The sequence below is a fragment of the Verrucomicrobiota bacterium genome, assembly GCA_016200005.1.
In the GTDB taxonomy this organism is placed as follows: Bacteria; Verrucomicrobiota; Verrucomicrobiia; order Limisphaerales; family PALSA-1396; genus PALSA-1396.
This window is the reverse complement of sequence record JACQFP010000013.1, coordinates 115,343-158,217: the sequence shown is the minus strand read 5'-3', so window position 1 is coordinate 158,217 and position 42,875 is coordinate 115,343. Positions and strand designations below refer to the sequence as shown.

The 42,875-nt window shown below is 56.0% G+C and carries 37 protein-coding genes, 1 tRNA gene and 1 pseudogene (1 of these 39 cut by a window edge); 8 read left to right on the top strand and 31 right to left on the bottom strand.

Annotation, left to right across the window (positions count from 1 at the left end; all coding sequences use genetic code 11):
- Positions 1-634: 634 nt before the first annotated feature.
- The 18 genes from HY298_04535 to HY298_04450 form a co-directional block, all read right to left on the bottom strand.
- Positions 635-4,435 carry a hypothetical protein gene (locus HY298_04535; GenBank protein MBI3849545.1) on the bottom strand — a complete coding sequence of 1,267 codons (3,801 nt, stop codon included), beginning with the start codon at positions 4,433-4,435 and terminating at the stop codon, positions 635-637.
- Positions 4,435-5,199 (bottom strand): hypothetical protein, encoded by a 765-nt coding sequence (locus HY298_04530; GenBank protein ID MBI3849544.1) that lies wholly within the window; start codon positions 5,197-5,199, stop codon positions 4,435-4,437. The genes HY298_04535 and HY298_04530 overlap by 1 nt, the downstream gene beginning before the upstream one ends.
- Positions 5,200-5,315: 116 nt before the next feature.
- Entirely contained in the window at positions 5,316-6,053 is a 738-nt protein-coding gene (locus HY298_04525; GenBank protein MBI3849543.1) for a hypothetical protein, read from the bottom strand.
- Between the two features lie 137 nt (positions 6,054-6,190).
- Complete coding sequence (locus HY298_04520) at positions 6,191-7,045, bottom strand: prepilin-type N-terminal cleavage/methylation domain-containing protein (protein MBI3849542.1); 855 nt, start codon at positions 7,043-7,045, stop codon at positions 6,191-6,193.
- 7 nt (positions 7,046-7,052) lie between these two features.
- Positions 7,053-7,859, bottom strand: coding sequence for a type II secretion system protein (locus HY298_04515; protein ID MBI3849541.1), 807 nt, complete (start codon positions 7,857-7,859; stop codon positions 7,053-7,055).
- 226 nt (positions 7,860-8,085) lie between these two features.
- Positions 8,086-8,727 carry a prepilin-type N-terminal cleavage/methylation domain-containing protein gene (locus tag HY298_04510; protein MBI3849540.1) on the bottom strand — a complete coding sequence of 214 codons (642 nt, stop codon included), beginning with the start codon at positions 8,725-8,727 and terminating at the stop codon, positions 8,086-8,088.
- A gap of 15 nt (positions 8,728-8,742) precedes the next feature.
- Complete coding sequence (locus HY298_04505; protein MBI3849539.1) at positions 8,743-9,018, bottom strand: hypothetical protein; 276 nt, start codon at positions 9,016-9,018, stop codon at positions 8,743-8,745.
- Between the two features lie 489 nt (positions 9,019-9,507).
- Entirely contained in the window at positions 9,508-10,815 is a 1,308-nt protein-coding gene (locus HY298_04500; GenBank protein ID MBI3849538.1) for a type II secretion system F family protein, read from the bottom strand.
- A gap of 14 nt (positions 10,816-10,829) precedes the next feature.
- The gene (tadA, locus tag HY298_04495) at positions 10,830-12,536 is read right to left on the bottom strand and encodes a Flp pilus assembly complex ATPase component TadA (GenBank protein ID MBI3849537.1); all 1,707 of its coding nucleotides are present in this window, start codon (positions 12,534-12,536) and stop codon (positions 10,830-10,832) included.
- Positions 12,537-12,548: 12 nt separating this feature from the next.
- Positions 12,549-13,673 carry a type IV pilus twitching motility protein PilT gene (locus tag HY298_04490; protein MBI3849536.1) on the bottom strand — a complete coding sequence of 375 codons (1,125 nt, stop codon included), beginning with the start codon at positions 13,671-13,673 and terminating at the stop codon, positions 12,549-12,551.
- Between the two features lie 109 nt (positions 13,674-13,782).
- Complete coding sequence (tadA, locus tag HY298_04485; protein MBI3849535.1) at positions 13,783-15,492, bottom strand: Flp pilus assembly complex ATPase component TadA; 1,710 nt, start codon at positions 15,490-15,492, stop codon at positions 13,783-13,785.
- 185 nt (positions 15,493-15,677) lie between these two features.
- Positions 15,678-15,754 (bottom strand) — tRNA-Arg (locus tag HY298_04480).
- A 96-nt stretch (positions 15,755-15,850) separates the two neighbouring features.
- Positions 15,851-16,306: a DUF2147 domain-containing protein gene (locus HY298_04475; GenBank protein ID MBI3849534.1), complete on the bottom strand. Its 456-nt coding sequence runs from the start codon at positions 16,304-16,306 to the stop codon at positions 15,851-15,853.
- A 59-nt stretch (positions 16,307-16,365) separates the two neighbouring features.
- A complete protein-coding gene (locus tag HY298_04470; protein ID MBI3849533.1) occupies positions 16,366-17,721 on the bottom strand; it encodes a DUF4013 domain-containing protein in 1,356 nt (451 codons plus the stop codon).
- Positions 17,718-18,935 (bottom strand): hypothetical protein, encoded by a 1,218-nt coding sequence (locus HY298_04465; GenBank protein MBI3849532.1) that lies wholly within the window; start codon positions 18,933-18,935, stop codon positions 17,718-17,720. Before HY298_04465 ends, HY298_04470 begins: the two co-directional genes overlap by 4 nt.
- A 125-nt stretch (positions 18,936-19,060) precedes the next feature.
- On the bottom strand, positions 19,061-19,462 hold the full coding sequence (locus tag HY298_04460) for a putative toxin-antitoxin system toxin component, PIN family (protein MBI3849531.1): 402 nt from the start codon (positions 19,460-19,462) through the stop codon (positions 19,061-19,063).
- Complete coding sequence (locus HY298_04455; protein MBI3849530.1) at positions 19,459-19,734, bottom strand: AbrB/MazE/SpoVT family DNA-binding domain-containing protein; 276 nt, start codon at positions 19,732-19,734, stop codon at positions 19,459-19,461. The genes HY298_04460 and HY298_04455 overlap by 4 nt, the downstream gene beginning before the upstream one ends.
- A 344-nt stretch (positions 19,735-20,078) precedes the next feature.
- Positions 20,079-20,450, bottom strand: a complete 372-nt coding sequence (locus HY298_04450; protein ID MBI3849529.1) for a cupin domain-containing protein — start codon at positions 20,448-20,450, stop codon at positions 20,079-20,081.
- Between the two features lie 14 nt (positions 20,451-20,464).
- On the opposite strand from HY298_04450, the gene HY298_04445 reads away from it, so the two are divergent.
- The 3 genes from HY298_04445 to HY298_04435 all read left to right on the top strand — a co-directional run bounded on the left by HY298_04445 (position 20,465) and on the right by HY298_04435 (position 23,665).
- A complete protein-coding gene (locus HY298_04445) occupies positions 20,465-21,409 on the top strand; it encodes a HEAT repeat domain-containing protein (GenBank protein MBI3849528.1) in 945 nt (314 codons plus the stop codon).
- Between the two features lie 90 nt (positions 21,410-21,499).
- Complete coding sequence (locus HY298_04440) at positions 21,500-22,396, top strand: dihydrodipicolinate synthase family protein (protein MBI3849527.1); 897 nt, start codon at positions 21,500-21,502, stop codon at positions 22,394-22,396.
- 30 nt (positions 22,397-22,426) lie between these two features.
- Complete coding sequence (locus HY298_04435) at positions 22,427-23,665, top strand: MFS transporter (GenBank protein MBI3849526.1); 1,239 nt, start codon at positions 22,427-22,429, stop codon at positions 23,663-23,665.
- A gap of 41 nt (positions 23,666-23,706) precedes the next feature.
- On the opposite strand, the gene HY298_04430 is transcribed toward HY298_04435, so the two are convergent.
- Positions 23,707-24,384 (bottom strand): HAD hydrolase-like protein, encoded by a 678-nt coding sequence (locus HY298_04430; GenBank protein MBI3849525.1) that lies wholly within the window; start codon positions 24,382-24,384, stop codon positions 23,707-23,709.
- Positions 24,385-24,530: 146 nt separating this feature from the next.
- On the opposite strand from HY298_04430, the gene HY298_04425 reads away from it, so the two are divergent.
- The gene (locus HY298_04425; protein ID MBI3849524.1) at positions 24,531-25,184 is read left to right on the top strand and encodes a prepilin-type N-terminal cleavage/methylation domain-containing protein; all 654 of its coding nucleotides are present in this window, start codon (positions 24,531-24,533) and stop codon (positions 25,182-25,184) included.
- 8 nt (positions 25,185-25,192) lie between these two features.
- Here the strand turns inward: HY298_04425 and HY298_04420 are convergent, their stop codons facing one another.
- The 9 genes and pseudogenes from HY298_04420 to HY298_04380 all read right to left on the bottom strand — a co-directional run bounded on the left by HY298_04420 (position 25,193) and on the right by HY298_04380 (position 36,031).
- On the bottom strand, positions 25,193-27,244 hold the full coding sequence (locus tag HY298_04420) for an immunoglobulin domain-containing protein (protein ID MBI3849523.1): 2,052 nt from the start codon (positions 27,242-27,244) through the stop codon (positions 25,193-25,195).
- Between the two features lie 109 nt (positions 27,245-27,353).
- The gene (locus tag HY298_04415; GenBank protein MBI3849522.1) at positions 27,354-28,121 is read right to left on the bottom strand and encodes a hypothetical protein; all 768 of its coding nucleotides are present in this window, start codon (positions 28,119-28,121) and stop codon (positions 27,354-27,356) included.
- A gap of 18 nt (positions 28,122-28,139) precedes the next feature.
- A complete protein-coding gene (gene nth, locus HY298_04410; GenBank protein MBI3849521.1) occupies positions 28,140-28,793 on the bottom strand; it encodes an endonuclease III in 654 nt (217 codons plus the stop codon).
- Positions 28,794-29,103: 310 nt separating this feature from the next.
- Positions 29,104-30,339, bottom strand: coding sequence for a KamA family radical SAM protein (locus tag HY298_04405; GenBank protein MBI3849520.1), 1,236 nt, complete (start codon positions 30,337-30,339; stop codon positions 29,104-29,106).
- 221 nt (positions 30,340-30,560) lie between these two features.
- On the bottom strand, positions 30,561-31,928 hold the full coding sequence (locus HY298_04400) for a hypothetical protein (protein MBI3849519.1): 1,368 nt from the start codon (positions 31,926-31,928) through the stop codon (positions 30,561-30,563).
- Between the two features lie 31 nt (positions 31,929-31,959).
- On the bottom strand, positions 31,960-32,313 hold the full coding sequence (locus HY298_04395) for a zinc ribbon domain-containing protein (GenBank protein ID MBI3849518.1): 354 nt from the start codon (positions 32,311-32,313) through the stop codon (positions 31,960-31,962).
- Positions 32,314-32,359: 46 nt separating this feature from the next.
- On the bottom strand, positions 32,360-34,051 hold the full coding sequence (locus HY298_04390) for an SBBP repeat-containing protein (protein ID MBI3849517.1): 1,692 nt from the start codon (positions 34,049-34,051) through the stop codon (positions 32,360-32,362).
- A gap of 499 nt (positions 34,052-34,550) precedes the next feature.
- Positions 34,551-35,267 (bottom strand): annotated as a pseudogene (locus HY298_04385) (radical SAM protein).
- Positions 35,264-36,031 carry a hypothetical protein gene (locus HY298_04380; protein MBI3849516.1) on the bottom strand — a complete coding sequence of 256 codons (768 nt, stop codon included), beginning with the start codon at positions 36,029-36,031 and terminating at the stop codon, positions 35,264-35,266. Before HY298_04380 ends, HY298_04385 begins: the two are co-directional and overlap by 4 nt.
- An 87-nt stretch (positions 36,032-36,118) precedes the next feature.
- Here HY298_04380 and HY298_04375 point away from each other — a divergent pair, with 87 nt between their 5' ends.
- Positions 36,119-36,808 carry an LON peptidase substrate-binding domain-containing protein gene (locus tag HY298_04375; protein ID MBI3849515.1) on the top strand — a complete coding sequence of 230 codons (690 nt, stop codon included), beginning with the start codon at positions 36,119-36,121 and terminating at the stop codon, positions 36,806-36,808.
- Positions 36,805-37,245: a DUF1844 domain-containing protein gene (locus tag HY298_04370; GenBank protein MBI3849514.1), complete on the top strand. Its 441-nt coding sequence runs from the start codon at positions 36,805-36,807 to the stop codon at positions 37,243-37,245. The genes HY298_04375 and HY298_04370 overlap by 4 nt, the downstream gene beginning before the upstream one ends.
- A gap of 27 nt (positions 37,246-37,272) precedes the next feature.
- Here the strand turns inward: HY298_04370 and HY298_04365 are convergent, their stop codons facing one another.
- Positions 37,273-38,415, bottom strand: coding sequence for a peptidylprolyl isomerase (locus HY298_04365; GenBank protein MBI3849513.1), 1,143 nt, complete (start codon positions 38,413-38,415; stop codon positions 37,273-37,275).
- A 30-nt stretch (positions 38,416-38,445) separates the two neighbouring features.
- Positions 38,446-40,035 carry a phosphoglycerate dehydrogenase gene (locus HY298_04360; GenBank protein MBI3849512.1) on the bottom strand — a complete coding sequence of 530 codons (1,590 nt, stop codon included), beginning with the start codon at positions 40,033-40,035 and terminating at the stop codon, positions 38,446-38,448.
- Between the two features lie 232 nt (positions 40,036-40,267).
- On the opposite strand from HY298_04360, the gene HY298_04355 reads away from it, so the two are divergent.
- Positions 40,268-41,008 (top strand): hypothetical protein, encoded by a 741-nt coding sequence (locus HY298_04355; protein ID MBI3849511.1) that lies wholly within the window; start codon positions 40,268-40,270, stop codon positions 41,006-41,008.
- 54 nt (positions 41,009-41,062) lie between these two features.
- Here the strand turns inward: HY298_04355 and HY298_04350 are convergent, their stop codons facing one another.
- Positions 41,063-42,496 (bottom strand): alkaline phosphatase family protein, encoded by a 1,434-nt coding sequence (locus HY298_04350; GenBank protein ID MBI3849510.1) that lies wholly within the window; start codon positions 42,494-42,496, stop codon positions 41,063-41,065.
- 102 nt (positions 42,497-42,598) lie between these two features.
- Here HY298_04350 and HY298_04345 point away from each other — a divergent pair, with 102 nt between their 5' ends.
- On the top strand, positions 42,599-42,875 hold the start of the coding sequence (locus tag HY298_04345; protein MBI3849509.1) for an alkaline phosphatase family protein. 1,382 nt of this gene lie beyond the right edge of the window; 277 of the gene's 1,659 nt are visible here — the first part of the coding sequence; the start codon lies at positions 42,599-42,601; its stop codon lies off the right edge, out of view.

The window sequence follows — 42,875 nt, the reverse complement described above, 5'->3', positions numbered from 1 at the left end:
GATTCGATGGAGTGCTCAACAGCCCCAGGCGCGGAGATTGTGCGGCATTCGTAGAGTCAAGCCGGACACTCTTTGCTGGTGAAGTGGAGCGTTCGTTTAGATTGGGCGAAGTCGTGCGGTTCTTCCGGACCTGCCATTCGTCGCTTAAATGCCAGACGTATGCGCCTAGCACCAACAACATCAAGCCCAACAAAAACCACCACATCGGTCGCATTCGCATAACTTAAACAACCCTATGGACAAATGCAGAATTTAATGACGAACGCTCGCCCTCCCCGTGAACCTGCCACCGACCCCCCCCCTGACCCCTCCCAGGAGGGGAACAATCAAACGTTGCCCCTCTCCCCTCCTGGGAGGGGTCAGGGGTGGGTTCATTGGTCCAGCGCGCGAAATCCTCTTTCCAGGAATTCTCACCCCGGCCCCGTGCCCCAGGAGAGGGTGGAGCTTCGTCCGTCAGCAAGAAAATCTGACGGCCTTTTGCATTCGCCGCTCCACACAATCCAAACGCCGTCCAGCAGAAACTCCCTCTCTTGGGGGAGAGGGCCGGGGTGAGGGCGGATGTACACTCTGACTTCATACGCTTGCGGTGGTCTCGATTAGGTGAACAGGAGTTAAGCGTTTCATAGCCACAATCTCAATCCGGCGGCAGCACGTTGAAACTTTCAATTACAGCACGAGGATTGTTCGGCGCGCCTTCGATGCGGATCACCGTCCGCGTGGCCGTTTCGCCGGTGATCTGGTAGTTTGTGCTCATGCCGCTAAACGGGCCGCTTTGAACGATCGAGCGGTCTGCTGGCTTCAGCGATTGGCCATACGAATAAATCACAAACCGCGGCTCACCGGCTTTGAGCAGAGAAAGAACCTGCTGGGGAATGCGTTCGTACACGGCGTCATTCAATCCCCTCCGCAACTGGGTACTGTTGGTCACGTTCAAGAATGGTGAAGCGACCGTCAGTTCCGGCGTGGCCAGAAAATCGCCCACATGCTGGAAGGTCTGGCCGGGGTGAACAAAATTGCCGTTGTTGTCCTTCCGATTCCGCTCCCGGTTAATGCCGTCCACAATTTTCCATAGCGGAGAGTTGGTGCCGTCCACGCCGGCCGGTTCAATCACCAGCGGGTCAAATTTCAAGATGGGTTGAGGCTGGTTCAAATCGTCTGGCTTCGAACTGTTGGTTAGCACGATGACCCCACTGAGGATGGCCGACCAGCCCGCGATGTCGGAATTGTTGATCGACATCTGGCCGCGACTGGCGTTGTCGTTGGGCGCCACGGTGAAATAGTCGAGCAAGTTCCAATCCTGCGCCGGCACCGTCCGCAGCGGATCAAAATAATTCCCGGTCCACTTCTGCCAGGCGGCCTGACCCACGAGGGCCGATTTCAAATACACCGTCTGCCAGGGCGTGCCGCGATGGACGCGACCAAGCCAGCCAAGGTTCGGCAGTTTGTTGGTCGGAAAGTCCCAATCGTTTGACGTTTTCACGAGCGGGTCCTTGACCGCCAGATTGAAGGCGTTCGTCTCAGTGCCGGTCTGGGAGAGACTCTGAAGCGGGTTGCCGCCCCACGGCTGGTATTGATCGTTTATCTTGGCAAGATTGTGTTCATTGAGCGTCGCCACGGGCTGATTGGGCGGCGTGATGAAGTTATTGTCATTGGTGCCGATCAAATCACTCAACGTGTAGTGCACCAAGGGGTCGTTGGCTTGACGGGAAGTATAATGGTAAATCTTGCGAGTGGGTGTGAATGGCGCCTGTTGAATGAGGTTCGTGTTGACGGTGCCTGGATAGTGCAATGGCGAGAGACCCATGAACACGCGAAAGCCATCGATGGCCTTGTCTTTATCCTGGCCATTGACGTTTTGGAGGCTGAAGCTGTTCCAGTCGTTCAAACTCACCGGCTGGTTGCCCTCCGAAACTTCGATTTGATTGATGATGCCGACGGTCGGCACAAATTTGTCGGTGCGATTATTGAGCCGATTAGTGCGCCACTGATTACCGAAGGTGCTGGATTCATTCCGAACATTAGAGCTACCGACGAGTTCACGGGTTATGTCTATGTGGTCATCCAGGCCGATCAAATCGACATAGTCCACTATGCGACGAGTGTCGTGATCAACGAGAATGTAAAGCAGGCGATTGGTCACACTCAATCCCCATTGTGGAACCGGGAAACCCACGCGGCGCTCAAAGGGAGCCGTCAACGGCAGAAACTGGCTGGGCGGGCCTTGCCGATAGACTGAGTTCGTCAAAAAAACCACGTTCGTCAGCAACGGTATGCGGAAGGACTGTTGCGGATATACTGGGTTGACAAAGCCTTGCCAGTTGTTGGCGGGAATCGGAAAGTTATTCGGAGGCCGCAGCATTTGCCCCATTGTGAGATTGGTGAAACGGAGCGGGGGCACGGCCGCAAATTCATTGGTCATGACGATGGAAAGTTGATTCGTCACGTACATGTCCAAGGCGCGCGGATACGGATTGGTGTAGGAATTCCACGCCTCGACGCCGATGACGTTGGAGATGCCGACTACATACATTTGATTCGTTTCAGACAGCCGTTCGGTTCCCTTGTCCTTTCGCAACTCCAGCTTGCGGGTGACTTGGACGACGTTTTGCATGGCGAACTCGTTGAAATTGGGAAAGCCTTTCTTCGCGCCGATGACCAAGGGGATACCATAGACCATTGGCTCCGTTGGGTCATTGGGGTCAATGGGATTTCCAACCAGTGGGCGAATAGGTGCATTTGTCGCATTGTTCCGCAAATCCACGTATGGGGGAGGCGCAGTGACCAATCGGGCGTTGACCTCCTCAACATAACCCGCAATGAAGATATTGAAATTTGTGCCCGCAACATCCTTTCGAAAAATCGGACGGAAAACTGAAGGCAGATAAGGATACGTCGTTGCGCCTGGATATGTGCGATTGGTCGTCGCGTCGTACATGTTCGCGGCCAGTTGCAGGAGGCGATGCACGGCCGGCGTGTAATAGTTGGTCGGATAAATTGGGATGTTTGTAACCGTCAAATTGAAAATCCCCAGGTTGCTCACCGACTGCAACAGCCGGTTCGCCGCATTGGTGAAGAAATCAATGGGCCGCCACGGAATAAAATTCGTCGCGCTGAGCGTGCCCGAAATCGGATTTCGCTGAACCAGATTGTCATAGTTCAGATTCATTTTGTCCGCCGGGTCCGGGGCGGAATCCGTCGTCAGTTGCGAGAGCAGGCGGTAATAGGTGTACTGGTCGTAGGAGCTTCTACCCTGGCTGGCGTTTAACAAGCGATTGGTAAAATCGCGCGATGTCTTGTTCGGGACAAAAAATTCCTGGGTGGTGAAATAATGCTGGACGCTGTCGGCACCGGGCCAAGGGTTTCCGGAATTATCGTCATTCGGAGGATATCGAAGCGCATAGACCGTCTTCATGAGCGGCCCATCCGCGTAGCCGTCGATACTGTCTCTTGCAAAAGCGGTTGCGGCAGCAGGACCAAACAAATTCGCCACGCTCTTCAAGGTGTTAAGGCCGCCGGCGTAACGGTAGTTCAAAAAGGATCGCGCGTCATCAAAGGCCGTTCCGGGATTGTCAAGATTGGGATCGACAGGCTTGTTGTAGGTGTATGTCCAAAAGTTCGTATTCAAGTCGCGCAGGAAAGCAGCCAGATTTATTTCCCAGGAACCAAAACCCTGGTTGCGCTCAAAACCGTCGCCCCCCTTCAGTTTCTTGTTGGCGAGCGTCTGATTGTGGATGTAATTCACATCGAGCGCGGCACCCGCCGGCAACACAATGTAGGCCCAGCGTGCGATAAACTTGTTCGTGGCGGAGTGCGAAAAATCGGGCCGCTCCAATACACCGACCCATTCCGGATCGCCAATGAAAAGGTTGGTGATGGCACGACCGTTGGCGTCAAGCACCTGTTGTCCGAGATTATTGGTGACTGGCAAAAAGCCGCTGGGATCGAAACGCCCGTTGCGATTCAAATCGAGGTAGAAACGAAAATCGGAAACGCCGGGCTTTGCGCGGTTTGTTCGGATGAACACCGGCGGGCGCGGGTCGTAGAGCAGGTTGGCGATGTTCTGCTCCATCTGAGCAGGGGTAAGCGGTTTGAGATTCCTTTTCGCCGTTGAGAAGTCGTAGTTGACGTTGGTAAAACGATTGCCGTTGGGAGGCAGCGGCGATTCAAAACCCAGCGGGTTGATGAAATTGGTGGAGACACGTAGTTGAACCAACTGGGCATTGGAAAAAGCCATGATCGGCACGATCATCGCCGACTTCGCCCGCTCGAGCGCCGCGTCCGCCGCCAGTTTGGCGTCCGTCTGATCGGATTGAGTGGTCACGGCGACACGTTCGCGCCGGCTCACGGCGAGGAAGGTGACGGCCATGAAGGTGATCACCGAGAGCAGGATCAGGGTGATGACCAGGGCGACGCCTTGTTGCGAGTTACGTTTCATTAGTAAGCTGTGGGATCAACGTTGCGCACCGCGACACGCTGGCGGAACAGGTGGACCTGGCCCACGTGGTTTGTGAGAAAAGAGTGCCGCGCGGTCAAATCCGGAATGGAACGCGCCCGCTCCAAGGTCCGTTGCTCCAGAATTCCCAATTCCACTTCCACATACGCGGGCAGCGCGTTGCTGCGGAAGTAGGATTGAATCTCACCCGGGACGACGGGGTCGGCCAGCACAGTTATGTTCACGTTGGTGCTGCCATACATCAAAAACCCATTCGTGTTGTAAGCCCGCACGCGGAAGTGAACGACTCCTTCGGCAATGCGATTCAGATTTGTGAACGAGGTGGGTTGTTGAAAACTATAGCTGAGGTTGGTGATGCTCGTGGCCGGAGAGTTGGTCATGTAAAAGCGGTACAACGTGCCCACGCCGTCGCCTGTCGGGCTGACCAGATAGCCGATGCCCGACCACTGCTGGTTCTCGCGGGACAGAAAATAGAATTCATCCACCACATTCGTCCGCGTCTCTTTGGAGGCGGGCAGCGGCTGAAGCAGAAGATTGAAGGGGCTGCGGCGGACGTAAAAATTGGTCACGTTGGCAAGATAGGATGGGGTGATTCGCTCCAGCTCGCGCGTCAGCAAATCCATCGTCGCCCGACCGGAAGCCAGCACGTCCACCTGGGTCATGCTGCTGCGGAAGGCGCGTTGGGTCTGGCCGAACATCGCCATCAAACCGAGAACAATCACCGTCATCAAGGAAACCACAACCATGATTTCGATGAGTGAAAAAGCGAGGCTGGACAGCCAGCAAGGGCGCTGGCCGCGAGGACGCGAGGCACGCCAGTTCCTCGAATCAATCAAACGGTTGAAGTTGCAAGTTCTCATCGTCATGGCAACACGTGCGCGTAAGAACGCGGTTCGAAGAAATACAAGGTGGTGACTGGTTGCCCGATGTTCGTTGATGTGAGCGTGCTGCTGACCGTGGTCCGGAATATCTGGCGGCCATTGCCGATGTTCCCATTGGGCTGGACCGGCCAGCGGAATAAGAGCCGCAGCTCATAAAGGTTGGTCTGCTGATTTTCCGCATATCGCCAGAAGTTCGACGGCATCACAACCGGTGGCGTGTAGGGAATGATCTCCGGCGTCACACGGTAGCTGAAAGCAAACGCGCGGGCGTCCGCGTTCGTCGCTTTTTCCACTGCCGAACCGCTGATGGCCCGCAAGTAAGCAGTGACATAGTTGCTGCGGGTGACAGAGTAGCTGAAATCGCCTTTGTTGTTGGTGATGGCGGTGTACTGATACTTGGGCGTGCTCAACAGCCCGATGATCCGCTCCCCGGAATTGAGCAGCAGCGGCCCGTTGGTTCGTGTATAGGTGAAGGTCTGGGTGACGGGAGCGCCCGCAGGAAAAGTCACAGTGACAAGTCGGATAAGATCCACGTAGTTAGTCAGATCATCCAAGCCATGCGCGCCGCCACGAATGGCTTCGATCAAATAGGTCGCGTCCTGATTGATGATGGTTTCCTCGCGATTGTCCTTCTGCACCTGCATGCCCGTCGGCAGGACCCCGATGATCGCCACCAGCGCAAAGCCGATGATCGCCAGGCAAAGGGCAATTTCGATCATGGTGAAGGCGGTCTCGCGACAAAAACCCACCCCCAACCCCTCCCAAGGAGGGGAGCAACTCCTGAAAGCGGACGACCTTGGTTTCCCCTCCCGGGAGGGGTAAGGGGTGGGTCGCTTCGAATATGACAAATTAAACTTCATTGGACTGGCTGGCTTTCGACACGGGCGCGCCCGGTCAGCCACTCGATGTGAATCTGATTGGAACTGGTGATGGAATTGCCGGGCGGGGTCTCCTTCACATCCGCCGGCCCGATTACAAGGCTGCCGTCGGGGTTCCGGTCATAAAGAATACTGCCGCGCGCCAGGGGAATGATTTCGTCCCGTCCGCTGATCAACCGGCCCTGATAGTCAAAACCGATATAGGGCAGGTTCAATGGAGTCGTGTTGTTCGTCGCGAGCGGAAATGGAAATGGCCGGTTGGTCGGATACGCGCGGGTGTAATCCGGCATCGCGGAATTGTAGAAGGCGAACTTACTCGCGGCGATGAACATCCCTTCCGGCAGTGCTTTCCATTGAGTCAAATAACGCGGGTTGGAACGTCCCGGTTGTTCGCCCACGCTGCGGGAGGAGAACAGCGCATAGGTGGTGTATTGGCCGCTGACCAAATTCGTGAAGACCTTCCGGTTGTTCACGTCCGTTAGTGAGGCAATGGGAAAATTCGCGATGCTGGGTGGGATGAAGACGAGGTAAACGTCCGTGTGTCCGCTGATGGCGCGTTGCCGGGCCAGACTGACGTCATCCTGAAGTTGCCGGACAGCCGCTGTGAGCGCATTGGATTTTCCGAAACCTCTCATGGCTGGCAGTCCGATCGCCGCCAAGATCCCGATGATCGCAATGACCACCAGCATCTCGATCAGAGTGAAGGCTGAGGCTGTGCGAATTCCACGGCGACAACCCACACCAGGCAGCGACAAAACCAACGACCGCCGAGCCGCGCGGCGGGGCGCGCGCTGCGGCGTGGTGGTCTGCTGGTTGTTGCGGTAGCGGGTCATGGCCAGTTTATTTCCAACTCAAGACATTGTCTTTGTTCACGAGACGGTCGGCCTTCACATTGGGATCTGCTTTGCCATCTGGTCCCAACGACCAGACAATCACCGAAAGGTTGACCTCGAAGTCATTCCGGTTGCCCGTGCTGCTGTAAAGTCCGTTGATGCCCGTGTTTCCGCTGAGTTGCGACACGATTGCGAGCGCATAAAAGCCGTCCCGCGTTTTGTTGTCATAGTTCAAGTCGATGGTGATGATGTACGGATCGCCCCAAGGATCACGATACACTCCGTCCGGGCCGATGCCGGGAGATTTGATATCGCTGACCGTCTTGACGTTCAGGAATTGAGTGCGTTGAGGATTCTTCACGTGGTTGATGTTCACCGTGGGCGTGCCATTTCCGTACTTGTCCAAATCCAGCAGAATGCCCATCACTTCAGCGTTGCAATTTTGATAATCCTTTTTCTTGGCCGCAGCCAGATTTTGAATGCGAGGAAGGTCCCTGCCTTTCTTGTCTTTTAAGACGGCCTTGTTGGGGAGGACCGTCCCGAAGGTAAAATCAGGACCATCGTTGGGATCGACCGCCGCCGCGGCATCACTGGAGGCGGGAAACCGGCTGTAGGCAGTTTCGTACGCGTTGATGGCGGCGACAATTCCCTGCATTTCCGTTCTTGCTTGCGCAATCTGGGCCTTTTTCTTCGCCGCAGCCAGCACCGGCAACAACAGGCCGGCCAGAATGCCGATGATGCTGATGACCACCAGCAGTTCAATCAAGGTGAAGCCGCGAGGCGCAATGTAGAAGGGTCGTGATGAATTTTTCATAAATTTGAGGTTGAAGGGTTGCAAGTGACCGGCACGAATCCGAGGCAGTCGAACCAAGGGAGAATGTGAGCGACAACGATCCATCCACCAACCAGTCACACGCGCGGCGGGTCGCACAATGATGCGCGGTGTCCAAGCGCGCTCCGACCAATTCACGCTCAACCGGCGGACAATTCCACGGGGTTTGGTGATCAGCGTCATAGTGGTTCGAGTTGGTGTTGTGGCTTCAGTTTCCAATGATGATGGGATCTTTGCTCCAGTTGGAAATGCGGTTGGTTTTTCCACCGACCACGATGTCCGCCCACAGATCGAAGGAACCGGGGTTGTTTGTGGGATTGGAGGAGACGTAGCGCCAAGCGTTGGTTCGCTGTCTGTTCGGCCCGTCCACCGGCGCAACGAGAATCCTCACACCCGGTGGCACTACTTTGGTCTGAATTTCTTGTTTCAGGCTTTTATGAAAATTTTGGACATCAAAATCATCACTTCCCTTGGCGGCCTTGGTCGAATTGTTAAAATTCGCGACCCCAAATTGGGCTTGCATGACCGACGATTGGATCGAGTCTTTGCCGCTCAACGTCACAAATAAAGTGCCGTTGTTGGTCGTCCCGACTAATTCGTAATAGAGCTGGTTCAAGGCTGCATTGGTGGGATTGTCGGGCGGGTAAAATCCCTTTTTGGCCTTGTACGCCTCAATCGAGGTGATGATGGCGTCTCGTTCGGCCTGGGTTTTTTTGATCTTGGGTCCAGCAGTGGCAAGCGGCATCAGCGCCACAACCATACCCGCCAGCAACCCCATGATGGCGATGACGACGAGTAGCTCGATCAGCGTGAATGCCTGCGCCGCGCGACGGTTTGAATTGTTTTTCATCCTGACGATTTAAGTTTAGTGGTCGCGGAATTCCTGCTCCATCCGTTCGCTCAACCATTGTTTAATCATGCTCTGATAATTCAAGTAGCGTGACCGCGCCAGCCGTTTGATCCGCGCCAGCATCCGGGGATCGATCCGCAGCGTAATGGTCACCGATTCCGAAACCTCGCTCGCGCTTGCCACGGCGGATTCCATCAACCGCACATCCAACCGGTTCTCCGTCCAGAAATCCGACTCGGCCTTCTCGCTATCGAAGATCGGCACGTCTTCCCATGCGAGGATTGCATTCATGTTAATTCAATTCCCGACTACTTGTTCTGGTTCGCCATTCACGGTCTTACTGCGACAACGTCTGCTCCATTTTACGCTGATAAAAGAACCGCTCCTCAGGCTCAAAAGGACGCGCTTCGATTATTCGCAACTGTTTGCCGTTCGTCCGATAAACGCTGAAGATTCCAATGCCACTGGCGGATGTCCCCAGGTTAAAAAACCGCGCCTGAACCGAGAATCGGGGTGAATCCGGTAATAACCGCACTGCAAAAGGATCTTCGAATGATTCTTCAATGTCCTTCGGCGTCAAAGAGCTATTCAAATTGAATGGCGGATTATTCCAATCGAACTCCATATTGAGCTAGATGTCATATAAACGCCAATGCAATGTAATTACATTGTATTTACATGAGGCGTTTTCGGCTGTCAATGACAAAAATGCAGTTTTCATAAAAAACAGCCACCGAGCTGAACCCGGTGGCTGTGAAAACCAATCCAAACCAGCTCGTGTTAATCGCCGCCCTTTTCGCCTCCCGAGTCTCCAACCCTGTTCATCAACTCGATCAGCGGCAGAAACATTGCAATAACAATGCTGCCCACAATCACTGCCAGGAAGACAATCATGATCGGTTCCAAGAGCGAGGTCATGGCTGAGACGGCATTGTCCACTTCTTCATCGTAGTTATCGGCTATTTTCAACAACATCTCCGGCAACGCGCCGGTTTGCTCACCGACGTCCACCATGCTGATGACCATCGGGGGAAATACGTTGGAGGCTTCTAGCGGGGCCGTGATGGTTTCACCTTCCTTCACGCTTTCGTGAACCGCAGAAACGGCATTGCCCACAATCACATTTCCAGCCGTCTCCTTCACAATCGTCAAGGCCTGAAGAATGGGAACGCCACTGCTGACCAGGGTGCCCAGCGTGCGAGTGAAGCGGGAGATGGCGACCTTGCTGATGACCGGGCCGATCACCGGCATTTTTAGTTTCACCTTGTCAAAAATCCGCCGGCCGATTTTTGTCCGGATGATTATGAGGAAAACGATGACGCACCCCGCCACGATACCGGCCGTAACGATGATGTGGTCCTTGATGGCGGTGCTGATCCCCAAAACCAGCCGGGTAAAAGCCGGCAACTTTGAGCCTTCCAACATGCCCTCGAAAACCTCCTGGAACTTGGGCACCACGTACACCATCAACACACCGAGGATCGCGACCGCCACAATCATGACCGCGACCGGATAAAACATGGCCGCGATGACCTTGCCTTTGATCTTCTGCGCCTTTTCCATGAACTCAGACAGTCGGTTCAACACCACTTCCAGCACGCCGCCCATTTCGCCGGCCTTGACCATATTGACGTAAAGTCGGTTGAATACTTTGGGGTGTTGAGCCAGTCCTTCCGAAAAGGTGCTGCCGCCTTCGATCGACAATGCCAGCTCGCCAATGATACCCTTGAGGGTAGGATTCTTCTCCTGCTTCTGCAACACTCGCAACCCGCGCAACAACGGCAACCCCGCATCGACCAGCGTCGCCAACTGGCGGGTGAACGTGGTCAGGACCTTTGATTTCACCTTGCCGCTCAGGCCGGGAATCTTGATGTTGATGTTAAAGCCACCCTTTTTCCCGGCGGCCTTGGCGGCGGGCCTCGCCTTCTTTTCACCCTTGTCCTTTACCTTGTCGGTTTCGATGATCTTGGTGGGGAAGAAACCCATCTCCTTGACGCGCGCGATGGCCTCGTTCTGGTTGGCCACTTCCAACGTCCCTTTGGTTTCCTTGCCACGTGAATCCATGGCCACATAATTAAATCTTGGCATAACCGGTCCTTTCCTCAGGTGTATTTCACGACTTCTTCAATGGTTGTATCTCCGTCGAAGATGCCACGCAAGCCATCTTCGCGCAAGGTGACCATGCCCAATTCTACCGCCTTTTGCCGGACCACCACGGTGGGGGCGCGTTCGTTAATGAGGGCACGAATGGCATCGTTGATCGTCAACAATTCGAAAATGCCGCGGCGACCCTTGTAACCGGAATCGTTGCAATTGGCGCAACCACGACCGTAATAAAACACTTTGTCGCCCAGATCATGCGGCGAAAGATTGAGGAGCGCCAACTGGGTTTCCGTCGGCTCGAATGGCGTGCGGCAGTTCTTGCAGATGGTGCGCACCAAACGCTGGCCGAGCACCGCCATGAGCGTCGAAGATATCAAAAAAGGTTCGACGCCCATGTCGATCATCCGCGTGACCGCCCCCGGCGCATCATTGGTGTGCAGCGTGCTCAATACCAGGTGACCCGTCAGCGACGCCTGAATGGAAATCTGCGCCGTTTCCAGGTCGCGCATTTCACCCACCATGATCACGTCCGGGTCCTGCCGCAAGAACGAGCGCAAGCACTTGCTGAAGGTCAATCCCACGGCTTCGTTGATGGCGACCTGCATGATGCCTTCGATGTCGTATTCCACCGGATCCTCGGCGGTCAGCAGTTTGGAATCAATCGTATTGACTCTGCGCAAGGCCGAATAAAGTGTCGTCGTCTTGCCGCAACCGGTGGGACCAGTAACGATAAAAATACCGTTGGGCCGTTGAATCGCCTCGGTCACATAGTCATGCACATACTTGGGAAAACCGAGCGATTCGATTTCGAGGTTGACGGCGGAACGATCCAGCACGCGCAGCACCAGCGACTCACCAAATTGCGTCGGCAAGGTGGACACACGCATGTCGATCATCCGGTTGCCGACGGGAAACGTGATGCGGCCGTCCTGTGGCAGGCGCCGTTCGGAGATGTTCATATTCGCCATGACTTTCAGGCGCGAAATGACCGGCAGGGCCAGGTGCTTTGGCGGCGGCGCCATTTCATAAAGCGCGCCGTCCACGCGATAACGGATTTTGAATTCATCCTCGAACGGCTCAAAGTGAATATCACTGGCACGGTCCTGCACCGCTTGCACCAGAACCAGATTCACCAGCCGGACGATTGGCACGTCATTGGCGAGTTCACTCAATTCGGCCACGTTGTCCGTGGCCACCGCCTCGTTGACTTCCTTCGCAATGTCGGCATCAGCGCCCAGTTCCTTGAGAATATCAGAAACGCTTTCACTGTCCTCGCCGTACCATTTGTTGATGGCCTTCTCGATTTGCGCCGGATCGGCCACGACGAGCTGGGTGTCTCGCTTGATGATGAACTGGAGTTCATCCAGGCGGGCAGGGTTCAGCGGATCCGCCAGAGCCACCTGAAGCGTCGAACCGTGCTGGGCCACCGGCAAACATTGATACATCCGCGCCGTGGCGGGTGGGATGGCTTTCAACAATTCCGGCGATAGGTCCCGCTCATTGAGAGTGACCACCTCCGTGCCGAGATAATCAGCGATGACCTGGAGTTGCGTCGGCAAATCCAGAATTTCAAAGTCTTGCAAAATCTGGCTGACGGGCTTGCCACTCCGGGCGTGCTCCGCCGTGACTTCCTCGAGTTGCAAGTCATCGATCAGTTCGCGCTCGCGAACCAGCGCCAAAAGAGGATCGGAATTGGTTTCTGCCATAATCTAATTGAGTTACGACTTTGGAGGCTTGCCCTTATCCTCGGCATCCGCACCCGTGGCCGCGGCCAATTCCAATTCCTGCAGTTTGGCTTGAATGGTGACTGGATCCTGGGATTTGGTCACGACTTCCTCCCGATCAATCATTCCCTGCATGTATTTGTCGATCAGAAAACTGTCCAGCGTGACCATGCCGTATTTGGCGCCGGTCTGAATGTCCGAGTTGAGCCGGAACGTTTTGTTGTCACGAATCAGCGCGCCAATGGAGGGCGTGTTGATCATGATTTCAAAGACGGCAACGCGCCCCGGTTTATCAATCCGCGGAATCAGCAACTGCGAAATGACCGCCTGCAACACCGTGGAAAGCTGAATGCGAATGGTCTCCTGTTGGTTGACCGGAAACGCATTCACAATGCGGTCAATCGTCTTGGCCGCGCCCGTCGTGTGCAGGGTGCCGAAAACCAAGTGGCCGGTTTCGGCGGCGGTGATGGCTGCTTCCATCGTTTCCAGATCGCGCAATTCGCCGACCAGAATCACGTCGGGGTCCTGGCGCAACGCGCGGCGCAATGCTTCGGCAAAATTGGGCACGTCCACGTGCACCTCCCGCTGCGTGACCAGGGCCTTCTTGTGCGTGTGGTAGTATTCAATCGGGTCTTCAACGGTGATGATATGCACCTCGTCGCGCTCCTGATTGATGATGTCAATCATTGACGCCAGCGTGGTCGTTTTGCCGGAACCGGTCGGCCCGGTCACCAGCACCAGGCCGCGCGGTTTGTAGAGTAATTCCCTGGCCGATGGCGGCAGGCCAATCTGCTCCATCGTCAGCAGTTTGCTGGGAATCTGCCGCAACACCGAACCGAAATGTCCCTTCTCCTTGAACACACTTACGCGGAAGCGTGCCAGGTCGCCAAAAGCGAAACCGAAGTCGGCGCCACCGCGTTCCCGAACCTGCTGGATGTGGTCCTCCGAGGTGATGCTGCGCATCAATTCGTCCGTGTCATCCGCCGTCAGCAACGGCCCCTCCACGCGGTGCAGAATCCCGTGCACCCGGATCACAGGCGGCACGCCGACGCGCAAATGCAAATCAGACGCACCCTCGGAAACCACCAACTGCAACAGATCAGACATCGAATACGACATACTCAGGTTTTTAATTAGACCTTAACACGGGAATGTAAGCACGCGAGAATTTGTGACTTCCGAGGCACATTTGTCAATCGCCCTGAATGAATGAGTGGCACGGCGGTTTCTAATCCACGTCGCCCACCGTCGCGCGAATGACTTCATCGGGCGAGGTCAGTCCGGCCAGGATTTTGCGGACGCCGTCTTCGCGCAACGTGCGCATGCCCATTTCGCGGGCGCGCGTGCGCAAGACCGAGGAAGGAACTCGTTCATAAATCAATTTGCGGGCCTCATCATCAATAACAAATATCTCAAAGATTCCGAATCGACCACGGTATCCGGTCTGGGAGCAATCGGCGCACCCTTTGCCCTTTTGGAATTTGGCCTCGGCCAGTTGCGTGGGGTCGATGTTCAACGTGCGCAGCTCCGCCTCCGACGGTTGATACGGCGCCGCGCAACGCTTGCAAACCTTCCGCACCAGTCGCTGCGCCATCAATGCGCGCGTCGAAGAAGCGACTAGAAACGGCTTGACGCCAATATCGATCAAACGTGTCACTGCGCTGGGCGCGTCGTTTGTGTGCAGCGTGGAGAAAACCAAGTGACCGGTCAGCGACGCGTTGATGGCGATGGTGGCGGTTTCCAAATCGCGGATTTCCCCCAACATGATGATGTTGGGCGCCTGCCGGAGCATCGAGCGCAACGCCATGGAAAACGTCAGCCCCACCGCTTCATTCACCTGCACTTGGTTGATGCCGGCCAGTTGATATTCCACCGGGTCCTCCACCGTGATGATCTTGCGGTCGGGCCGGTTGATGAAATGCAGGCACGAATACAGCGTCGTGGTCTTTCCAGAACCGGTCGGCCCGGTCACCAGCAATATCCCGTCGGGCAATCCAATCAATCGCTCAAACGTTTGTTGGTCGTCCGTAAAAAATCCCAATTCTGGCAGGCCCAGACGCAAACCTTCCTTGTCCAAAATACGCATCACGATACTTTCCCCGTGATTGGTGGGCAGACAGGACACGCGCAAGTCGATCATTTTACCGCCGACCGAAGTTTGAATACGTCCGTCTTGCGGAATCCGGTGTTCGGAAATCGACATGTTGGATTGGATTTTCAACCGGCTCAGGATCGCGGCCTGCAAACGTTTGGGCGGGCTTTTGATCTCGTGCAACATCCCGTCAATCCGGTAACGCACACGAAAACGTTTCGACAACGGTTCCAAATGGATGTCGGACGCACGCATTTTGAACGCTTCAACGATGAGCGAATTCACGAGTTTGATGATCGGCGCATCCGCTTCCACCGCCGCGCCATCATCACCGGTGCCGGCGCCGGGGAGTTTGGGAATCTCGACTTCGCCCTCCGTGATGTCCTGGATCATCTTGCTGATGCCATCCTGCGCCGCGCCGTAATACTTATTTAAGGCCGCTTCGATATCCTGCTCCGACGCCACGCGCACTTCAATCTGCCCATGGAGCAAATGATTCAAACTGTCGATCGTATCCAGATCGGAGGGATCGCTGAGTGCCACGGTTACGCTCCCGTCGTGTTTGAACACCGGCACCACGCGATATTTCTTGGCGATGTGCCGGGGGATGGCTGAAAGCACATCGTCCGTCAAACGCATCTCGCTCAAGTTGACCACCTCGGCACCGAAGTGCGCGGCCTTGGCCTGGGTCACGTCTGCCGGACGGATGACCTTGTTGGCCACCATCAAGTCCACCACCCCCACGCCGGCCGTCTGTGCCTCACCCCGGAGTCCCTCCACCTGCTCGGCGGTTACGAAACCGAGGTCCACCAAAATATCTACCAGATAATCATCTTTTTCAGCCACAACTACCTTTCCATTTTAAAACCTGTTTCAAGGAAGCATCTAAATCACACTAGCGACCAAACCTCCAATGTCAAACGCAGACGCGAGGCGATTTGAAATTAATTCCTTGAACCTATAATAGCTCCATGAAATGACAGGCCGCCGGCGACTGCAGAAAATCAAGCCCAGAAATCGGAAATCAGAACTGGCGCACCCATCAGGAGTTGAACCTGAAACCTTCTGATCCGTAGTCAGATGCTCTATCCAATTGAGCTATGGGTGCCACCAAAAGGCGTTGGAACTTACCGACCACCCCATTCCCAAGCAAGTTCTTTTCTGGCCGAATCGAGGTCCAGTTGCTCCACACGGACTCCGGCACTCACCGCGTCCAGACTTCCGTGCGACCAATCAACGAAATGCCGATGAAACCGCGCACATCGAGCCGGTTGGTCGAGACGAGGCTCAGTTTGCATTTATAGGTCTTGCCATTTTCCGGGTCGTAGATTTTTCCGCTCTCCCACCGTTTCTTGCCGGAGTAAGTGAAGCCGCTCATAAATTCCAGACCGATGATCGGCTGGTCGCGCAACTTGGGATCGGGATTGTTCCGGTCATTCTTCGGTTTGCCCCCCATGCCCTTCTCGTCGTTGGCCGGCCAGTTGGGTTCTTTCAAACTGATGATCTTTCCGTGCAACTTGTCGTCCACCTTGAAGAGTTCCACCTGGCTCTTGTTGTCCGTCGTAGTCCAAACGCCCAGAATCTCCCTTCCGTCATCGGCGGACGCGGATTGTGACGCCAAAGCGAGAATGCCCAAGAGGACTGAAATGAATCTGTTCATGTCGATGATGCTGAAGAATTGCCGCCAACCTGCAAGGCGAATTTCCAGATGCACTGCTGTCAACGCAGCACCCATGACCTGATCAAATCCACAATCCTGCGACCGAGGAAAAATGCCAAAAACAAAAAGGCCGTGAACAAGATTTCGCCAGCGGAATTCTTCAGCGCCGGCGGCAGGTAATGAAACCACGGAAGCTGCACCAGCGGTTGGTTCAGCCAGCCGCCCAGCGGATGAAAGTTCAGGAATTGTCCGATGAAGATTTGCGCCACAAAAGCGAACCAGACCCCGATCAACAGAATCGTCCCGGCCACGCGGCCCGTGCGCGTTGCGAACCACGCAACGGCGCGCACGAAGAAATGCCGTTGAGGCTGCGGACGAAGATGGAGCAATTCCAGTCGTTCCAGAACGTCACGCTCGCTGGCCGCGAGACTCGTTATCGGCAGTTGGCCCGTCTGAACGGAATCGAGCAATGCGCTCGCATAAATCCGCGCCGCAATGAATCGCAGAAATGCAAAGACGGGGAACACCAGCAGCGCGGACCAGAAATAGTAGCCATTGAGGAATTGGATGAGTTGTTGGGGATCGGGATTGGCAAGACTCGCTGCGTAACCGTGCTTCGCGGCGAAACGATCGTATAAAAAGTACGGCGCGGTTTTCAAAACCGTCACGGGGACGGAGAGGAGCGCATAAAGCACGGCCAACAACATGCAGGCGAGCCAGCGTCGCCGAACCAATCCCCACACCAGTCCAAACTGATAGAAGGCGCGCCATTGGCCGGTCGCGGCGTGACGCATCTGCGCCATCGGCACGAAAAACATCACAGCGATGAACAGCATCACGCCAAACACGCCGAGCAACGGCCCCACCGCGGCTTGTTCGTAACCCTTATTGAACGAATTGTTCCAACCGTCATACCAGGCAAACAGCCAGAGCGCGCACGCGGGCATCGTGAGCACCCACGTGTTGGCGATGGCTTGCGCGCCTAGCGTCAGGTTGCGTCCCAACGATCGGCAACAGGCTTTAGTAAGTTGCTTCACGTAGGCAAAAAAACTTGTCTGTTCATTGCGCCGGATCGCTTGACGGAAATTCTGTTGGGCAAACCAATTTGGCCAGTGGAGCTGATCATGAGTTCCCGGATGCGCCGCGAGAAATTCGGCGAAGCAACCGCCGTTGGCCATGTGCGAACTGCGCGCCCACCAGAATTTCAACATGCAACGTTGCGCCAGCCGATACGTCCAGCCGACCACCATCAAACTGCCGAGGAAGGACTGCATTAACGCCATGCCCCACAGAAACTTTACCGGCGCAATCAGCGCGCGACCCAATGCGGAGGGTTGCGTCACACTCGATTGAATGATCGGCGGTGCAGCAAGCGCGTAGTCGCCCCGAATTGGCGGAGTGGCGACGGTGCTCATGCAATGGCTTCAGCGAGCACTGGCCCTTCGGTGAATTCGGTTTTGAAATTCATGAGCTTGCCGATGGTGGCCGCGACTTGAATTTGATCGACGCGGTGATCGACCACCGCGCCCTTTGCAATGCCCGGCCCGAAGATCAACGCGAAGATTTCGTGCGCCGACCGCGTGTTGAAATGATGCTGGCACGGAACCGCCGCCAGCGGATTGTTGTCGCGTCCGCAATCGGGCACAACGACGAAGATGGTGTTGTCGCGATATTCGGCATCGGCCTCCACCGTTGCGACGATCTGGCGAACGCCTTCGTCCATGATGGCGATGGCGCGGGTGTAGTGATTGACGTTGCCCCAATGGACGTAATCGCAATCCTGGTAGTTCACCATGATGAGTTTGGGCCGGAGTTCCTTGAGGGCGCGAACAGTCAACTCGGTCAACAACCGGTCGCCGCGCGGATTCACGAGGCCGGTTTCGCCATAATACTTGCGCCAACGTTCCCAAAACTGCGTCAGCTCCGGGCCTTGACCGTTCTTCTCGGTTGCGCGGTAATCAATCGCTTCGAGTTTCGCGAGGTCACGCTGCTTTTGCTTGAGTTGTTTGCCATCCCATTGGCCGGCGGCAATTTGCTGACGCAACAGATAGGTTTTGAATCGGCGCAAGCTGAGCGTGTTCGAGCGGAAATGCGCGCCGAACAGATGGTGATTGCTGAAGTTGTAAAACTCCTCGTCCGCGCGGTCTTCGCCATTGACGATGAGCGCCTGGTGATCGGGCACATCGTACGCCTTGCGGAAATATTCAAACACCGTCGGCACCGTGGATTCAAAGCGCGCGCCGAGAAATTTGCCTTGCACGTCCCGGAACTTGTCGTATTTGCCGGTGATAATGTAAAGCGTACCCTCGCCATGGCTGGTGTTGATGTCTTTGATCGTGGCGATCTCCATGCCCTTGAAAAACGTGCCGCGCCGGGTTAACTCGTGGCAAAGAAACGGACTGTAAGTCTGTTCGGGATCGATGGTCTCACGCCGTCGCGCCCCGCCACCGAAGCGGATGATAACCACGTTCGGCCCGCGATAAGGCAGCCTGGCTTCTTTGGCGCTCGGGGAAAACAAGTCGGCCGCCAACAACGGACCGCTCGTGGCCAAAGCGCTCGTGCCGACGGCAATCTCTTTGAGAAATGTTCTGCGGGGCAAGTGTGTCGCGTGCGATTGAGGATCATTCATAACGTCTGCTTTTCAAAAGAGGTTCGTCATTGTAGCAGCCAATCTCCGCGTTATGCGGTCATCAATTAAGACCCGGCTTCCAGTCGAAAAGTTTCAACTATCGCCGTGGTGGAAACAAAGCCCGCTCAGCGAAACTGCGCAAGAAACTGTCGGGGCGTTACGATCTCAATGCCGAACGGTTTCTCCAATACCAGCAAATCTGCGTCCTTGGAGATGATCGTTTTCGCGCCGCTCGCCAGCGCGCACGCCAGAAACGGATCGTCATTCCGGTCACGGCTGCGCTGTTTGCCAAGCAGAGCCGGTTCGTAAACCTTTGCCTTGCGCTCCATCCACTTCAGCCACGGCTCCGGATTCACTTCAGGAATCTTGCGCGCAACGCGCCGGGCGATCTTGTCATACTCCTCGAAGATGGGGATGGTGATAGCCAAGTGAAACCGCCGCTTGGCCCACAACACCATGCACTGGCGGGATTCGCCCGGCCAGAAAATCGCGGAGATAACGACGTTGGTGTCGGTGACAACGTTCATCCCCGCTTCCGCCGCTTCTCTTCGCGATAGTCGGCGATCACCTGACGCACCATCTCCTCTTCCTCTCGAGATTGGCGGCGGGTAAGCGAACCGGCAGCGGCGATGACTTCCTTCAATTCGTTCTCAGTCGGCTCCGGCACTGGGGCCACATACAGTCCGTCGCCCACCTCCGTCACGCGCAAAGCCGTGCCGGGCTTGATCTTCTTCCGCTTGCAGAATTCCTCCGGCAACTCCACTTGTCCCTTTGGCGAAACGCTGATCGTCGTTGTCATAGCCAAAGCTTACGCTATCGTTGTTGGCGCAACAAGCCTCGAAATCCCGACGTGTCAACCAGCACAAACCAATTTGCGCCGCGTCGCTAAGAATCCGACCCGAAGCGCACCAAAAAAAGTTTCACTGTTCCATCGTGACATTGAGGCAGGACGATATGAGCCAGTCAAAAAGGGCATAGCTGGTGCTCATAATTCAATTTTGAATCGTCTTTGCATGGATTCAGTTCAGCAAACATGTTTGCCAACAATCTTTTCGACGTTCGCCTTCACCGCTTGTCCATTTTGTAGAGCGGAGGCCACGGACATTTGTATCGTTCACCGTGCAACTTGCGCGTATCCGCATCTCAAACCACCGTCAACGGCCCGTCGAAAACCGTCAGGCTGATGACTTCCGTCTTGGCCACGTGCGGGCCATGCCTCTCGCCTTTCGGCGCAAAGAAAAATGTGCCGGCGGTGTGAGCGACACCCGATTCCTCCCATTCACCGGAGAGGATGTAGGCTGATTCATTAGCCTCCAGATGAGTGTGAGCAGGCACCGTCACGCCTGCTTTGAACTTGCGCAGGACGGTCACGCCGCCGGTCGCTTCGTTTTTGTGCAACACCAGCAACTCGACGCCGGGATACGGGCCGGGCTGCCAGGTCTTGTCCTTTGAAAATGCCACGTAGGGAAACATGACCTCATCCAACGCCGTCGCCGGAAAAATGCAAGATCGCAATCTTGCTGTCGCCCTTGAAAAATGCTCTCGCCAAGAAATGCGGGGCAACCGCCGAGATCGATTCGAACGGTCAAACGCATGTTCGGAAAATTCTCGTCTTCCTGCCTACGTCGGGTGAAAGTGAAACTATGAGGAACAAGCGCCGCATTATAGTGGCGATTCTGCTCGTCGCTGTTTTGGCCGGGCTTACTTGGGAAGCACTGCGACCGCGTGAACCAGTTTACCAAGGGAAGCCATTAAGTGTTTGGTTGGACAAATACAGCAAAAGTTTTCTAAACACAGAAGGTGAATTTCCTGCTCCACCGTCAGAGTCGGCCAAAGCGTTGCGAGTTTCGGCAGAAACAGCAATACTGCAAATCGGCACCAACGCGATTCCTACCCTAATCAAAATGCTTCGAGCCAAGGATTCGGCCCTCAAAAGCTGGGTGCTTGCGCTCATCAAGGAGCAATCACTGATTCATTTTCATCCCCATTCAGATGATGATTATCATTGGATGGCTGTTTTTGGATTTGTGGCACTTGGGCAAGTTGCCGAACCTGCGGTACCAGAATTGATCAATTTATTGAGCGATCAGGATTCAAACATCAGAATGGTTGCCGCTTCATCATTGGGGGCAATCGGATCATCTGCGCACGGAGCTGTACCTGCTCTGCTTCGCCGTCTGAACGATCAGAATAAGGCGGTACGAATGTCTTCTGCGACTGCGTTGGGCAAGATTCATAGTGATGCTACGCTGGTTGTTCCCGCGTTGATTCATGAACTGCATCAATTGCCCAAGAGCACCATTGTGCATGGTGAAGTGGTAAAATCACTTGGTGAATTTGGAGTTCAAGCCAAGGCGGCGGTGCCCGACATTACTACGATGTTGAGCGACCCGATTTTGTTCAATAGGAAAGCAGCCACGAACGCCCTCTTGCGAATCGACCCCGAAGCCGCTGCCAAAGCGGGGATAAAATAAATTCCTCATTCACTTCTGAACCCTTTCCGCTGGACAACTGCACGAGAGCAAAGGAGCATCGCCCCCTAATTTATCAACCACCGCATTACGATGAATAAAAAATGGGAAGGAATTTTCGCCGCGCTCTGGACCTCCACCGACAAGGAAGGCCGCGTCAGCGACCAGGATTTGCAGCGCAACATTGCGTTTCTGCGCGGACACGGCATCCACGGCTTGATGGTGCTCGGCAGCACGGGCGAGTTCTTGCATCTCGACATTGAGGCGCGAAAAAAGTTTGCGGTTCGCGTTGTCGAATTGCTCTCGCCGCTGCCAGCCATTGTCAACGTCACGGAAATTCGTCCGCGCATCGTTGCGGAACTCGCCCGGCACGCCCGCGAAATCGGCGCTGCCGCGATTGCGCTGTTGCCGCCGTATTTTTATCCATTGGCCCAAGCCGATCTCGTGGAGTGGTTCGTTCGGGCAGGCGAAGCGGCGCAACTTCCCTTGTTCCTCTACAATTTCCCGGAACGCGTCGGCAACCGCAGCGGCCTCGAAACTCTTGCGGCGGTGGCCGACCGCACCAACGTCGCCGGCATCAAACAAAGCGGCGCGGAGTTTGAGTACAATCGAGAACTGGTGAAGCTGGGCCGCGAAAAAAACTTCGCGGTCTTCGCCGGCGCGGACACACGCATCGCCGAGGCAATGTCGTTCGGCGTCGCCGGTTGCATCGGCGGGCTCGGCGATATGGTGCCGGACTTGATGGTGGAAATTTATAATGCCGTCAAAGCCGGAACGCCGGAACGCGCCGCCGTCGCCACCGAGCGGATGAAGACCTTGGGCAAGTTGGTAGAGACGCTTGAGTTCCCGTTAAATGTTGCCGCAGCCATCGAGGCTCGTGGATTGCCGGCCGGGCATCCGAAGTCACTGGTTTCGCCGGCGACACACGCGCGTTATCAGGAACTGGTCGGCAAACTGAAAAAATTATTCGCTGAATGGAAACTGATTTGAAACGGCCCGGCATCTGACGCGATTTTTGCGATGAATGATTCAACCCCCTCTGCTTCCCGTCTGCCAGCTCATGCGTGGGCAGTGGTGATGTTGCTCTGGCCGGTTGCGGTTTTGAATTACCTCGACCGGCAGATGCTCGCGACGATGGGGATCTCCATCAAGGCGGACATCACAGAATTGCAAAGCGCCGAGATGTTCGGCCAGTTGATGGCGATCTTCATGTGGGTCTATGCATTTTGCAGTCCGCTCGGCGGGTTCATCGGTGACCGGTTGAATCGCAAGTGGCTCATCGTCGCCAGTCTCGGCATCTGGTCCGCTGTGACGCTGTTGATGGGTCAGGCCCACGACTTCCACCAACTCTACTATTTGCGCGCTGTCATGGGATTGAGCGAGGCGTTCTACATGCCGGCGGGACTCGCGCTCATTGCGGATTATCATCGTGGCCCGACGCGATCGCTGGCCGTAGGCGTCCATCTGAGCGGCGTTTACATGGGACAGGCATTGGGCGGCGTGGGCGGATGGGTGGCGCAGGATGTTTCGTGGCGTGCGGCGTTTTTTGGCTGCGGTCTCATCGGTGTCGCGTATGCCTTCGTGCTGATTTTCTTCCTGCGTGAACGGGAGCGCGACGCGGCGCCTGCGGTTGGAGATTCGACCAAAGGAACAGACGATGGGTCAGTGGTCTGGTGGGGTTTCGTGATCCTGCTGATTTGTTTCAGTCTGCCCAGCCTTCCCGGTTGGGCGGTGAAAAATTGGCTGCCCACTTTGTTACAAGACCGCTTCCTGCTGGACCAGAAATCTTCAGGCTTGTGGGCGACCATGACGAATGCCGGCGCCGCGTTTTTCGGCGTCATCATCGGCGGCCGGTTTGCGGATTATCTTTCGCGGCGCAGCGTGCGGGGTCGAACCTGGGTGAGCTCGCTTGGTTTGTTGCTCACCGTGCCGGCGATGCTGGGCATGGGGCTGGCGCCAACCTTCTGGATGGTGATCGTTTGCACCATCGTGTTCGGTCTGGGCTTCGGGATATTCGATGCGAACAACATGCCAATTCTCTGTCAGCTCGCACCTTCGCGTTTCCGGGCGACCGGCTACGGCGTAATGAATTTTGTGGGCATCTCTTCGGGCGCGTATCTGACGCCGGTGCTCGGCAAGCTGAAGGACCACGGTGTGCCGTTGTCACAAGGCTTTGCGCTTTGCGCCATCCCCGTGTTGGTGGCGGCCATCCTGATGTTTCTGCTCCGTCCCGCCTCGCGTGACCGCGGGGTCGCCTGATTATTTCGGCAAGGCGCCCGTAGAGACAAGGCGCTGGCGTGTCAGAGACAAAGTTCTTTCGCGCTGGCTTTCCGCAAATCTTCGACGAGCCAATCGGGTTGATGTGCTCTTAGCTTTTCCAAGGTCGCACCACCGGTGGCCACGGCCAGCATTCTGGCGTCGATGGCGCGGGCGCATTCGATGTCGAGCGGCGTGTCGCCAACGACGAGGATTTGGTGGCCGCGCAATTTCTGTTTGAGCAGACGGTTGCCGCGTTGGCGCGCAATAGCGGCGATTTGATTACGGTCTTCGTGGTCGTCCGCAAACGCACCGGTCTGAAACAGCTCCCAAAGGTCGAAGTGGCGCAGTTTGATCTCCGCGCCAAGCCGGGTGTTGCCCGTCAAGAGGCCGAGTGTCGGTGGCTGCGGCAGCGATTGCAGTTCACGGAGAAACTTCCAGACGCCGGGCAAGGTCGCGCCGTCTGCTTGCGTGACCATGTGCTCGAGCCAGAAAACATACGTGTCAAAAAAATGTCGGAAGTTTTCCGCCGTCGGCTCGATTTCATTCAGCACGAAAAATTCCCGCGCCAGGCTCGTGTCCGTGCGGCCGGCAAACCTCAAGCGCTCCGAACCATTGGGGATGTTGAAGGCGGTGGCGAAAGCGCGGGCAAACGCCTTCGTGCCCGCGCCGCCCGTGTTGATCAACGTACCGTCAATGTCGAATAAAACCAGCCGAACCATAGGCGAGTGATATTATTCACTTAATGCCCCGTTTGCAATGCCAGCTCCGAAATATTCCCGGCTTGCCGATCCAAATTCTCCTGTAAAACAACACCGGATGTGGTATCCAGTCACTGCTCTTGCAATCTACGAACGCAGGAGCCGTTGTGAATCGGAAGCGCGCCTTTACGTTGATCGAGTTACTGGTGGTGATTGCCATCATCGCCATTCTGGCGGCGTTGCTTTTGCCGGCACTCAGCCGCGCCAAAGCAAAGGCCAACGGCACCGCCTGTTTGAACAATTTGAAACAATGGGGATTGGCGACTCATCTGTTCGCCAATGAAAATGACGACTTTCTTCCGCAAGATGGTTCGCCCAACGGCACCTCGGTCAACGATGGGTGGTATAACGATTTGCCAAAGACCATCGGCTTGCCAACGTACAAGGAAATGCCCTGGCGCACCAACGCCGCCATCGATCCCGGCAAATCCCTCTGGATTTGTGCCGCGAATCTGCGACGCAGCAATGGGAACAATCTTTTTCATTATTGCCTCAACGAACACGTGAACCTCTCCGGGAGTGGCAACCAGGTGAAACTCTCGTCACTCCACCATCCGACGCGACTGGTCTGGCTGTTTGACAACGGCAAACTGGCGGCGGTGGCCCAGCAGAACAACGTGCATACCAACCTGCACAGTCAAGGCGCGCAATTCACGTTTCTCGACGGCCATTCCGGCCGGCTCAACAATAAAGAGTACTGGGATTTTGCCGGCAACAAGGGCCGCACGAACAATCCCAGCCTGATTTGGATTCCGGAATGAAACGACCATCACGGCAGTCGTAAGACCCGGAAAAACTGCGGGCTATCCGTCACGTTGGTGCTGAAGACGAAGTTTGTTCCCGTCGCGGTCTGGCTGTCAGCCAAGCTCACCCAATCGACCAGATTCGACGAAACGTCCACCCGATATTGCCGGTTGCTGATGGCTTCCCAGTTCAGCGTGACCAGTTGATTGCTCACGTTGATTGAGACGATCTGGAACGGGGTCAGGTAGGGATTGTTGAAAACCATCATCACCGGAAGATGATCGGAAGCCACCTTGTCGTCGTTGCTGTTCAAGTTGGGCGGCACGGGATTCAGCTTGTCCGTGCGGAACACCTGCCCGCCGGCGATGTTCGTAAACAGCAGATTGCCGGGCAGGATGTAGTCAATGCGCTCGCCCGGATTGGCTGTGGCGGTGGAATACGTGTTGAAGCTGCCGGTGAACGGGTTGGTCGGGTTCGTCAGCCGCAAGCCGGTCGGCGCGCTCAAGAGCCGCTGAATCGCAAGGGCGTTCGTGTCCGATTCGTTCATGTCGCCCGACAACGTGTACGGATCGTATGGATAAAGAACAAAAAGGTTCGTTGCAAAAAAATTAGTGATGGCCGCGGCTTCAGCGGCGCGTTTGGCCGCCGAGTCGGAGTAGTTTGTGCCCGTGGCTTTCAAGTGCGTTGTGAAAATGTGCAGCGGTCGATTGAAACCTGGCACATCGATCTGTGCCTCAAACAAGTCGCGCGTGAAATTATCCGCGTTCGCGGTCGAAGTGTTGGTGTAGCCGAATGGTTTCAGGTCCGCGCCGTCCAGCCATTTGTTGGAGCGCGTGATGGAATAGCGGCTGGCGATGGCGCTGCAGATGAAACCGTCGGTACCTGAACTGATGGCCAGATGGTAGCCGGGCAGAAACGCGGTGATGAAATTGGTCATCTCGTATCTGAAGTCCCAAGGGATTTCATTGAAAGTGATGATGTCTGGAGTCAGATACTGCATCTGGCGACCGATGGCCTGCACCTGCGGCGAATTCGTGCTCCAATTCGTTGCGCCATTACCTCTGACATTGTAGGTGAGCAATGAAAACGCGAAACCGTTGGAACTCGAACGCGGGTTGACCGTCAGCGTCGCCGGCTGGCTGTTGGTCCAACCGACGGAGTTGGTGACGTAAGCGATGTAATCACCGGCATGATTCGTCGTGACGCTGAACAACGTCAGCGATGAGTTCGTCTCTGACGTCAGATTCGTCCCGCCAAATTTCCACTGGTAACTCAACGGCGCGGTGCCGTCAGCAACGACGCTAAACATCGCCGTGCCTCCCTCCGTGACGGTCTGGCTCTGGAGTTGCGTGAGGATGGTCGGTGGCGAAGGCGACGTGTTGGTCAACACTTCGGCGAACGTTGTGCCCACCCGCAGATCATCGATTGACATGACGCCGATTCCCGAATCCTCGCGAAAGGCGTAAGTCGCCACCGTGACTGTAGCGGGAGCTTCCGCGCTGGAAATGCTGGGATCGGATTCCGAAGCAGGGTTGATCCAGAGCGTAGCGATTGAATTGCTGTTCACTAGGCGCGTGACCACCTGATAATCGGTGTTGAGCGCGAGATCAGTCGGGTTGGTGGCGCTGATGATCGTGCTGCTGGTGGAGGAAATGCCGAGCCGGAACATTCCGGGCGCGGCTGCGCTCGTGAAGGCCCAGACGCGCGCGCCAAAACCTGAGCTCGCCCCGGCGTCCTTGAAGTGCGCAAAGTAATTACCACCAGCCGATGGCAGGGTTGTAAATCGAACGGTGAAACTTGCGTAGAAAATGTTGGTTGTGCCAGCCGAAGAGTAAGGTTGGCCCGCCAGCAACGCGCTGACATCCTCTGCGTTGCTGCGATTCAGAATGATTTGTTCCGATGCGACGGCAACTTCGCCAGTCGCCGAACCAGACGGACTGTGGTGAATCCATTTGCCTCCGCTGACGGTCACCAGTGGGCCGTTGGTGTAGGAGAAGGAATCGTTGAGAAGAATCGTGCTGTGTGCCCAGACCGTAGCGAGCGCAGTCACCGCGCCAATCGAAAGAATCTTTTTCACGTCAATGCAACAACCGGTTTTCCGCTGGCGCGATGCTTTGTAATCCAACCGCGCGGTTATCCATCGCACAGAAACGCGGCGAAGTAAAATCCGGGATGAATCGGTCAACTTAACGCCTTTGGTTGTAAGCGGCTTGAAAATATTTTTGCTGAACCAATTCGGCCACGCGCGTCGCCAGGTCGGCGGCTGGTTTGGACTCCGCCCAACGAACACCGGCCGGTGCGTGGACCACTTCGCGCATTGCCCCTTGCCAGTCGTCTCGTGTGATTCGTTTCGAGGGCGGTTGTACCGAACCTTGAATCAGCAGACCATGGCGCGTGCGACGCTGAGCGGCACCGGCAATCTTTCGCCCCTGCCAAAGCACGTCAAACTTCTCATGGCCGACAAAGCATTGCCCTAGTGAAGCCTTGCGGCACGCAGCCGCGAGCTCCGTGACGACTCCAAGCTTTGTGAAGGCGGCTTGAATCCATTCGTGAACCTGCCGATAACTCTCGACCGCTTTAAGGGCATACCACGGATTGGTCGGCGGAAAAACCAGGCTGTAGGTCCAGTCCGCATCGTGCGGCACGAGCCCACCGCCGGTCGGCCTCCGAACGAGAGGCCGCAACAAAGTCATTCGCTCGACCTCGGAATATTTCTGGAAGTAACCGAACGACGCGGCACGTTCTGCCCAACCGTAGAATCGGAGAACAGGTTTGCCCAAGCTGGGCGCGGCCTCCAACAAAGCTTCATCCAACGCCATGTTGAACGCGGCGAGGCTTGGGCCGGAGTTGAGCAAGAGCCAATCGGAACAATCAACCTCCAACGTCGAACATCCGACATCCAAGGCACCTTCGCGCCCGATTCCCCAATTGGATGTTGGATGTTGAATGTTCAAGGTTGGATGTTTCCTGAATCAAACTTTCCCAGCCGAAGGACACAGCCGGGCAACTTCACAATTCGGACAATCGGGATTGCGCGCAAAACACCGCCGACGCCCGTGCCAGATGAGCCAATGGCTGAACAGCGTCCATTGCATCTGCGGCACGAGTTTCATCAACTCCAGCTCGATTTTCTCCGGTGTCTTTTCCCTCGTCAAACCGAGTCGCGCGGACAATCGTGCAACATGCGTGTCCACGACGATGCCGAGGTTTATGTTGAATGCATTGCCAAGGACGACGTTCGCCGTCTTGCGCCCCACACCATCGAGATGCGTCAACTCCTCCATCGTGCGCGGCACTTCGCCTTGATGAAACTCGATGAGTTTGCGGCAACAGGTTCGAATGTTCTTCGCTTTGTTCCGAAAAAAACCGGTGGTCTTGATGTCCTGCTCCAATCCAGCGGGGTCGGCGTTGGCAAAATCTTTTGCCGACCGATACTTCTTGAACAAGTCAGCGGTCACGAGGTTGACGCGTTTATCTGTGCACTGCGCGGAGAGAATTGTTGCGATGAGCAATTCCAAAGGATTCGAGTAATTCAACTCGCAGTGCGCGTCGGGGTAAGTCTTTTGTAATGCGACGAGGATTTTCCGAACGCGCACAACTTTGGCTTGATTTGACTCACGTGCCATGACGAATCAGGAAATCAGGAAATCTGCAACGGTGCAACAACTGCCAAAAGCAGAAGAAGGAAACCAAACACACACACGATTTAACGGGAAAGGTAAATGTCGTAAGCCACGGCACAAACTAAAGCGATGATACCGATGAACCGATAAGCCGGAGGGCCTCGCAGGATTGGAAATATTGTGAACACACCCATGACAACTGCAAACCCGGGACAGTCGCACAGCATCAACGCAGACAAGATGAAAGTGATTACGCAAGCGATGAGGGAGAGTCGTGATACCCTCTGGTCCTTCGCCAGGTTCGTTACAGTTTTCAAAACAACTCCGGCACGCTGAAATTCTCCGAGGCTTTGTACTGCGGCGCGCTCTTAGCACCCACGACATACTCGAAGACTTTGCCTTCGTAGTTGCGAAGGACCACGCGGTCGGCGTTGTGGCTCAAAATATATTCGGGATTGATCGGCACCTTGCCGCCCCCACCGGGCGCATCGATCACGTACTGTGGCACGGCGTAGCCGGTCGTGTGACCGCGCAGACCGTCCATGATCTCAAGCCCCTTGCGGATGCTGGCGCGCAAGTGGGCTGAGCCGGAGATCGGATCACATTGATAGATGTAATATGGCTTCACACGGCACATCAGCAGTTTCTGCACGAGCGCCTTCATCACAGTCACGTTGTCATTGACGTGGCGGAGAAGCACAGACTGGTTGCCGAGCGGGATGCCGGCGTCGGCCAGACGACCGAGCGCATCGCGCACTTCGGTGGTGAGTTCGCGCGGATGATTCGTGTGGATGCTGATGAACAGCGGATGAAGCTTTTTCAGCATCGCGCACAATTCCGGTGTGATGCGTTGCGGCAGAAAAATCGGGATGCGCGTGCCGATGCGGAGAAACTCGACGTGCGGGATTGCGCGCAACTGGCTCAGGAGATGTTCAAGTTTCTCGTCACTGAACAACAGCGGGTCGCCGCCACTGAGCAGCACATCGCGCACTTCCGGGTGTTCGCGGATGTATTGGATTTGCCGATCAAACTCCGGATGAAAATCATAGCCGGCGGCATTACTCACGAGCCGTGAGCGCGTGCAGTAACGGCAGTAGGCGGCGCAACGATCAGTCACCAGAAACAACACGCGGTCGGGATAGCGATGCACGAGTCCGGGCACGGGCGAATGAGAATCTTCGCCACAAGGGTCGGCCATTTCCCAGGGCGCGGTGCTGGTTTCCTCGATGCGCGGAATAACCTGCCGGCGGATGGGGCAATTTTCGTCCGCCAGATCGATCAAGTTGAAGAAATAGGGCGTGATGGCCATGGCGAGTTTGGTGCTCGAAAGGACCGCGCCCGCGCGTTCCTCCGGCGTGAGCGTGGGCATCAGCCGCTCCAATTGCTCGATGGTCGTGATCCGGTTTCTGAGTTGCCACCGCCAGTCGTTCCAGTGAGCGTCGGAGACGTCGCGCCAAAACCCGCGCCCGGCCGATCGAAATTTTTTCAGGAGGTCTAATCTTGAATCCGCTGGCGGCTCCTCGCCGCTACCCAATGAAATATCATGCATTGTGCGAGAACTATATTTTGGGTCGGGCTGGTGTCAAGAGACGGACTTTTGCCACCTCCATCTCATGTCGTAAGTGGTTGAATGTAAACTCGAAGCCGCGCGGAGACGTCTGTATTATTCTCTGCGGGCACACGACAAAACTGGAATCGAGATTTCACATTCATCAGCCTGCTTTCTTCACCGGCACACCTGAAGAATTCCCGCTAATCTGGCCATGACGATCACCGGACTTCAGGTGGTGGCGCGGCTTTGGTGATTGTTGGGGCCGCAATGGTGACCGGATTTTTGTCCGGGCGCAGTTGTGCGCGCCATGCGTCGAGCAAGTCCAGTTCATTGAGGGTTTCCTGGAGAAGCGGGTCGAAGTCCGGTCGTTTTTGTTTCCTATTCGCGAAAGCCAGCTCGGCCTTGTCACGCTTCTGCAAATAGGCATCGAGCGTCCGGCGGTAATCGTCGGCAACATAAATCAAATCCTGGGAAACGCGCAGCCGCAGCATTTGCAGTTCATTGACCTTTTGGCGCAGCACCCGGTTCTGCCGCAGGAAATCCCATTCCTTGATGATCGTCTGGAGCGACACCTCGGTGTGCAGGGGGAGGTCATTGGTGTTGGCGCGCACTTCCACCGAGGAACGCAAAATGTCATCCAGCTTTTTCCAGCTATCTTCGCTCGGCCAGGTTTGGGTCAGGTCGCGCCCGGTGAAGTGAACCAGTTGGAGCGCCCACCATTTCTCAACGTCCAGCGGGCTTTTGAAACGCGAACGAAACGCGCGCAGAAAGGTGGTTTGCCAGTTAAAATCGTGCGGCAACTGCTCGACCATCGTTCGCATGCAGGCCCGCCCGTTGTTCAGCTCCAACAATTCATGGACGAACAACTGCGCGCTGCTGCGATAGACTTCGCCCGCCTGGCTCGACAACTGGTCTGCCGTCGGCCAGCTCAATTGCTCGAAGGTCAGTGCTGGACTCGAACACAAGCGTTCGTGCGCCGCGGTGAGCGGGTCCGTCCGGCGCGCATTGCGCAAGGTCTGGCTGATGGCAAGTCCATTGATGGTCTGCTGCGGGAACGGCACGACGAGGTCGATTGCACTCTCGGCCATCAATTCCTGCGACAAACCCTCAGCCAGCCACAACGGAATCTCGGCCTGGCGCGCGCCTGCATTGCGGTTGGCCATTTCCAGCAACACCACCCGCACCATGGCGCGGAGCAGGCGCGATGACTCCACCGCATCCGGCAACTCCACTTGATACATCCAGCCATCGGTGAACTGCGAAGCATTGATCGCGATGCCGTCATCGACGCTGCGCACCGGACGTAACACCACATAAATTTTGCCGCGCCACGAATTCGCCGCGCCCAATTCATTCGCGAGAGCCTTTTTGATGCGTTCACAAGAAATTGCCAGGATCGGCGGCTCCAGCCGCACCAGATTGGTTGCGTTGCTCAGGCTGGGCGGCAACGCTTTGCCGTGACGAGGGCCGTACACAATAAATTGCCCGGTGGTGCTGCGCGCCGTCACAGGATCCAGGTAATAAGCCTGGCCTCGCGCATCGGGCAACAGAAACCAAACGCAAACAATGACCACAAAATGTTTCATGGTTGGCCGTTCCCCGGCAACGTACGTTGGCTCAGGTTTTCTTGGCGGACGACGTCTTAGCGACTTTGCTTTCGGGTTTGCTTTCTGTTTTCGCCGGTTTGCTCTCGCCCGACGGCTTACTATCGGCGGCAGGCGCAGCGGCAGGAGCAATATCTTTCTTGGCGGCTTCCTTGTATTTCTCGCTGCGATAATCGGTGATGTAGAAGCCGGTGCCTTTGAAAATCAGACCGGCGCCGGAGACAATGGCCCGTTTGACTTTGCCCTTGCCCCACTTTTTTATACCGCAAAGTTCCTTCGGGCACACCGTCAACGGCTTGTCGGCGATGGACTGAACTTTCTCAAATTGATGATTACACTTCTCACAGACGTACTCGTAAGTCGGCATGGTGACAAGTTAAGCATCAGGCGGGCGATCTGGTCAAGCTGACAGACTACCTCTGCAATCGGAAGAATTGGGCGTCAGCCGCAACTTCATTCGTAACGAAGTTCCGATAGCCAACGATCCCGACTAGATTTGTCACTGGTGACCAGTTGGTACCCGCTGGCAAAGCGGTTGCGCTTTCGAGTTGGAAACCCGGTTGATTTGTCGGCCAAGAGATGACGGCGGTGTTCCGTGCAAGAATGATATTGAGCCGCGGTGGGTCGGCGTCGATGCGCGCTACAAAGACGTCATCGTTGCCGCTGGTTGATAGCGTGATGTTGTCAAACGGAGCGTTGGTAAGTGAAAAGTAACCGATTACGGCGCAGTTGCCCTCAGCGTCCGCAGAGATCCCAGAGAAAACATCGATGTAGTTGCCGCTGAAATCTTTTCCGCCTCCGAATTGTTTGCCCCACAACGCCCCGCCGGAGACATCGTATTTAGCGACAAATGCGGATGGGTATCCATTTGGGTTAGTATAACTGCCTCCAACATTCGTGAGAATAATGCCATCGAATGCGAGAGTATTGAAAAATCGCCCACTCAAGTAGGAATTTCCCACCGCGTCCACTGCAATTCCAAACGTACCTTCCGGATAAATGATGAGGCCAGGACCGAAGTCAGACGCATTCCGGGCCCAGATTGTAGTGCCACTCGCATCGTATTTTAGCAGGAAAAATCCCGCGTTCGTCACAGTCAAGCCGTCGATAGTAATGGGACTCAATGTTGAAGCGTTGGCATTGGCATAGCCTAAAACGTACGCGTTTCCCAAGGCATCCAGCTTGAGATCAATGGCACCATCCCAATCGCTGCCCCCTGCTCGTCTTGCCCATAGGACAGTCCCTTCATTGTCGCACTTGATTACAAATGCATCTTGGTTTCCAGCGTTTGTTAATGTGAAGGATCCGAACGTCACAGTTGTCGATTGGAATGATCCACAAAGATAGTAGTTGTACGACGATTCGACGGTGATGGCCGCGGGGTCGGCGAAATTGGAGGATGGCAAGCCGTTCGGGTCTCTGGCCCAGACCCAATTACCTGCCGGGTCGCACTTCGCAACATAACTGCTGACATAACCGTTGTTTGTTCCGAGCACATTCGTGCCGAAATAGCACGGCGTTGGACCATACCGTCCAGTAATGAAAGTATTTCCAGTCGCATCCACGGCAAAGCCCGCATCCGAGACGGTGTTTGTTACGCCATTCCCCCCGGCTTGGGTGGCCCAGACCAAGTTGCCCGCACCGTCATACTTCGCTATGAACACGTCTCTACCTGAGTTGCCACCATTCGTGAGTGAAGTTCCGCCAAAATCGACAAACCGAAGGAACGTGCTGGTCACATAACTGTTGCCAGCTTCATCCGTCCCGATTCTTTGAGTTTGTGTGGCGCCGAGATTGGTACGAGGCCCGATCTGTTTCACCCACTGCGCGACGCCAGCGGCGTCAAACTTCGCGATGAAGACGCCGCTGTTAGTCAGCACGAAGCTGCCGATAATGGCATTGGTACTTTCGGTTGTGCCGACAACAAACGTATTGCCATCAGGATCAATGGCAACACGAGATGCATAATCGTTTGCGACTCCACCCGCTTTCTGTGCCCAGCGGAAGGTGGGCGCGTCCGCCTGCGCCATGTTGATTGAGATGGATGCGCACAAGGGAACGACGATCGAGGCGAGCAACCCAAAGCGAGGTCTGTAATTGTTCATGAACCGTTCTTTTCGACGAACTGTCGAAAGGTAAGCCGTCCTAACCGCCAATACAACTCATCGTCCGCTCCGGTTGCACAAACTCCGGCTCGCCGATGTGATGACGGTCTTCCTTTTGCCAGACGACGGATTGCAGCCAGCCAGCGATCTCCTCGTCGTTCGTCTCATCGCGCAACAGCGAGCGCAAGTCGTGTTCGACCACACTGAATAGGCAGGTGCGGATTTTGCCGTCGGCGGTGAGGCGGAGCCGATTGCAATGGCCGCAGAAGGGTTCACTCACCGGCGCGATGATGCCGATCTCTCCGCGTCCGTCAGAGAATTTCCAGCGCTTGGCGGTCTCGGATTGGTTGTCCGATTGCACCGGCAAGAGCGCCGTGCGCTTCGTGGCAGTCGAGGCAACGAGGCTTTGACCGTCTGGTTGAGAGTTGAGGGTTGAGAGTTCAGGGGAAGATATCAGAGCCTCGTTACCTCGGCTGCCACCGGAGTTGGAGAAATGCGTCTGAAGTCGCCGCAAAATATCGCGACCGTTCATGACGAGTTCCTTTTGCCAGGCGCGCGCGGAATCGAGCGGCATGAATTCAATAAATCGAAAACTCAGATTGCGTTCGCGCGCAAAGCCGGCGAGCGATTCGATCTCGTGGTCGTTGATGCCGCGGATGATGACGGCGTTGACCTTCACGGGATTAAAACCAAGTTCCTGCGCCAGGCTGATGCCCGTCAATACTTCGTCCAAGCCGTCGCGACCGGTCATCTTTTTGAAGTTCTCGCGGTCGAGGGAGTCGAGACTGAAGCTGATGCGTCGTAGTCCGGCGTCGCGAAGAGCACGGGCCTTTTGTGGAAAGAGAAATCCGTTCGTCGTCATCGCGAGGTCTTCGATGCCGGGGATTCTGGCAACCCGCGCGACGAGTTGTTCCACGTCGTGACGCAAGAGCGGTTCGCCGCCGGTGAGCCGGACTTTCTGAATGCCCAGATCAACGGCGAGCCGCACGACGCGCTCGATTTCCTCGAAAGTCAGGATGTTCGACCGAGGCTGCCATCGGTGCGCGATGGGCGCGGGGTTGGGCAAAGTTGCCCAGCGACCCCGATAAAAATTTTGCGCCGCCTCGGTTTCCGGCAGGCAATACAGGCACCGGAAATTGCAGCGATCGGTAATGCTCACGCGCAGGTCGCGCAAGATGCGGCCATGCGAATCGATGAGCAAATTCGCGCGGATCATTTGGGCGGCGCCGGGGTGTTGGTCTTGGGCGGAATCACTTTGACGGTGCCGTCGGCGTTGACTTCCACGTTCAGGTCGAAGGCGTTGGTCCGCGGCGCGGTCGCTGGCGCGATGCCTTGCATCAGTTTTTGCGCGCCCTTGACGTCCTGCGTCCCGTAGAGGCCCTGGCGAATCCATTCCAGACGTCGCGCGATGGAAAGCTCCTCTTTCAGTTTGCTGACTTGGGCGCGCAAGACGGCGAGGTCATTGAACTGGCGTTCCAGTTCGGCTTTTTCGGCCATCATCCGCTTGAGTTCTTTTTCGAGAAAAGCCTTGTCACCCTCGGATGCCGCCAGTTTCTTCTGCGTGTCGGCAATCTTGCCTTCGAGGTTGCCGATGGAGGTCTTCAAGTCCACAGCCTGTTTGTCGAGCGCCTCTTTTTGCGTTTCCAATTCGGCGATCTTGGCATCGCGTTTGGCCATTTCTTCGCGGGCGGCCTTGAGTTCCTCAGCGGTCTTGGCGAGGTTGGAGGAAACCACGTTCAGGTTGTTGGAAAGGCTGGCGCCCTCGGCCTTGGTTTTGGTCAATTCCCCTTCCAAGGTCAGATTGACCTGTTTTTGTTCGTCCAATTTGGCGCTGGTTTCCACCCATTGATTGGAAAGGTTGAGGATTTTCGCCTCGTCATTCTTTCGCTGGTCGGTGGCTTGTTTGTTGTTGTAGATCAAAATCCCAACGAGCACCACGCAAGCCAGAACCAGTATGATGTATCCCAGTTTTGTTTTCATAAGGCGCTAAACATGGAGTTTTTGAATCCAGTTGGCAAGCCTCTATCTCAGTCTTGATTAATAAACGCGTCCGCCTAGATTGTAGGCATGAAGTTGCCGCACGAGGTGCCGGTGATGACCCTGCCCAACGCCACGTTGTTCCCGCAGGCGCTCATTCCGCTCTACATTTTCGAGCCGCGTTACCGCCAGATGCTGGCGGATTCGCTCCATTCGCACCGGATGTTCACGGTGGCGATGCAAAAACCGGGGCGCACCCGCGAAACGCCCTCCGCGGTGGCGGGGTTGGGTCTGATCCGCGTCTCGGTAGGACACAAGGACGGCAGCTCGCATGTAATTCTGCAAGGGATTACGCGCGTGGAATTGGCGGAGACGGTGCGCTACAAGCCCTATCGAATCCAGCGCATCCGGCCGTTGCTGTCCGCCGCCACCGACAACGTGGCGGTGGATGCGTTGATGGCCAAAGTCCGTGAATTGCTGGAGGAGCGAATGCGGCTGGGTTTGCCTTTTCCTTTTCCAGTGATCTCGCAGTCCAAGACGACCAAAAAGTTCGCCGATCACCCGGCCCCGGCGAATTTTTCGTTCAAGGACGTGCTCGACTACCTGGATAAATTGACGGATCCGGAGCAGGCTGCTGATTTGATTTCCTGCGCCGTCCTGGCCGGCCCGGTGGAACGGCAAACCATTCTGGAAACCGCCGATCTGCGGGAACGCCTCAAACATTTGATTCACTTCCTGCTGGCGGAAATTCGCGACCAGGGAAAGGACAACATCGCATGAACGAAACACCCGCACACGACAACGCGCCGGCCTACGCCAGCGGCGAAGAAATGAGGTCCGCTCTGTTCGCCAACATGATCGTTCAACAAACCAACCTGGCGATGATGCTGCTGGGCAAAGTGCCGCATCCGGAAACCGGCCAACACATCCGGGAACTGGATGGCGCAAAAATGTTCATCGATCAATTGGAAATGCTGGAGGTCAAAACCAAGGGCAACCTGGAAAAGCAGGAGGAAGCCCTGCTCAAGCAAAGCCTGATGATGCTGCACCTGGCTTATGTGGAAGCCGTCAACGCGCCGGCACATCAGACGACGGCCACAGCGAACAAGCCAGGAGCCACCACGCCCACCGAACCGGCTACCAGCGCCACAGCGAACCCGCCATCCGTTCCAGCCAGCGAAGAAGAATCGCGAAAGAAGTTTTCCAAGAAGTATTGAGCGGCGGCAGCCGCCCTTCGTTGCAGGTTATTTGTTCTCTGGTTTTGGAGCGGGCTTCTCCGCAGGTTTCTCCACGGCTGCCGGTGGATTATCGTTCGCCTTCAGCTTCTCATCCAGAATCTCCACGTTCGCCTCCTTCTTGAGTTTCTCGAAATACTCCGGCAACTGCTTTTGAACTTCTTGATTCGTCAGGCCGTCTTTGACTTCCTTGGTCACCTCGGCCAACGGCACCTTGCGCGCCGGTTTCTTTTCGCTCAGCTTGATGACGTGATAGCCAAACTGCGTGGTGACGATGTCGCTGATTTGATTCGTGCCGAGCGCAAACGCGACTTTTTCAAACTCGGGCACCATTTGGCCGCGCGGAAACGTGTATTCGCCGCCCTTGTCCTTCGAACCGGTGTCCTCCGAGAATTCCTTGGCCAGCTTGGCAAAATCCTCGCCGGCGCGGGCGCGCTTCAGGATGTCCTCCATCTCCTTTTTCTTCGCCGCCTTTTTTTCCTCTGACAACTCTCCGCCGGTGATGGAGTCGCGGGTGCCGAGCAGGATGTGACTGGCGCGCACCATCTCCGGCTCTTCGAATTGCGCGGGGTTCTCGTCGTAATATTTTTTGACCTGGTCATCGGTCACGGTGATTTTGGATTTCAGTTCACGTTCCAAAACCGCCTCGCCCGTGGCCTCGTCGAGCAGCCGGGCTTGCATTTGCTCCACCGTCATGCCCATGGACTTCAACTGGCGGACCAGCACTTCTTCCGAAGGCGCGCGGCTCTTGAAAGTGGCGAAACGTTTTTCGCTCATTTCCTTGCCTTTGGTTTTGTCGGCGTCCGTGGCCTTGGTGAGCAGAAGCTGGATTTGAATCAGGCGCTCCAGCAATTGTTTTTCGAGCAACGCCGCCTGGCCCTCCGTGACGTTTTGACCGCGCGCCGCCATGGTGGCCTTCAGCCCGGTCGCAACCTCGTCCAACTGGCTGCGCTTTAGTTCAAAACCCTTGCCCTTCACGATGACGGGATCAGCAAACAGCGGCGCGGGTTTGGCGGCAGGAGCGGCGTCGGTCTTGGCGGGCGCATCTTTCGCCTCCGGTTTGTCGGCCGGTTTCTCGGCGGCGGTCAGACTCGTTAAAGCAAGCGCTGTAATGCCGAGCAAAAGGGCGACGATTTTTTTTGGTTTGTTCATATTATTATCAGTTGTTTTGTTACTGCCGGACTAAAGCTTCACCACGCGCACGTTGCTGATGTCCGGGTCTTTCTGGATTTCCTCCAATACCGCCGGCGGCGGCACGCTGTCGAGATTCAACACGGTCAAAGCATGGCCACCGGCAATATCGCGTCCCAGACTCATGCTCGCAATGTTTACGTTATGCCGGCCCATCAGCGTGCCGAGGTAACCAACGATGCCGGGCCGGTCCTTGTTGTTCATCAGAAACAACACGCCTTCCGGCACAATTTCCACCGGCTGACCGTTCAGGCGGACAATGCGCGGCTGGTTTTTTGTTCCGTAAAACGTGCCGCCCGCAGAAATCTTCTGATCGCCGGCGTAAACCGCCACATGCAACCATTGGCTGAAATCGGTTTCCTCGTTGGACTTGATTTCTTCGACGCGCAACCCCAGCGAGTTGGCGAGCGTGCGGACGTTGACCTGGTTGACATCCTTGCCGCCCGCCGATTCGAGAAATCCTTTCAGCACAAAACGGGTGATCGGATCGCCGGGCACTTCCGTCGCCTTGCCGCCATAAGTGATCACGAGCCGCTCGTTGCGCTTGGGCGCCAGTTGCGCGATCAGTCGCCCGAGTTTTTCCGCGAGATTCAAATACGGCTTCACGAGCGCGTAGGTCTTGGCGTCGAGGTTGGGAAGATTGACGGCGTTGCGCACGGCGCCGTTCAGCAAATAATCAGTGATGGCTTCCGCCACTTCAATGCCGACATTTTCCTGCGCTTCCTCGGTGCTCGCGCCGAGGTGCGGCGTCATGATGACCTGCGGCAAATCGCGCAACGGAAAATTTCCCGGCGGCGGTTCGGTTTCATAAACATCCAGCGCCGCGCCCGCCACCTGGCCGCTTTGAATCGCGGCGAACAAGTCGGCCTCGTTGAGGATGCCGCCGCGGGCGCAGTTGAGGACGCGCACACCGCGCTTCATCTTCGCAAACGCCGCGGCGTTGAGCATGCCTTTGGTTTCATCGCTCAAGGGCATGTGCACCGTGATGAAATCAGCCCGGGCGAAAATGTCGTTCAGTTCGGTCAACTCCACCTGCATGGCATTAGCGCGGGACAACGTCAGGTACGGATCGTAAGCCAGCACGCGCATGCCGAAGACGATGGCGCGCCGGGCCACTTCGCTGCCGATGCGCCCCATGCCGAGGATGCCGAGGGTTTTGTTGTAAAGTTCCACCCCCTGAAACACTTTACGGTTCCATTCACCGGCTTTCATCGACGCATGGGCCTGGGGGATCTTGCGCGCCAGCGCCATCAACATGGAGAAGGTCAGTTCCGCGGTTGAGATGGTGTTACCGCTCGGCGTGTTCATCACCACGATGCCGCGTTGCGTGGCGGCCTCGACATCGACATTATCAACGCCCACACCGGCGCGACCGACGACGCGCAGCTTTGACGCGGCTTCGATGACCTTGCGGGTCACCTTGGTTTCAGACCGGACCACCATGGCGACCGCATCGGCCACCAACGGCAACAACTCCGCCTCGGGCAGCCGCTTCTGCAACACAGTGACCTTGAACTCCGGTCGTTGTTGCAGCAGCGCAATCCCTTTGGGCGAAATGGGGTCGCAAATCAAAACGTTCATAAAATGGAGTGCGGACTCTAGGGGAAGGTGGCCGGCAGGTCAAATCCTCAATCAGGAGGAATTTAGCAGTGCATTGCGGCCCTCGCGTCCAGTGCGGCCTAGATCAAGCCAAACAGTCGCGCTGACAATTTCAAAAAAAAGCTGGACGTCGCAGTTCAATCCGGTTTTGTTTGAACCGTTGCAGTGCAAGGTTGTCATAATCTCAATCTCAAAACAAAAAGCGATCAAACTGATGAAAAGAAAGAACTCGTTACTCGCCACCATCGTGTCCATCTCAATGGCTTCGGCCATCTACGCGGTCGTTCCGCCTACCAATCCGCCGCCGACGTTCAGCGCTTCGCAAACTTTTACCAACCAGTTCTTCCCGTTTCAGACCAATGCGGTGAAAGTCTATCAAGGGAAGAGCGGAAAGTCCAAAGAGGTGGTGGTGGATCTTTACACCACTGACACCCGCAGCTTTATCTTCAATCTTGGCCTGGTGACCTGCCGCGTCCTGCAGGAAATGTCCTTCGATGACGGCCAGCTTGTGGAGATTTCACGCAATTTCTTCGCCCAATCCGACAATGGCAGTGTGTACTATTTTGGCGAGATCGTGGACATTTATGAGAACGGCGTGATCACCAACCACGAGGGAAGCTGGCTGGTGGGCGGCGCCACGTTGCCCTCGGACCCGCCCGGCACGGGCAATGCCTCCGCGCCGACCCTGTTCATGCCCGCCAATCCGGAGCTTAACGACACATTCAAGCAGGAAGACATCGCGCCCATTGCAGATGAAACGGACATGGTCATCGGCGTCGGTCTGAGCGTGAAGGTTCCGGCGGGTCAGTATGCGAACGCGATTGAAATTCTTGAATCCACGTCGTTGGACTCGACGACGGAAAAGAAATGGTATGCCCCGGGTGTCGGTGTCATCAAGAGCATGGCGAAGGGCGAGAAACTTCAATTGATCTCCTCAACTTTGCGCTCGCCGTAGTAAACGCTGCAGCACTTGAGCGAGTCGTGTTTGACCGGGTTGGCGAAGAACCAGTTACGCATCATTGACAACGGGCAGCGGCTTACCTTGCATGTCCGATGGTATCGCCAGGCCGTAGAGCTTTAGCAACGTCGGCGCGATATCGAGAATGTCCAGCGGCGGAATCTTTCCCGGCTTCAGTCCCGGCAGGTTCAGCACAAACATCGCATCCTGCGCGTGGTTCGCATCGTCCGGCCCGGTGTCATTCTCAAACACGTGGACCGCGTTGTAACCGATGCTGCCGATGGAACGCCAATATAGGTCGCCGAAGATCACAACAAGATCGGGCCAGACGCCGTTGCATTTGCGATACAACTTTTCCGGCCGATAAACGCGAGTGCCGATGGGCCTTCCGTTCTCGTCGCCGAGCGCCTCGAGCTTGCGAATCAATTCATCTCGCACGGCTTCGTAATACTTTGGCTCGATCACGCCCTGCGGCTCGCGGCCTTTGACGTTGAGGAAAACGCGCGCGTAATATCCGCCCTCGCTCCAGGCTTTCGTCGCATTCCAGTTCACTTTGTTTTCGGCAACGAGTTTGCCGAGTGCCTTCGGTTGCTGTGGATATTCCGTAACAGTCAGGTACCCCTCGCGGATCAACCATTCGTTCACCGCGATGCCGCCGTCGATGCGTTTGGCGCCGTGATCCGAGACAACCAGAATGGCCGTTCGCTTACGGTCGCTTTGTGGAATCGCGTTCACCAGATCCCCAATCAACCCGTCCACGAAAACGTAGTAATCGCGAATGGCATTGGCGAACTGCGAGTTCGGCTCGTGCTTCCTGTGCTGCGGATCAAAGTACTTCCAGAACGCATGGTGAATGCGATCCACACCCATCTCCACGAGCATGAAAAAGTCCCACGGCTTCGTCTGCAGAAAATGTTTCGCCAGTTTGAAGCGCCGCTCGGTCATCTGATAAATCTCACGGAGCACGTTCTTCTTGTTGTCGGTGCGATAATCGGAAACGTCCACCATGTATTCATTCCTGCCGAGGACGGCGTCGATCTCGTCCCGCAACTCCGGCGGATGAGTGTATTGACTCGTTGCCGGATCGGGCGTGAGGAAGCAACTGACCATTGCGCCGTTGACCGGCGAGATCGGATACGTTTGCGGCACGCCGAGCACCACGACGCGCTTGCCGGCCTTGGACAAAATATCCCACAACCGCGGCTCGCGAATTGAAGTTGCCGTGGCGAACGTCAGCCCGGCGTAGCTGTAATCCTTGCGGTTGCGAAAGCCGTAAACGCCAAGCGTGCCGGGGTCTTTGCTGGACATCATGCAGGCCCACGCGGGCACGGTGATCGGCGGCACCGTGCTGTTCATCGTGGACCAGACACCGCGCTCCATCAGCGCGCGCAGGTTCTGCAATTGATCGCGCCACTTGTCAAACACAAGCGACGGCTCGGCGCAATCCAGCCCAATCACCAAAACTTTTTCGATTTTCGGAGGCATCCCGGCTTCAGCTTAAACTGAACGACTCAGTTGCGGGAAGAAGTTTTCATGCGCAGACCTTTTCCTTGTGACTCATTTGCGCGCTTGTTATATCAGCGCCCGGTGAATTCCGCGTCACACTCAATCAAACCCGCCGAACGCATATTGATCCTCGGCCTCGACGGCGCGACCTGGACCAATCTATCGCGCTGGATCGAGCGCGGCGACATGCCGGTGCTGAGACGAATGCGGGACGAAGGCGCGTGGGGCGTCTTGAATTCCACAATTCCCGCGTTGACACCGCCTGCCTGGGCCAGCCTCGTCACCGGCACGAATCCCGGCAAACACGGCATCTACCATTTTCGCCACGCGCCGGCGGGCGATTATTATCAGCGGCGAC

What these genes read in the sequence shown, in the direction of transcription:
- HY298_04395 (MBI3849518.1), bottom strand. Translation starts at nt 32,313, where the DNA reads ATGCCGACTTACGAGTACGTCTGTGAGAAGTGTAATCATCAATTTGAG.
- nth (MBI3849521.1), bottom strand. Translation starts at nt 28,793, where the DNA reads ATGGCACGTGAGTCAAATCAAGCCAAAGTTGTGCGCGTTCGGAAAATC.
- HY298_04475 (MBI3849534.1), bottom strand. Translation starts at nt 16,306, where the DNA reads ATGAACAGATTCATTTCAGTCCTCTTGGGCATTCTCGCTTTGGCGTCA.
- HY298_04435 (MBI3849526.1), top strand. Translation starts at nt 22,427, where the DNA reads ATGAATGATTCAACCCCCTCTGCTTCCCGTCTGCCAGCTCATGCGTGG.
- HY298_04400 (MBI3849519.1), bottom strand. Translation starts at nt 31,928, where the DNA reads ATGAAACATTTTGTGGTCATTGTTTGCGTTTGGTTTCTGTTGCCCGAT.
- HY298_04470 (MBI3849533.1), bottom strand. Translation starts at nt 17,721, where the DNA reads ATGAGCACCGTCGCCACTCCGCCAATTCGGGGCGACTACGCGCTTGCT.
- HY298_04355 (MBI3849511.1), top strand. Translation starts at nt 40,268, where the DNA reads ATGAAAAGAAAGAACTCGTTACTCGCCACCATCGTGTCCATCTCAATG.
- HY298_04500 (MBI3849538.1), bottom strand. Translation starts at nt 10,815, where the DNA reads ATGCCAAGATTTAATTATGTGGCCATGGATTCACGTGGCAAGGAAACC.
- tadA (MBI3849537.1), bottom strand. Translation starts at nt 12,536, where the DNA reads ATGGCAGAAACCAATTCCGATCCTCTTTTGGCGCTGGTTCGCGAGCGC.
- HY298_04380 (MBI3849516.1), bottom strand. Translation starts at nt 36,031, where the DNA reads ATGAAAACAAAACTGGGATACATCATACTGGTTCTGGCTTGCGTGGTG.
- HY298_04520 (MBI3849542.1), bottom strand. Translation starts at nt 7,045, where the DNA reads ATGACCCGCTACCGCAACAACCAGCAGACCACCACGCCGCAGCGCGCG.
- HY298_04430 (MBI3849525.1), bottom strand. Translation starts at nt 24,384, where the DNA reads ATGGTTCGGCTGGTTTTATTCGACATTGACGGTACGTTGATCAACACG.
- HY298_04375 (MBI3849515.1), top strand. Translation starts at nt 36,119, where the DNA reads ATGAAGTTGCCGCACGAGGTGCCGGTGATGACCCTGCCCAACGCCACG.
- HY298_04460 (MBI3849531.1), bottom strand. Translation starts at nt 19,462, where the DNA reads ATGAACGTTGTCACCGACACCAACGTCGTTATCTCCGCGATTTTCTGG.
- HY298_04370 (MBI3849514.1), top strand. Translation starts at nt 36,805, where the DNA reads ATGAACGAAACACCCGCACACGACAACGCGCCGGCCTACGCCAGCGGC.
- HY298_04525 (MBI3849543.1), bottom strand. Translation starts at nt 6,053, where the DNA reads ATGATCGAAATTGCCCTTTGCCTGGCGATCATCGGCTTTGCGCTGGTG.
- HY298_04535 (MBI3849545.1), bottom strand. Translation starts at nt 4,435, where the DNA reads ATGAAACGTAACTCGCAACAAGGCGTCGCCCTGGTCATCACCCTGATC.
- HY298_04505 (MBI3849539.1), bottom strand. Translation starts at nt 9,018, where the DNA reads ATGAATGCAATCCTCGCATGGGAAGACGTGCCGATCTTCGATAGCGAG.
- HY298_04440 (MBI3849527.1), top strand. Translation starts at nt 21,500, where the DNA reads ATGAATAAAAAATGGGAAGGAATTTTCGCCGCGCTCTGGACCTCCACC.
- HY298_04510 (MBI3849540.1), bottom strand. Translation starts at nt 8,727, where the DNA reads ATGAAAAACAATTCAAACCGTCGCGCGGCGCAGGCATTCACGCTGATC.
- HY298_04365 (MBI3849513.1), bottom strand. Translation starts at nt 38,415, where the DNA reads ATGAACAAACCAAAAAAAATCGTCGCCCTTTTGCTCGGCATTACAGCG.
- HY298_04530 (MBI3849544.1), bottom strand. Translation starts at nt 5,199, where the DNA reads ATGGTTGTGGTTTCCTTGATGACGGTGATTGTTCTCGGTTTGATGGCG.
- HY298_04515 (MBI3849541.1), bottom strand. Translation starts at nt 7,859, where the DNA reads ATGAAAAATTCATCACGACCCTTCTACATTGCGCCTCGCGGCTTCACC.
- HY298_04350 (MBI3849510.1), bottom strand. Translation starts at nt 42,496, where the DNA reads ATGCCTCCGAAAATCGAAAAAGTTTTGGTGATTGGGCTGGATTGCGCC.
- HY298_04490 (MBI3849536.1), bottom strand. Translation starts at nt 13,673, where the DNA reads ATGTCGTATTCGATGTCTGATCTGTTGCAGTTGGTGGTTTCCGAGGGT.
- HY298_04455 (MBI3849530.1), bottom strand. Translation starts at nt 19,734, where the DNA reads ATGACAACGACGATCAGCGTTTCGCCAAAGGGACAAGTGGAGTTGCCG.
- HY298_04390 (MBI3849517.1), bottom strand. Translation starts at nt 34,051, where the DNA reads ATGAACAATTACAGACCTCGCTTTGGGTTGCTCGCCTCGATCGTCGTT.
- HY298_04360 (MBI3849512.1), bottom strand. Translation starts at nt 40,035, where the DNA reads ATGAACGTTTTGATTTGCGACCCCATTTCGCCCAAAGGGATTGCGCTG.
- HY298_04465 (MBI3849532.1), bottom strand. Translation starts at nt 18,935, where the DNA reads ATGAATGATCCTCAATCGCACGCGACACACTTGCCCCGCAGAACATTT.
- HY298_04405 (MBI3849520.1), bottom strand. Translation starts at nt 30,339, where the DNA reads ATGCATGATATTTCATTGGGTAGCGGCGAGGAGCCGCCAGCGGATTCA.